The organism is Streptomyces hyderabadensis, from assembly GCF_020404845.1.
Lineage (GTDB): Bacteria > Actinomycetota > Actinomycetes > Streptomycetales > Streptomycetaceae > Streptomyces > Streptomyces hyderabadensis.
The window spans coordinates 112,267-168,761 of sequence record NZ_JAIOJZ010000008.1 but is presented as its reverse complement, the minus strand read 5'-3'; the positions used below and the strand labels follow the sequence as shown (position 1 = coordinate 168,761).

At 73.0% G+C, this 56,495-nt stretch carries 51 protein-coding genes (2 of these 51 only partly in view); 24 read left to right on the top strand and 27 right to left on the bottom strand.

What is annotated here, in order from left to right; translation table 11 throughout:
- Positions 1-334: the 3' end of an ATP-binding protein gene (locus tag K7854_RS09390; protein WP_226025927.1), read on the top strand. 2,345 nt of this gene lie to the left of the window's left edge; 334 of the gene's 2,679 nt are visible here — the last part of the coding sequence; its start codon lies beyond the left edge, outside the window; the stop codon is at positions 332-334.
- A 27-nt stretch (positions 335-361) separates the two neighbouring features.
- Here K7854_RS09390 and pcaDC read toward each other — a convergent pair whose 3' ends face one another.
- Genes pcaDC through K7854_RS09355 form a run of 7 tightly spaced genes read right to left on the bottom strand, consistent with a single transcriptional unit; the run spans position 362 to position 6,844 of the window.
- Positions 362-1,489 carry a bifunctional 3-oxoadipate enol-lactonase/4-carboxymuconolactone decarboxylase PcaDC gene (pcaDC, locus tag K7854_RS09385; protein ID WP_226025926.1) on the bottom strand — a complete coding sequence of 376 codons (1,128 nt, stop codon included), beginning with the start codon at positions 1,487-1,489 and terminating at the stop codon, positions 362-364.
- The gene (gene pcaB, locus K7854_RS09380) at positions 1,486-2,844 is read right to left on the bottom strand and encodes a 3-carboxy-cis,cis-muconate cycloisomerase (RefSeq protein ID WP_226025925.1); all 1,359 of its coding nucleotides are present in this window, start codon (positions 2,842-2,844) and stop codon (positions 1,486-1,488) included. The genes pcaDC and pcaB overlap by 4 nt, the downstream gene beginning before the upstream one ends.
- Complete coding sequence (gene pcaG, locus K7854_RS09375; protein ID WP_226025924.1) at positions 2,841-3,446, bottom strand: protocatechuate 3,4-dioxygenase subunit alpha; 606 nt, start codon at positions 3,444-3,446, stop codon at positions 2,841-2,843. The genes pcaB and pcaG overlap by 4 nt, the downstream gene beginning before the upstream one ends.
- Positions 3,447-3,452: 6 nt before the next feature.
- The gene (gene pcaH / locus K7854_RS09370) at positions 3,453-4,226 is read right to left on the bottom strand and encodes a protocatechuate 3,4-dioxygenase subunit beta (protein WP_226025923.1); all 774 of its coding nucleotides are present in this window, start codon (positions 4,224-4,226) and stop codon (positions 3,453-3,455) included.
- A 19-nt stretch (positions 4,227-4,245) separates the two neighbouring features.
- Positions 4,246-5,448: a thiolase family protein gene (locus K7854_RS09365; protein WP_226025922.1), complete on the bottom strand. Its 1,203-nt coding sequence runs from the start codon at positions 5,446-5,448 to the stop codon at positions 4,246-4,248.
- Complete coding sequence (locus tag K7854_RS09360) at positions 5,445-6,089, bottom strand: CoA transferase subunit B (RefSeq protein WP_226025921.1); 645 nt, start codon at positions 6,087-6,089, stop codon at positions 5,445-5,447. Before K7854_RS09360 ends, K7854_RS09365 begins: the two co-directional genes overlap by 4 nt.
- A complete protein-coding gene (locus K7854_RS09355) occupies positions 6,089-6,844 on the bottom strand; it encodes a CoA transferase subunit A (protein WP_226025920.1) in 756 nt (251 codons plus the stop codon). The genes K7854_RS09360 and K7854_RS09355 overlap by 1 nt, the downstream gene beginning before the upstream one ends.
- A gap of 211 nt (positions 6,845-7,055) precedes the next feature.
- On the opposite strand from K7854_RS09355, the gene K7854_RS09350 reads away from it, so the two are divergent.
- The gene (locus K7854_RS09350; RefSeq protein WP_226025919.1) at positions 7,056-7,520 is read left to right on the top strand and encodes a MarR family winged helix-turn-helix transcriptional regulator; all 465 of its coding nucleotides are present in this window, start codon (positions 7,056-7,058) and stop codon (positions 7,518-7,520) included.
- Between the two features lie 15 nt (positions 7,521-7,535).
- On the opposite strand, the gene K7854_RS09345 is transcribed toward K7854_RS09350, so the two are convergent.
- Positions 7,536-8,504, bottom strand: coding sequence for a DUF3048 domain-containing protein (locus tag K7854_RS09345; protein WP_226025918.1), 969 nt, complete (start codon positions 8,502-8,504; stop codon positions 7,536-7,538).
- A 211-nt stretch (positions 8,505-8,715) separates the two neighbouring features.
- Between K7854_RS09345 and K7854_RS09340 the strand changes: the two genes are divergently transcribed.
- Positions 8,716-9,906: a zinc-dependent alcohol dehydrogenase gene (locus K7854_RS09340; RefSeq protein ID WP_226025917.1), complete on the top strand. Its 1,191-nt coding sequence runs from the start codon at positions 8,716-8,718 to the stop codon at positions 9,904-9,906.
- A 19-nt stretch (positions 9,907-9,925) separates the two neighbouring features.
- Here the strand turns inward: K7854_RS09340 and K7854_RS09335 are convergent, their stop codons facing one another.
- Positions 9,926-10,993, bottom strand: a complete 1,068-nt coding sequence (locus tag K7854_RS09335) for an ATP-dependent DNA ligase (protein WP_226025916.1) — start codon at positions 10,991-10,993, stop codon at positions 9,926-9,928.
- A gap of 74 nt (positions 10,994-11,067) precedes the next feature.
- Here K7854_RS09335 and ligD point away from each other — a divergent pair, with 74 nt between their 5' ends.
- Positions 11,068-12,093, top strand: a complete 1,026-nt coding sequence (gene ligD / locus K7854_RS09330) for a non-homologous end-joining DNA ligase (RefSeq protein ID WP_226025915.1) — start codon at positions 11,068-11,070, stop codon at positions 12,091-12,093.
- Positions 12,094-12,111: 18 nt separating this feature from the next.
- On the opposite strand, the gene K7854_RS09325 is transcribed toward ligD, so the two are convergent.
- Both K7854_RS09325 and K7854_RS09320 read right to left on the bottom strand, forming a co-directional pair.
- Positions 12,112-14,301, bottom strand: a complete 2,190-nt coding sequence (locus K7854_RS09325; protein WP_226025914.1) for an OmpL47-type beta-barrel domain-containing protein — start codon at positions 14,299-14,301, stop codon at positions 12,112-12,114.
- A gap of 14 nt (positions 14,302-14,315) precedes the next feature.
- Positions 14,316-16,793: a ThuA domain-containing protein gene (locus K7854_RS09320; protein ID WP_372481018.1), complete on the bottom strand. Its 2,478-nt coding sequence runs from the start codon at positions 16,791-16,793 to the stop codon at positions 14,316-14,318.
- A 200-nt stretch (positions 16,794-16,993) separates the two neighbouring features.
- On the opposite strand from K7854_RS09320, the gene K7854_RS09315 reads away from it, so the two are divergent.
- Together K7854_RS09315 and K7854_RS09310 are read left to right on the top strand one after the other, a co-directional pair.
- The gene (locus tag K7854_RS09315) at positions 16,994-18,052 is read left to right on the top strand and encodes a multicopper oxidase domain-containing protein (RefSeq protein WP_226025912.1); all 1,059 of its coding nucleotides are present in this window, start codon (positions 16,994-16,996) and stop codon (positions 18,050-18,052) included.
- Between the two features lie 148 nt (positions 18,053-18,200).
- Positions 18,201-19,232, top strand: coding sequence for a LacI family DNA-binding transcriptional regulator (locus K7854_RS09310; protein ID WP_226025911.1), 1,032 nt, complete (start codon positions 18,201-18,203; stop codon positions 19,230-19,232).
- Between the two features lie 331 nt (positions 19,233-19,563).
- Here the strand turns inward: K7854_RS09310 and K7854_RS09305 are convergent, their stop codons facing one another.
- On the bottom strand, positions 19,564-20,349 hold the full coding sequence (locus K7854_RS09305) for a VOC family protein (protein WP_226025910.1): 786 nt from the start codon (positions 20,347-20,349) through the stop codon (positions 19,564-19,566).
- Between the two features lie 191 nt (positions 20,350-20,540).
- On the opposite strand from K7854_RS09305, the gene K7854_RS09300 reads away from it, so the two are divergent.
- Positions 20,541-20,786 carry a WhiB family transcriptional regulator gene (locus tag K7854_RS09300; protein WP_226025909.1) on the top strand — a complete coding sequence of 82 codons (246 nt, stop codon included), beginning with the start codon at positions 20,541-20,543 and terminating at the stop codon, positions 20,784-20,786.
- Between the two features lie 73 nt (positions 20,787-20,859).
- Here the strand turns inward: K7854_RS09300 and K7854_RS09295 are convergent, their stop codons facing one another.
- The 4 genes from K7854_RS09295 to K7854_RS09280 form a co-directional block, all read right to left on the bottom strand.
- On the bottom strand, positions 20,860-21,834 hold the full coding sequence (locus K7854_RS09295; RefSeq protein ID WP_226025908.1) for an acyl-ACP desaturase: 975 nt from the start codon (positions 21,832-21,834) through the stop codon (positions 20,860-20,862).
- A gap of 206 nt (positions 21,835-22,040) precedes the next feature.
- A complete protein-coding gene (ddaH, locus tag K7854_RS09290; RefSeq protein ID WP_226025907.1) occupies positions 22,041-22,817 on the bottom strand; it encodes a dimethylargininase in 777 nt (258 codons plus the stop codon).
- A gap of 118 nt (positions 22,818-22,935) precedes the next feature.
- Positions 22,936-25,194, bottom strand: coding sequence for an ATP-binding cassette domain-containing protein (locus tag K7854_RS09285; RefSeq protein WP_226025906.1), 2,259 nt, complete (start codon positions 25,192-25,194; stop codon positions 22,936-22,938).
- 16 nt (positions 25,195-25,210) lie between these two features.
- Positions 25,211-26,839 carry an ABC-F family ATP-binding cassette domain-containing protein gene (locus K7854_RS09280; RefSeq protein WP_226025905.1) on the bottom strand — a complete coding sequence of 543 codons (1,629 nt, stop codon included), beginning with the start codon at positions 26,837-26,839 and terminating at the stop codon, positions 25,211-25,213.
- Positions 26,840-27,139: 300 nt separating this feature from the next.
- On the opposite strand from K7854_RS09280, the gene K7854_RS09275 reads away from it, so the two are divergent.
- The gene (locus K7854_RS09275) at positions 27,140-27,811 is read left to right on the top strand and encodes a GOLPH3/VPS74 family protein (protein ID WP_226025904.1); all 672 of its coding nucleotides are present in this window, start codon (positions 27,140-27,142) and stop codon (positions 27,809-27,811) included.
- Positions 27,812-27,838: 27 nt separating this feature from the next.
- Here K7854_RS09275 and ssgD read toward each other — a convergent pair whose 3' ends face one another.
- Entirely contained in the window at positions 27,839-28,255 is a 417-nt protein-coding gene (gene ssgD / locus K7854_RS09270) for a spore wall synthesis regulator SsgD (RefSeq protein ID WP_226025945.1), read from the bottom strand.
- 327 nt (positions 28,256-28,582) lie between these two features.
- Between ssgD and K7854_RS09265 the strand changes: the two genes are divergently transcribed.
- Positions 28,583-29,629 carry a WD40/YVTN/BNR-like repeat-containing protein gene (locus K7854_RS09265; protein ID WP_226025903.1) on the top strand — a complete coding sequence of 349 codons (1,047 nt, stop codon included), beginning with the start codon at positions 28,583-28,585 and terminating at the stop codon, positions 29,627-29,629.
- Positions 29,630-29,712: 83 nt separating this feature from the next.
- Positions 29,713-30,042: a plasmid stabilization protein gene (locus K7854_RS09260; RefSeq protein WP_226025902.1), complete on the top strand. Its 330-nt coding sequence runs from the start codon at positions 29,713-29,715 to the stop codon at positions 30,040-30,042.
- Positions 30,043-30,049: 7 nt separating this feature from the next.
- On the opposite strand, the gene K7854_RS09255 is transcribed toward K7854_RS09260, so the two are convergent.
- A complete protein-coding gene (locus K7854_RS09255) occupies positions 30,050-30,349 on the bottom strand; it encodes a YciI family protein (RefSeq protein ID WP_226025901.1) in 300 nt (99 codons plus the stop codon).
- A gap of 58 nt (positions 30,350-30,407) precedes the next feature.
- On the opposite strand from K7854_RS09255, the gene K7854_RS09250 reads away from it, so the two are divergent.
- Positions 30,408-31,100, top strand: coding sequence for an endonuclease V (locus tag K7854_RS09250; RefSeq protein ID WP_226025900.1), 693 nt, complete (start codon positions 30,408-30,410; stop codon positions 31,098-31,100).
- Here the strand turns inward: K7854_RS09250 and K7854_RS09245 are convergent.
- Entirely contained in the window at positions 31,097-31,291 is a 195-nt protein-coding gene (locus K7854_RS09245; protein WP_226025899.1) for a hypothetical protein, read from the bottom strand. The two genes, K7854_RS09250 and K7854_RS09245, sit on opposite strands and share 4 nt — an antisense overlap.
- A 106-nt stretch (positions 31,292-31,397) precedes the next feature.
- On the opposite strand from K7854_RS09245, the gene mmpA reads away from it, so the two are divergent.
- A complete protein-coding gene (mmpA, locus tag K7854_RS09240; RefSeq protein ID WP_127896768.1) occupies positions 31,398-31,544 on the top strand; it encodes a morphogenic membrane protein MmpA in 147 nt (48 codons plus the stop codon).
- Between the two features lie 201 nt (positions 31,545-31,745).
- On the opposite strand, the gene K7854_RS09235 is transcribed toward mmpA, so the two are convergent.
- A complete protein-coding gene (locus K7854_RS09235) occupies positions 31,746-32,936 on the bottom strand; it encodes a saccharopine dehydrogenase family protein (RefSeq protein ID WP_226025898.1) in 1,191 nt (396 codons plus the stop codon).
- A gap of 207 nt (positions 32,937-33,143) precedes the next feature.
- Between K7854_RS09235 and K7854_RS09230 the strand changes: the two genes are divergently transcribed.
- The 3 genes from K7854_RS09230 (at position 33,144) to K7854_RS09220 (ending at position 37,815) form a co-directional block, all read left to right on the top strand.
- Positions 33,144-34,325 (top strand): CaiB/BaiF CoA transferase family protein, encoded by a 1,182-nt coding sequence (locus tag K7854_RS09230; protein WP_226025897.1) that lies wholly within the window; start codon positions 33,144-33,146, stop codon positions 34,323-34,325.
- A gap of 11 nt (positions 34,326-34,336) precedes the next feature.
- On the top strand, positions 34,337-35,551 hold the full coding sequence (locus K7854_RS09225; RefSeq protein ID WP_226025896.1) for an acetyl-CoA C-acetyltransferase: 1,215 nt from the start codon (positions 34,337-34,339) through the stop codon (positions 35,549-35,551).
- An 83-nt stretch (positions 35,552-35,634) separates the two neighbouring features.
- Positions 35,635-37,815: a 3-hydroxyacyl-CoA dehydrogenase NAD-binding domain-containing protein gene (locus K7854_RS09220; RefSeq protein WP_226025895.1), complete on the top strand. Its 2,181-nt coding sequence runs from the start codon at positions 35,635-35,637 to the stop codon at positions 37,813-37,815.
- A 9-nt stretch (positions 37,816-37,824) separates the two neighbouring features.
- Here the strand turns inward: K7854_RS09220 and K7854_RS09215 are convergent, their stop codons facing one another.
- Positions 37,825-38,577, bottom strand: a complete 753-nt coding sequence (locus K7854_RS09215) for a MerR family transcriptional regulator (RefSeq protein ID WP_226025894.1) — start codon at positions 38,575-38,577, stop codon at positions 37,825-37,827.
- Between the two features lie 231 nt (positions 38,578-38,808).
- On the opposite strand from K7854_RS09215, the gene K7854_RS09210 reads away from it, so the two are divergent.
- Together K7854_RS09210 and K7854_RS09205 are read left to right on the top strand one after the other, a co-directional pair.
- On the top strand, positions 38,809-40,275 hold the full coding sequence (locus tag K7854_RS09210; RefSeq protein ID WP_226025893.1) for an amino acid permease: 1,467 nt from the start codon (positions 38,809-38,811) through the stop codon (positions 40,273-40,275).
- A gap of 42 nt (positions 40,276-40,317) precedes the next feature.
- Positions 40,318-40,803: a macro domain-containing protein gene (locus K7854_RS09205; protein WP_226025892.1), complete on the top strand. Its 486-nt coding sequence runs from the start codon at positions 40,318-40,320 to the stop codon at positions 40,801-40,803.
- Positions 40,804-40,816: 13 nt separating this feature from the next.
- Here K7854_RS09205 and K7854_RS09200 read toward each other — a convergent pair whose 3' ends face one another.
- Entirely contained in the window at positions 40,817-42,334 is a 1,518-nt protein-coding gene (locus K7854_RS09200; protein WP_226025891.1) for a M1 family metallopeptidase, read from the bottom strand.
- A 401-nt stretch (positions 42,335-42,735) separates the two neighbouring features.
- On the opposite strand from K7854_RS09200, the gene K7854_RS09195 reads away from it, so the two are divergent.
- Complete coding sequence (locus tag K7854_RS09195) at positions 42,736-44,034, top strand: M14 family zinc carboxypeptidase (protein WP_226025890.1); 1,299 nt, start codon at positions 42,736-42,738, stop codon at positions 44,032-44,034.
- Between the two features lie 80 nt (positions 44,035-44,114).
- Positions 44,115-45,854 (top strand): BCCT family transporter, encoded by a 1,740-nt coding sequence (locus K7854_RS09190; protein ID WP_226025889.1) that lies wholly within the window; start codon positions 44,115-44,117, stop codon positions 45,852-45,854.
- Between the two features lie 33 nt (positions 45,855-45,887).
- On the opposite strand, the gene K7854_RS09185 is transcribed toward K7854_RS09190, so the two are convergent.
- Positions 45,888-46,850, bottom strand: coding sequence for an FAD-dependent oxidoreductase (locus K7854_RS09185; RefSeq protein ID WP_226025888.1), 963 nt, complete (start codon positions 46,848-46,850; stop codon positions 45,888-45,890).
- A 66-nt stretch (positions 46,851-46,916) separates the two neighbouring features.
- On the opposite strand from K7854_RS09185, the gene K7854_RS09180 reads away from it, so the two are divergent.
- Both K7854_RS09180 and K7854_RS09175 read left to right on the top strand, forming a co-directional pair.
- Positions 46,917-47,990, top strand: a complete 1,074-nt coding sequence (locus K7854_RS09180; protein ID WP_226025887.1) for an oxidoreductase — start codon at positions 46,917-46,919, stop codon at positions 47,988-47,990.
- 13 nt (positions 47,991-48,003) lie between these two features.
- Complete coding sequence (locus K7854_RS09175; RefSeq protein WP_226025886.1) at positions 48,004-49,647, top strand: ABC-F family ATP-binding cassette domain-containing protein; 1,644 nt, start codon at positions 48,004-48,006, stop codon at positions 49,645-49,647.
- A 155-nt stretch (positions 49,648-49,802) separates the two neighbouring features.
- On the opposite strand, the gene K7854_RS09170 is transcribed toward K7854_RS09175, so the two are convergent.
- The 3 genes from K7854_RS09170 to K7854_RS09165 all read right to left on the bottom strand — a co-directional run bounded on the left by K7854_RS09170 (position 49,803) and on the right by K7854_RS09165 (position 53,397).
- On the bottom strand, positions 49,803-52,166 hold the full coding sequence (locus K7854_RS09170; protein WP_226025885.1) for a Tex family protein: 2,364 nt from the start codon (positions 52,164-52,166) through the stop codon (positions 49,803-49,805).
- Between the two features lie 115 nt (positions 52,167-52,281).
- Positions 52,282-52,413, bottom strand: coding sequence for an LPFR motif small protein (locus K7854_RS37460; protein WP_007389050.1), 132 nt, complete (start codon positions 52,411-52,413; stop codon positions 52,282-52,284).
- A gap of 114 nt (positions 52,414-52,527) precedes the next feature.
- On the bottom strand, positions 52,528-53,397 hold the full coding sequence (locus K7854_RS09165; protein WP_226025884.1) for an SCO6745 family protein: 870 nt from the start codon (positions 53,395-53,397) through the stop codon (positions 52,528-52,530).
- Positions 53,398-53,511: 114 nt separating this feature from the next.
- Here K7854_RS09165 and K7854_RS09160 point away from each other — a divergent pair, with 114 nt between their 5' ends.
- Both K7854_RS09160 and K7854_RS09155 read left to right on the top strand, forming a co-directional pair.
- Positions 53,512-54,492: a GlxA family transcriptional regulator gene (locus tag K7854_RS09160; protein ID WP_226025883.1), complete on the top strand. Its 981-nt coding sequence runs from the start codon at positions 53,512-53,514 to the stop codon at positions 54,490-54,492.
- Between the two features lie 47 nt (positions 54,493-54,539).
- Complete coding sequence (locus K7854_RS09155) at positions 54,540-55,175, top strand: DJ-1/PfpI family protein (RefSeq protein ID WP_226025882.1); 636 nt, start codon at positions 54,540-54,542, stop codon at positions 55,173-55,175.
- Here K7854_RS09155 and K7854_RS09150 read toward each other — a convergent pair.
- Positions 55,162-55,917 (bottom strand): enoyl-CoA hydratase/isomerase family protein, encoded by a 756-nt coding sequence (locus K7854_RS09150; RefSeq protein ID WP_226025881.1) that lies wholly within the window; start codon positions 55,915-55,917, stop codon positions 55,162-55,164. The two genes, K7854_RS09155 and K7854_RS09150, sit on opposite strands and share 14 nt — an antisense overlap.
- A gap of 194 nt (positions 55,918-56,111) precedes the next feature.
- Here K7854_RS09150 and K7854_RS09145 point away from each other — a divergent pair, with 194 nt between their 5' ends.
- A protein-coding gene (locus tag K7854_RS09145) for an ATP-binding protein (RefSeq protein WP_226025944.1) crosses the window boundary here: on the top strand, positions 56,112-56,495 show its 5' portion. 69 nt of this gene lie beyond the right edge of the window; only the first 384 of its 453 coding nucleotides appear in the window; it begins with the start codon at positions 56,112-56,114; its stop codon lies beyond the right edge, outside the window.

Sequence of the window (56,495 nt, the reverse complement as noted above, 5' to 3'; positions counted from 1 at the left end):
GGCCGGCGAGGATCCCGGCCGCGCCGCCCAACTGGCCACCGACGCCCGCCGCCAGGCCGAGCGCTTCGGCACCGACACGGCGATAGGGGAGGCCCTGCGCTGCGCCGCCGCGCTGGAGACCGGCCAGCGCGCGGTCCGGCTCGCCGCCCAGGCCGTCACCTACCTGGAGGCCTCGCCCTGCCAGTACGAGCACGCCGCGGCCCGCGTGGAGTACGGCATCGCGGCCCGCTCGGCGGCCGAGCTGGACCGGGGCCTGGCGCTGGCCGAGTCCTGCGGCGCCGACGGCCTCGCGGCCCGCGCCCGCGAGGCCCTGGCGGCGGGGCACGCGGGCTGAGGCCCCGTCAGGAGCCGCCGCGGGGTGTCACTCCGCGGCGCCGTCCGCCTCCTCGGCCAGCACCCGCTGGGCCGTCGCGAACGCCGAGTTCGCCGCCGGCACCCCGCAGTACACCGCCGTCTGGAGCAGCACCGCGCCGATCTCGTCCGCGCTCAGCCCGTTGCGCCGCGCCGCCCGCACATGCATGGCCAGCTCCTCGTAGTGGCCGTGTGCGACCAGGGCCGTCAGCGTGATCATGCTGCGCTCCCGGCGCGAGAGCGTCTCGTCGGTCCAGATCTCGCCCCACGCGTAGCGCGAGATGAAGTCCTGGAAGCGGGCGGTGAACGGCGTCTGCCGCCCCTGCGCCCGGTCCACGTGCGCGTCGCCCAGCACCTCGCGCCGCACCGCCATGCCCCGCCGGGCCCCGCCGTCGAGGTGCGCCCGCAGCGCGGTCAGCACCGCCTCGGGGCGTTCGGCCGGCGCCAGGTGCGAGGCGCCCGGGAGTTCGGTCAGCGTCGCTCCCGGCACCGCGTCGGCGATCTCCCGCAGGTGCGCGGGCGGCGTGGCCGGGTCCTCGCGCCCCGCGATCAGCAGCGTCGGCGCGGAGATCTCCCCGAGCCGGTCCCGCAGGTCGAAGGCGGCCAGCGCGTCGCAGCAGGCCGCGTACGCGCCAGGGTCGGCCTCTCGGTGGTCCCGGACCAGCCGCGGCACGGTGAACCCCGGGGTGAACCACCGCGCGTCCGCGCTCTGCGCCAGCCGGTCCAGGCCCTCCTCGCGCACCTGCGCGGCCCGTTCCCGCCATGCCTTGGCGCCGTTGAAGTGCGCCGACGAGCAGACCACCGCCAGCGACGACACCCGCTCCGGGTGGTGCACGGCCAGATGCAGGCCCACCGCGCCGCCCAGGGACACCCCGGCGTGGGCGAACCGCTCCACCCCGAGCGAGTCGGCGAGCGCGAGCACCAGATCGGCCAGGTCCCCGACGGTGGCGCCGGGCCCGATCAGGCCGGCCGGCGAGCCCCCGTGCCCCGGCAGGTCCCAGCGGATCACCCGGTGCCCGATGGACAGCTCGGGCGCCACCGCGTCCCACAGCGCGTACGAGGTGCCCAGCGAGGGGCCGAGCAGCAGCGGGGGAGCGGACTCGGGGCCTTCGGACAGGTGGTTGAGCAGGGTCGTCAACGTCGCTCCAGAGCACGGTCGGTGAGGGCGGCAGCGGCGCCCGGATAGCGGGCGGGGTCGGTGAGGCCGGCCAGGTCGAGGTCCCGCAACTCCGGTACCCCGGCGAGCAGTTCGCCCAGGCTCCGGTCCTCGGCGTAGGCGCGCGCCGCCAGTTCGGTGAGCAGTTCCTTGGCGCGGGCCCGCCCGAGCACCGGCGCCAGTTCGGCCGAGAGCCGCTCCGAGACGATCAGCCCGTGGGTGAGCCCGAGGTGCGCCCGCATCACGTCCGGGCGCACCCGCAGCCCCTCGGCCAGCTCCGCGGCGTCCCGGGCGGCACCGCCGGTCAGCCGCAGCAGGTCCCGCAGCGGCTCCCACTCGGCGTGCCAGGCACCGGCGGGACGCTCGTCCTCGGCGGCCAGCGAGCCGTACAGCGTGGCGGCGAGCTGCGGGGCGCGCCGGGCGGCCGCCGCGATCAGCGTGGACCGCACCGGGTTGGCCTTGTGCGGCATCGCCGACGAGCCGCCCCCGCTGCCCTCGGCGACCTCGCCGATCTCGGTGCGGGCCAGCGTCAGCACGTCCACGGCGATCTTCCCGAGCGCCCCGGCGGCGAAGGCCAGGGCGCCGGCCAGGTCCGCGACCGGAGTGCGCAGCGCGTGCCAGGGCAACAGCGGGGCGCGCAGGCCCAGTTCACGCGCGTACTCCGCCACGAGCCCGACCGGGTCCGTCGCGCCGTACGCCTCGAAGGCGGCCAGGGTGCCCGCCGCGCCGCCGAGCTGGACGGGCAGCGCGTCCCGCACCGCCGTGATCCTGTCCCGTGCGTCCAGCACCAGCGAGCGCCATCCGGCCGCCTTGAGCCCGAAGGCCGTCGGCACGGCGTGCTGGGTGAGGGTCCGGCCCGGCATCGGTGTGTCCCGGTGCTCGGCGGCCAGTCCGGCCAGCGCCCGCTCGGTGCGGGCCAGATCCGGCAGCAGCAGGTCGAGGGTCCGGGCGGCGACCAGCATCGCCGCCGTGTCCAGGATGTCCTGGCTGGTCGCGCCCCGGTGCACATAGGGGGCGTACGGCTCGCCCACCGCCCGTGTCAGGTCGGCCACCAGGGGGATGACCGGGTTCCCGCCGCCCCGGGCGCGCTCGGCCACCGACCGCGCGTCGAAGGCATCGGGGTCCGCCGCGGCCGCGCCGACCGCGTCCGCCGCCTCGGCCGGGGCGAGCCCCAGCGCGGCCTGGGCCCGCGTCAGTGCCGCCTCCGCGTCGAGCAGCGCCCGCAGATAGGCGCGGTCGCCGGTCGCGGCGGCGGCGGGCGAGCCCGCCCACCCGGGGGCGAGCAGGCTCGTGTCGGCGCAGGTGCCGGTGTCGGCGGGATCGGCAGGTGATGTCACTGGAACTCCAGGAAGACCGTCTCGCCCTCGCCCTGAAGGCGGATGTCGAAACGGTACGTCCCGTGGCCCTCGTCCGCCGCGATCAGCGTGTCGCGGCGCCCGGCCGGCACCCGGGCCAGCAGCGGGTCGGCGGCGAGCGCCGTCTCGTCGCCCGGCAGGTAGATCCGGGTGAACAGGTGCACGAGCAGCCCGCGCGCGAACACGCACACGCTCAGGTACGGCGCGCTCCGCCCGCGTGCCCCCGGCCGCAGCGTCCGGGCGTACCAGTGGCCGTTCGCGTCGGTCTGGATGCGACCGAAGCCGGTGAACTCCACGCCGTTGCGGCCGAGGAAACCGCCGGAGGCCGGATCGCGCCGCATCGAGCCGTCGGCGGTCGGCACGTTGCCCTCGGGGTCGGGCCCCCACACCTCCACCAGGGCGTCCGGCAGCGGGTTGCCCTCGCCGTCGTACACGTACCCGTGCACGGTGAGTGTGTCGGGATGCCCGGCGGGCGCGATGTCCTCGCCGCCGCGGAAGGGCAGCGCGTACCCGTAGAAGGGGCCGACCGTGTGCGACGGCGTGGGCAGCACCTGCTCCGGGCTGCTGGTGTCGATCTTCGTCATGGCGGGTCAGCGTCCTTCTTCGATCCAGGTGGCGTTCGGGCCGTCGAGCACGATGTCCCAGTGGTAGCCGAGGGAGAACTCCGGTACGGACAGGCTGTGGTCGTAGGTCGCGATCAGCCGCTGACGGGCGGCGTCGTCCGTCACCGACTGCAGGATCGGGTCGTACGGGAACAGCGGGTCGTTCGGGAAGTACATCTGCGTGACCAGGCGCTGGGTGAAGGCCGAGCCGAACACGGAGAAGTGGATGTGCGCCGGACGCCAGGCGTTGACGTGGTTGCGCCACGGGTAGGGGCCGGGCTGCACGGTCGTGAAGCGGTAGAAGCCGTCGTCGTCGGAAAGGGTGCGGCCCACCCCGGTGAAGTTCGGGTCCAGCGGCGCGTCGTGCTGCTCGCGCTGGTGCGCGTACCGCCCGGCCGAGTTGGCCTGCCAGATCTCCACGAGCTGCCCGCGCACCGGCCTGCCGTTCCGGTCGAGGAGGCGGCCGGAGACGGTGATGCGCTCGCCGACCGGCTCCCCGGTGTGCTGCCGGGTCAGGTCGTTGTCGATCTCGGTGATGTCCCGTTCCCCGAAGGCGGGCGAGGACAGCTCCACCAGCTCCGGGTCCTTGGTGACGTCGATGGCGATCGGCGGCTGCTTCGGGTGGCGCAGCACCGAGGAGCGGTACGGGGCGTAGTCGCGGCGCGGGTGGTGTTCGACGGGCGCGCCGTCGGCGACCCGCTTCTCGTAGGCGGCGTGCTCGGCCGCGATCTCCGCGTCGATGTCGTGCTGGGTGAGAGTCATGGGTGAGTCCCTGGGGTGACTAGCGGTCGAGGACCAGCGCGAGGCCCTGGCCGACGCCGATGCAGAGGGTGGCGATGCCGGTGCCGCTCCCCTTGCGGGCGAGCTGGTGGGCGACGGTGCCGGCGAGGCGGGCGCCGGAGGCGCCGAGCGGGTGGCCGAGGGCGATGGCGCCGCCCTGCGGGTTGAGCACCGCGGGGTCGAACTCGGGCCACTCGGCGACGCAGCCCAGCACCTGGGCGGCGAAGGCCTCGTTGAGTTCGAGCACGTCGAGGTCGGCGAAGGTCCGTCCGGCCCGGGCGAGTGCGCGGTTCACCGCCTGGACGGGGGCGAGGCCGAAGTACTGCGGGTCGGTGGCCGAGATCCCGGTGGCCGAGACCCGGGCGAGCGGCTCGCGCCCGGTGGCCTTGAGACCCTCCTCGTCGACCAGGAGCAGCGCGGCGGCACCGTCGTTGAGCGGGGAGGCGTTCCCGGCGGTCACCGTCCCGTCGGTCTTCCGGAACGACGGCCTGAGCTTCGCCATCGCCTCCAGGGAGGCGTCCGCGCGTACGCACTCGTCGGCGGCGAAGTCCACCGGGTCGCCCTTGCGGCGCGGCACGGGGACGGGGGCCAGCTCGGTCTCGAAGAGGCCGTCGGCCTGGGCGCGGGCCGCCTTCCGGTGCGAGCCGAGGGCGTACTCGTCCTGCTGCTCGCGGGTGATCTTGTGCTTGTCGGCGATCAGCTCCGCCGACTCGCCGAGCGGGATGGTCCACTGCGGGTCCATCGCCGGGTTGACCATGCGCCAGCCCAGGGTGGTCGAGTACATCTCGGTGTGTCCGGCCGGGAAGGGCCGGTCCGGCTTGGGCAGCACGTACGGCGCCCGGGTCATCGACTCCACGCCGCCCGCGAGCGCGACCGAGGCGTCGCCGACCGCGATGGCGCGCGCGGCCTGGATCACCGCTTCGAGGCCGGAGGCGCACAGCCGGTTCACCGTGACGCCGGGGACGGTGGTGGGCAGGCCGGCCAGGAGGGCGGCCATGCGGGCGACGTTGCGGTTCTCCTCGCCGGCGCCGTTGGCGTTCCCGAAGTACACGTCGTCGATCCGGGACGGGTCCAGGTCAGGGGTGCGGCCGAGGAGTTCCCGGATCGCGTGCGCGGCGAGGTCGTCCGGGCGCACGCCCGCCAGACCTCCGTTGTACCTGCCGAACGGGGTGCGCACCGCGTCGACGATGTAGACGTCCCTCACTTCAGTCCCTCCGCGACGGCGAGCTTGGCATCGGTCTTGGCGACGACCTCGTCGACGTCGACGCCGGGGGCGGTCTCCACCAGGACCAGGCCGTCGGCGGTGACGTCGAGGACGCCCAGGTCGGTGATGACGCGGTTGACGCAGGCCTTGCCGGTGAGCGGCAGGGCGCACTCCTGAAGGATCTTGGGGGAGCCGTCCTTGGCGGTGTGGGTCATCACCACGATGACCGTGCGGGCCCCGTGCACCAGGTCCATCGCGCCGCCGATCCCGGTGATCATCTTCCCGGGGATGGCCCAGTTGGCCAGGTCACCGGCGGCGGAGACCTGCATCGCGCCGAGCACCGCCACGTCGATGTGCCCGCCCCGGATCATGCCGAAGGACAGGGCCGAGTCGAAGAAGGCGGCACCGGGGCGGACGGTGACCGTCTCCTTGCCCGCGTTGATCAGGTCGGGGTCCACCTCGGCCTCGGTGGGGTACCGGCCGGTGCCCAAGATGCCGTTCTCCGACTCCAGGGTGACCTCGACGCCCTCGGGGAGGTAGTTCGGGATCAGGGTGGGCAGGCCGATGCCGAGGTTGACGTACTGGCCGTCCGTCAGCTCCAGCGCGGCCCGGGCGGCCATCTCTTCACGCGTCCAGGCCATCAGGAAGTCACCGTCCGCTTCTCGATCTTCTTGTCGGCGGCCTGCTCGGGGGTGAGCGCCACCACCCGCTGGACGAAGATCCCCGGCAGGTGCACCGCGTCCGGGTCGATGCCGCCCGGCTCGACCAGCTCCTCCACCTCGGCGATCGTCACCCGGCCGGCCATCGCGGCCAGCGGGTTGAAGTTGCGGGAGGACTTCGCGAAGACCAGGTTGCCGTGCCGGTCGCCCTTGGCCGCGCGGACCAGCGCGAAGTCCGTGCGGATGCCGCGCTCCAGGACGTACTGGGTCCCGTCGAACTCGCGGACCTCCTTCGGCGGCGAGGCCAGCGCGACGCCGCCGGACCCGTCGTACCGCCACGGCAGCCCGCCGTCGGCGACCTGGGTGCCGACCCCGGCCGGGGTGTAGAAGGCGGGGATGCCCGCGCCGCCGGCCCGCAGCCGCTCGGCCAGGGTGCCCTGGGGGATCATCTCCACCTCCAGCTCCCCGCCGAGGTACTGGCGGGCGAACTCCTTGTTCGCGCCGATGTAGGACCCGGTCACCCGGGCGATGCGCCCGGCGGCCAGCAGGACGGCCAGCCCGGAGTCCATCGCCCCGCAGTTGTTGGAGACCACCGACAGCCCGCCGGTCCCGCGCTCGTACAGCGCCTGGATCAGCACGTTCGGCACACCGCTCAGCCCGAAACCGCCCACCGCGAGCGACGCGCCGTCGGGCACGTCGGCCACCGCCGCACCGGCCGTGGCCACCACCTTGTCCATCCGAGAAGCCCCATCTCTTCCGCGCGCCCCGGGGACCAGATAGTCAGGGCACTGAGTATTCAAGCGAGGTTTCCCACACGCTGCCACCGGACGGCCGGGGCGTCAAGACCTACAAAATGCGAGGTAGGCCCTATGCGGCGTTCTGGAGCGTCCGCACTCGGTGCCGTGTATCGTCAGTGCACCGATGAAAGTCACCCAGGGGAGTGCGCGCATGGCAGCGGTCGATCTGGCCACCCACCCCGGCCACCTGGCCCGGCGGCTGCAGCAGGCGCACTACCTGCTGTGGAACACGATGGTCTCGGAGGAGACCACCTCGCCGCAGTACGCCGTCCTCAACGCCCTGGTCGCCGAGCCGGGCCTGGACCAGCGGACCGTGGGGGAGAGGGTGGGCCTGGACCGGTCCACCATCGCGGAGGTGGTCAGCCGGCTCGGCCGCCGCGGGCTGCTCGACAAGGTCCGGGACCCGCAGGACGGCCGCCGGTCCCTGCTCCGGCTCACCGACGAGGGGCTGCGCGTCCACCGCAGGCTGGGCGTGCGCATCGCCCGGATGAACCAGGTGTTCCTGGCCCCGCTCGCCGCCGACGAGCAGGCGGTCTTCATCGACCTGATCCGCCGGGTCGCGGACGCCGCGGAAGGGCTCCGCAACCCGGCCGAGCCGACGGCGGCGGCGGGCTGACCGGGGACCTCCCGGTCAGGAGCGCCCGGCGAAGACCACCCACACCTGGCCCTCGGCGAAGTTCAGCGGCTTTCCGTCCCCGGTGGTGAAGGTGGTGCCGTCCGCGGCCGCCCCCCGTTTCCAGGTGGCCTCGTAGGCGCGCCCGTCGCGCAGCACCTCGGCCCGCCCGGAGCCCACCGACTCGACGTACGGCGAATTGCTGCCCCGGAAGTCGCGGAAGTCGGACTCCCGCACCTTCACGTGCTGCACGACGACCGTGGCCGGGGCCAGCCGCCCGCCGTCCGCCGTGCGGGCCGGGGAGCCGTCCAGGGAGACCAGCCACGCCTCCCGGCTCCCGGACCAGGTGAAGGTGAAGCTCGCCGCGGGGTAGCGCACCGTGTGCGAGGACTGGGCCCGGCCGCCCGCCGGGGCCTTGCCGTAGGTGAAGCCGGTGGTGAGGGCGGCGGCTCCCGAGGGCTTGTCCAGCAGCTCGCCCGGGTGCAGGTAGAGGTTGTGCGGGGCCTGCCGGTCCGCGGCGCGGACATAGGCGTCGGAGTCCTCGCCCGGCGGCTCCGCGCGCAGCGGCGCCTCGTCGATGAGCGGCAGCAGCTTGGACTGCGCGCCGGAGAACGCCAGCACCGGCCGGTCGAACTGGCCGAGCAGCTCCAGGTCGGACTCGCGGGCGCTGCGCACCGGCCCCACCGACGCGGGCAGCTCGGTGGCGTAGATCGCCATCAGCCGGCTCAGTCCGGCCTCCACCGGCTCGGCGTAGACGACGTCCGCGGCCTCCAGGCCGGTCTGCGGGCGGGCCGCGCGCACGTTGTCGACCTTGACGGCGAGCACCGGGCCGGAGGCGGGGGCCGCGCTGTGCGAGCGCGCCGGTTCCGGCGCCCGGGCGTCCTCCTTCGCGCCGGGCCCCGTCGTGCAGCCCGCCGCGGCCAGCGAGACCGCCACCGCCGCCGTCAGCAGGGCGGCGTACCGGCTCCTGCGCGTCCCTCGTCGCATCCCGACCATCCGTCCACCCATCCCGTGTCATTGATTGTGCGCTTCTTGAAGCATTTAGTGCCATACCTGACTGAATCCGATACGGCACACGGAACGAGGCAGATAATCCGCTGTTCGGCCGAAAAGGCCGCCGGGTTCGGCGACGGGAGCCCCGGGGTACCCGGCCGCCACGCAGAACCGACGCGCACGGCGACGGAGGGAGCGCGGGGCGATGAAGGCAGTGACATGGCAGGGCAAGCGGGACGTCCGGGTGGAGGAGGTGCCCGACCCGAGGATCCAGGAGCCGACGGACGCCGTCATCCGCGTCACGTCCTCCGGGCTGTGCGGCTCCGACCTGCACCTCTACGAAGTGCTCACGCCGTTCATGACGCCGGGCGACATCCTCGGCCACGAGCCCATGGGCATCGTGGAGGAGGTCGGTTCCGAGGTGACGAACCTGAAGCCGGGCGATCGGGTCGTGGTGCCGTTCCAGATCGCGTGCGGGCACTGCTACATGTGCGACACCGGGTTGCCGACCCAGTGCGAGACCACCCAGGTCACCGGTGAGGGCATGGGCGCCCCGCTGTTCGGCTACACCCGGCTGTACGGCGCGGTGCCCGGCGGCCAGGCCGAGTACCTGCGCGTGCCGCAGGCCCAGTACGGCCCGATCAAGGTGCCCGAGGGCCCGGCCGACGACCGCTTCGTCTACCTCTCCGACGTCCTGCCCACCGCCTGGCAGGCGGTGGAGTACGCGTCCGTCCCGCAGGGCGGCAGCGTCGCCGTGCTCGGCCTCGGTCCGATCGGCGACATGGCCTGCCGGATCGCCCGGCTCAAGGGAGTCGAGCAGGTCTTCGGCGTGGACCTGGTGCCCGAGCGGCTGGAGCGGGCCCGCGCACGCGGCGTGGAGACCTACGACCTGCGGTCCTTCGACAACGAGAAGGAACTCGTCGCCGCGATCCAGGACCGGACGGACGGCCGCGGTCCCGACGCGGTGATCGACGCGGTCGGCACCGAGGCGCACGGCGGCGCCGTGGCGAAGCTGGTGCAGCAGACCGCCGCGGTGATGCCGCGGGCCATCGGCAGCCCCCTGGCGGAGCGGTTCAGCGTCGACCGGATGGCCGCGCTCTACACCGCGATCGACCTGGTGCGCCGCGGCGGCACCATCTCGCTGTCCGGCGTGTACGGCGGCATGGCCGACCCGATGCCGATGCTCACCCTGTTCGACAAGCAGGTGCAGCTGCGGATGGGCCAGGCCAACGTGCGCCGCTGGAGCGACGAGATCGTCCCGTACCTGACCGACCAGGACCCGCTCGGCGTCGACGGCTTCGCCACCCACCGGGTGCCGCTGGCGGACGCGCCGCACGCCTACGAGATGTTCCAGAAGAAGCAGGACGGCGCGGTCAAGGTGCTGATGAAGCCGTAGGCGCCCGGGCGGCGGCGGGTCAGGGCCCGCCGAGGATCTCCGCCAGGTCGTAGCGGACCGGCTCCTCCAGCTGCGCGTACGTGCAGCTCTCCGGGGTCCGGTCCGGGCGCCAGCGACGGAAGCGGGCCGTGTGCCGGAAGCGCGCCCCGTTCTCCATGTGGTCGTACGCCACCTCGACCACCCGCTCGGGGCGCAGCGGCACCCAGGACAGGTCCTTCTTGCCCGACCAGCGGCTGGGAGCGCCCGGCAGCCGCGCCGACTCGTGCGCGGCTTCCTCCGCCCACGCGGCCCACGGATGCCCGGCGGAGTCGTCCATGCGCAGCGGCTCCAGCTCGTCCACCAGCTCCGCCCGGCGCTTCATGGTGAAGGCGGCCGACACCCCCACGTGCTGGAGCACCCCCCGGTCGTCGTACAGCCCGAGCAGCAGTGAGCCGACCACCGGGCCGGTCTTGTGGAAGCGGTACCCGGCGACGACCACGTCGGCCGTCCGCTCGTGCTTGATCTTGAACATGGCCCGCTCGTCCTGCCGGTACCGAAGGTCGAGCGGCTTGGCGACGACACCGTCGAGCCCCGCCCCCTCGTACTGCTCGAACCACCGCCGGGCCACCTCGATGTCGTCCGTCGCCGGCGCCACGTGCACCGGCGGCGTCACCCCCGACAGCGCCCGCACCAGCAGCGCCCGCCGGTCGGCCAGCCCCACGTCGAGCAGCGACTCGTCGTCCAGGGCCAGCAGGTCGAAGGCGACCAGCGAGGCCGGGGTGCGCTCCGCCAGCGTCCGCACCCGGGAGTCGGCCGGATGGATCCGCTCGGTCAGTGCGTCGAAGTCGAGATGCCCGTCCCGAGCGATCACGATCTCCCCGTCCACCACGCACCGCTCGGGCAACCGCTCCCGCACCGCCGTCACCAGCTCCGGGAAGTACCTGGTCAACGGCTTGCCGGTGCGGCTGCCCAGCTCCACCTCATCGCCGTCGCGGAACACGATCGCGCGAAAGCCGTCCCACTTCGCCTCGTAGTGCATCCCCGGCGGGATCTTCGCCACGGACTTGGCGAGCATCGGCTTCACGGGCGGCATGACGGGGAGGTCCATGGTCCGATTCTGTACGCCCGCGCCCCCGGACGCCTGATATGCGAAGCTCCCGTGCTGCGCCTACCGTGGCTCGCATGGCGGAAGCGGTGGAACTGGAGGCGGGCGGCCGGACCGTGCGGCTGTCCAGCCCGGGGAAGGTCTTCTTCCCGGAGGACGGCTACACCAAGCTCGACGTGGCCCGGTACTACCAGGCCGTCGCCCCCGGCATCCTGCGCGCCCTGCGCGAGCGGCCCACCACCCTGCAGCGCTACCCCGACGGCATCACCGGCGAGTGGTTCTACCAGAAGCGCGCGCCCAAGGGCATGCCCGACTGGATCCCGACCGCGCACATCACCTTCCCCAGCGGACGCAGCGCCGACGAGATGTGCCCCACCGAGGAGGCGGCCGTCCTGTGGGCCGCCCAGTACGGCACCCTCACCTTCCACCCCTGGCCGGTGCGCCGCGACGACGTGGACCACCCCGACGAACTGCGCATCGACCTCGATCCGCAGCCCGGCACCGACTACGACGACGCCGCCCGCGCCGCCCACGAACTGCGCGCCGTGCTGGAGGAGTTCGGCGGGCTGCGCGGCTGGCCCAAGACCTCCGGCGGACGCGGCATCCACGTCTTCGTGCCGATCGAACCGCGCTGGACCTTCACCCAGGTGCGGCGCGCCGCGATCGCCGTCGGCCGCGAGATGGAACGGCGGATGCCCGAGCGGGTCACCATCAAGTGGTGGAAGGAGGAGCGCGGCGAGCGCATCTTCATCGACTACAACCAGACCGCCCGCGACCGCACCATCGCCTCCGCCTACTCCGTGCGGCCCCGTCCGGGTGCCCCGGTCTCCGCGCCGCTGACCTGGGACGAGGTGGGCGTCGCGCACCCGCGGGACTTCGACATCACGACCATGCCCGCGCGCTTCGCCGAACTCGGCGACGTGCACGCGGGCATGGACGACACGAGGTACGCCCTCGACGCGCTGCTGGAGCTGGCGACGAAGGACGAGCACGACCACGGGCTCGGTGATCTGCCGTACCCGCCCGAGTATCCGAAGATGCCGGGCGAGCCGAGCCGGGTCCAGCCCAGCCGGGCCAGGAAGAAGGCTCCCGGCCCGGACTGAGCCCCGATCACCGGGTTCCTACAGGTCCTTGATCCGGACGTCGCGGTAGGAGACCACGTCCGAGGTGCTGTGCACCTGCAGTCCGATGTAGCCGGAGGCGAACCGCCGCCCGTCGGTGCCCGGGTCGTCCGAGCGCTCGGGGTAGAAGGTCTGGCCGCCGAAATTGTCGAACTCGTTGATCAGCACGCCGTTGCGGTAGACCGAGTAGTGCTGGTCCACCACCCGGATCTCGTAGTCGTTCCAGGTGCCCTTCTCCGTCACGCCCGCGCCGGCCAGGCCGACCCGGTCGAATCCGTAGACCGAGCCCGTCTTGTACATGTCGCCGGTCGGGCTGTCGAACACCTGCACCTCGTGCCCGTACTTGATGGCGACCCACTCCGGCCGGGACTCCTCCGGGTGGTCGTGCACCTGCGGGAAGCGCACGAAGACGCCGCCGTTGGTGTTCGCCGTGCCCGGCGCGTCGTCCCGCCACTGGAGCTTCAGCGAGAAGTCGCCGTACTTGCGCTCGGGGAACCACAGCATGCCCATGCCGGGCGTGCTGGTGCTGGAGGTGATCGAGCCGTCCGCGTTCAGCCCGAACGAACCGCCGCCCACCTGCTCCCACTTGGCGAAGGACTCCTGGCTGCCGTCGAGGATCGCGCGGTAGCCCTCGGTCTGGCCGGGCAGCCCGATCTTCGACTGCTTGGCCGCCTTGTTGATCGCCCGGTACTCCCGCTTGTCGACGACGCCCTCGTCCAGGAGGCCGTCCATGACCTCACGGACGTGCTTGAGGAACAGCGCCTGGGACGTCCACTCCTTCTCGTCCTCGATCATCTCGTTGATCCGGCACCGGTTGTTGGTGACCCGGTTCGGCACCCCGGAGTCCACCGTGCCGACGATCACCGTGAGGCGCTCGTCGTACTCCGGGCAGGGCGGCGCCGGCACTCCGCCGGCCACCACCGAGAAGCTCACGGTCAGCGGCTCGGAGGTGTTGCCGGCCTTGTCGCTCGCCCGGTACGCCACGGTGTGCCGGCCCACCCGGTCCACCACCACCGGGTCGGTGTACGCCAGGTAGGGCCCGGCGTCCAGCGAGTACTCCACCCCGGCGACCCCGGAACCGCCCTCGTCCGTGGCGTTCACGGTCACCTTCGCGCTGCCGACGTAGGCGCCGTCGGAGTTCTTGGTGCCGTCCACGGTCGCGCCGGTCACCGGCGGGGTGGTGTCCTGCGGGGGAGCGGCGGCCACGGTGAAGGCGACGCTCTTCTCCGCGGCGACGTTGCCCGCCTTGTCGGTGGCCCGGTAGCGCACGGTGTGCTCGCCGACCTCGTGCACCATGACCGGCGCCGTGTACGCCGTCCAGGCGCCGTCGCCGACCGCGTACTCGATGGTGTTGACGCCGGAACCGGTGTCGGAGGCGGTGACGGTCACCGTCGCCATGTCGATGTAGGCACCGTCCGCGTTCTTCTCACCGCTGACCGTCGCCGAGGTCTCCGGCGCGGTCGTGTCGTCGGTGTCCGGCGCGGCCACGGCGAACGTGACGCTCTTCTCCTCGGCCGCGTTGCCCGCCTTGTCGAAGGCCCGGTAGCGCACCGTGTGCTCGCCGACCTGGTCGACGACGACCGGCGTGGTGTACGGCTGCCAGGCACCGTCGGCACCGAGGGCGTACTCGATCCGCTCGACGCCGGAGCCGCCCTCGTCGGTGGCGGCGAGCGTCACGGTCGCGGAGCCGACGTAGGCGCCGTCCGCGTTCTGCGTGCCGCCCACCTCCGCCGACGTCGCGGGAGCCGTGGTGTCCTCGCCACCGCCGCCCTCGGTCACCACGAGCACGCCCTTCATCTCCCCGTGGCCGGGGATCGTGCAGTGGTAGAGGTACTTGCCGGGGGTGAGGGTGACCTCGGCGGTGTGCTTGCCGCCCTGGTCGTCGAAGGGGTTGGCCAGGATGTTGAGCTGCACGTCCTGGTTGTACTCGGGGTCGCTGGTCACGAACGTCAGCGTGTGCGGCATGCCGGTGGTGTTGCCGGTCGCCTCACTGTTCTCGAAGACGATCGTGGCCGGTCCGGCCACCGCCGTCTCGGGCGCCGACGTGTACTTGGTGATGTCGTCGCCCGCGGTCCAGGTCAGCACCTGGTCGGCGGCGGCCGCGGCGGGCGCCGCCGCGGGCTGCCCGGAGGCGGACGTCGCCTGCAGCCCGAGCACCATCAGCAGGCCGGCCAGCAGCGCGGCCCACATTCTTCGTTGGCGTATCACTCGGTCCCCCTCGCCAGCTGGTCGGCGGCCGGCGTCGGGCCGCCGCCCTCGTAGGTGACCCGCCACAGGGCCGACTTGGAGTCCGAGGTGAAGAAGCCGCGCCCGTAGTCGAGGACGTACAGCGCGCCGTCCGGGCCGAACTTCCAGCCCATCAGGTTCTTGATGCCGTCGTTGCCGACCGGCACGATCTTCTTCAGGGACTCCGAGTGCACCGGCAGACCGCCGTCGCCCTGCGTCTTCGGGTCCATCAGCACCGCGTTGCGCGGCTGGTCGGCGTCGTAGAAGTCACCGACGAACCACTTGCCGTCCCAGTACGCGGGCCACTTGGTGTCACTGGTGCTGTCCGCGTCGTAGCGGTAGACCGGGCCGTTCATCGCGGCCTGGCCGCCGCCCTTGAGCCAGGGCAGCCGGTAGACGGCCTCGTCCTGCTCGTACGACGGGACCCCGTTCTCGTCGCGCGGGAAGTCGGGGCCGCCGCCCTGGGGCGAGTACCAGATGTTGTTGCCGGTCACCGGCGGCAGGTTGACCAGGCCGTCGTTGTTCGGCGACTCGTTCTTCGGGTGGTCGCAGTCGTACCAGCCCAGCGGCTTGGACGGGTCCGGCAGGTTCCGGTCCCGGTACGGCTGCTTGTTGCCCATGCAGTACGGCCAGCCCCGGTTGCTCGCCTTGGTGATGGTGGCGAACGTGTCGTACTTGGCAGGACCCCACGTCGGCGACGGAGCACCGGCGTCCGGGCCGACCCAGCCGGCGTACAGGGTGTCGGTCTTCTTGTCGACGGAGATGCGCGCCGGGTTGCGCACCCCCATCACGTAGATCTCCCCGCGCGTCTTGCCGCCGCCCTCGGCGGTCTCCTTGCCGGTGAAGAGATTGCCCTCGGGGAGCGTGTACGTCCCGTCCGGCTCCGGGTGGATGCGCAGGATCTTGCCGTTGAGGTTGTTGGTGTTGCCGGCGGTGCGGCGCGCGTCGGCGAAGGACACGCCCTTGAAGTTGGGCTCCGGGTTGTTGCCGGAGTAACCGTCGCTGAAGCCACTGGAGTTGTTGTCACCGGTGGCGATGTACAGGTTCCCCTTGGAGTCCCAGGCCATCCCGCCGCCCGCGTGGCAGCAGCTGTGGATCTGCACCGGCCACTTGAGCAGCACCTTCTCGCTGCCCATGTCCAGCTTGTCGGTCGCCCGGTCGAGGGTGAAGCGGGAGACCCGGCGCTCGGCCATGTGGGTGTCCCGGTTGATCTGGGAGTGCGGGGTGTAGTGCAGGTACACCCACCCGTTCTCCTCGAACTTCGGGTCCAGCTCGATGCCGAGCAGGCCCTCCTCGACCTTGGTCAGCTCATCGCCGCCGCCCTTGTTGCCGAAGACGGTGAGCGCGCCCGCGAGGGTGACCTTGTCGGTCTTCGGGTCCCAGACGTGGATCTCGCCCGTGCCCTTGCCGACGTCCGGGTCGTTCCAGTCGGTCACCACGGGGTGGGAGGAGTCCGTGCCGCCGCGGCCGATGTAGAAGACGCGGCCGTCGGGGGCGGTGACCAGGCCGTGCGGCTCGCCGATCTGGTCGTTCTGGCCTGGCTGGTTGGGGTCGGTGAGCCGCTCGGCCTTGTAGTTGGCGTTGATGGTCGCCTTGCAGTCGGCCTGGGAGAGCCGGGTCGTCCACAGCAGGGCGCCGCGCAGATGGGTGCGGAAGTCGGTCTCGTCGTACGACGACACCGTGCCGCCCATGCCGGTGTAGAACGACCGGCCGCCGTCGTAGTCCCGGCACCAGCTGACCGGGTGGTCGGCCCCGTTGGCGCTCGTCCCTGGCGCGTAGGTCGACTCGCGCACCCGGGCCACGGTGTGGACCTCGCCGGACGGGTTCTTCTGCCAGTTCAGCCACTCGTCGGGGCGCTTCCACTCCAGCGGCAGGTCCTTGGTGGCCGGATGCCGCCGGTCACCGACCTCCACCGTGGCCCGCTGGACCTTGGTGGGACTGCCCGCGGCAGGCCGGGCGCCGACCAGACCGGTGAACCAGTCCGAGTACGGCTCCGCACGGGCCGCGTCGTGGATGCCGACGAACCCGCCGCCGGCCTCCATGTACGCCTCCAGGCCCGCCTCCTGGGCGGGCGTCAGGACGTCGCCGCCGCCGGTCAGGAACACGACCGCGTTGAAGCGGCCGAGCTTCTTCTCGTTGGTGAAGACGTTGGCGTTGTCCGTGGCCTCGACCGTGAACTGCTCCTTGGCAGGTCCGGAGAGGCCGATCCGCTCGATGGCCGCGATGCCGGCGTTCACCACCGGGGACTCGTCCCCGGCCGCGGCGGAACCGTAGAAGATCAGCACCCGTACATTGGCGCCGCCGGGCGGCGACTTGATCGACATCGTTGTCAGGGATGGGTCCGGAGCCGGACGTGCGCTGGCGGCAGGGCCGGCCAGCAGTCCCGCGGCGACGAAAGCGGCGGTGGCGCACGCCGCCCAGCCTCTTCTTCTCGCGCTCAACCCTCTTAAGGGCATGGGCACCTCCTCGGTCACGGCAGCAGCGCCAAGGAAGCTAGACCTCTTTGCGCGGTACGCCAATAGGTATGACCGCAATCGAACGAACTTTGTCCTGAGTGTGGATAAACGCGGCGGCAACCGGTACGGTCCCACAGGCTCATCACAGCCAATCAGGTCCTGGGTCTGCGCACATTCCGTATCGGCGTGGGGAGTTCGGCATGGACAGGCGAGGCTTCAACCGACGGGTACTGCTGGGCGGCGCGGTCGCCGCGACATCGTTGTCCATCGCTCCGGAGGTCGCGGGCGCCGCCCCGGCGGCCAAGGAGGTCACCGCGCCGACGGCACCGGCCGGGGGCGAGGTGAGACACCTCAAGATGTACGCCGAGAAGCTGGCGGACGGCCAGATGGGCTACGGCTTCGAGAAGGGCAAGGCGACCGTGCCGGGCCCGCTGATCGAGCTGAACGAGGGCGACACGGTGCACATCGAGTTCACCAACACCATGGACGTGCGGGCCAGTCTGCACGTCCACGGCCTGGACTACGAGATCTCCAGCGACGGCACCGCGATGAACAAGAGCGACGTGGAGCCCGGCGGCACCCGCACCTACACCTGGCGCACCCACAAACCGGGACGCCGCGAGGACGGCACCTGGCGGCCGGGCAGTGCGGGCTACTGGCACTACCACGACCACGTCGTCGGCACCGAGCACGGCACCGGGGGCATCCGCAACGGCCTGTACGGCCCCGTGATCGTGCGCCGCAAGGGCGACCTGCTGCCGGACGCCACGCACACCATCGTCTTCAACGACATGACCATCAACAACCGCAAGCCGCACACCGGTCCCGACTTCGAGGCCACCGTGGGCGACCGCGTCGAGATCGTCATGATCACGCACGGCGAGTACTACCACACCTTCCACATGCACGGTCACCGCTGGGCGGACAACCGCACCGGCATCCTCACCGGCCCCGATGACCCGAGCCGGGTCATCGACAACAAGATCACCGGCCCGGCGGACTCCTTCGGTTTCCAGATCATCGCGGGGGAGGGGGTGGGCGCGGGGGCGTGGATGTACCACTGCCACGTGCAGAGCCACTCCGACATGGGGATGGTGGGGATGTTCCTGGTGAAGAAGCCGGACGGCACGATCCCCGGGTACGAACCGCACGAGCACGGCGGGACGACCGCGCAGGGCGGGGCGACCGCGCGGAGCGATGAAGCCGGGGAGGGCGCGGAGCCGACCGGCGAGGCACCCGCCCACGAACACCACCACTGAGCCGACGACGGCACGACGGCCGGACGGCAGGACGGCCGGTGACCGCACCGGCCCCCTGCGCACACGGCGTTTCCGCTCCCCGGAGCGCACCCCCTCCCGCCCGCGGCCTGCCGCTATCCTGAGCCGCAGCCGCCGAGGGGAGTCGTCCGTGACCGAGACCGCGCCGCGCCCCACGCTGGAGGCCGTGGCCGAGCGCGCCGGGGTCTCGCGGGCCACCGTGTCCCGCGTGGTCAACGGCGCCCACGGGGTGCGGGAAGCGCTGGCCGAGCGGGTCCGGCGCGCGGTGGAGGAACTCGGATACGTGCCCAACCAGGCCGCCCGCTCCCTGGTGACCAGGCGGCACCAGGCCGTCGCCGTCGTCGCCGCGGAACCGGAGGCACGGGTGTTCGCCGACCCGTACTTCGCCCAGCAACTGCGCGGTATCAGCAAGGAACTGACGGCCCACGACAACCAGCTCGTGCTGCTGCTCACCGAGGGCCGCGAGGACCACGCCCGGGTCGGGCGCTACCTGGCCGGCGGACACGTCGACGGCGCCCTCGTCTTCTCCCTGCACCTGCACGACCCGCTGCCCGGTCTCGTGCGCAGCGCCGGCGTGCCGACCGTCTTCGGCGGGCGCCCCGACTGGGACGAGGGGCGGGACGACGTGGTCTACGTGGACAGCGACAACCGCGGCGGCGCCCGGTCGGCCGTCCAGCACCTGGCGGGGCTCGGCCGGACCCGCATCGCGCACATCACCGGCCCGCTCGACCAGACCTCGGCCGCCGACCGGCTCGCGGGCTTCCGCGACGTCCGGACCGGCGCCGATCCGGGCCTGGTCGCACGGGGTGACTTCACCGCGGGCGGCGGTGAGCGGGCGATGCGGGACCTGCTCGACCGGTGCCCCGACCTGGACGCGGTGTTCGCGGCCAACGACCTCACCGCGGCGGGCGCCCTGCGGGTACTGCGCGAGCGGGGGCGGCGGGTGCCGGACGACGTGGCCGTCGTGGGCTTCGACGACATGCTGCCCGTCGCCGAACAGACCGACCCGCCGCTGACCACCGTCCGCCAGGACATCGAGGGCATGGGCCGGCTGATGGCCCGCCTCCTGCTGCGCGGCCTGGACCACGAGACGCCCGACACCGCGGACGCCCCGCCGGGCGTGATCCTGCCGACCACCCTGGTCCACCGAGCCACGGCCTGAACGGCCCGCGCACCGCGCGAGCCCGGTCGGCGCACGGAGGCGGCCACGCCCGGGCCGCCGGAGGGCCGCCTTTCGCGAGCGCGGAGGACCGGGGCCTGCGAGGTCGTCCGCGAGGGGCGGGGGCCGTCCGTGTCGCCACGGCCGGCGCGGTGCGGCGTGAGTCCGGGCGGCGCGGTCTGCTCGGACGCGGGGGCGTGCCCCTGTGCCCCGGGCCGGGCCAGTCTCGGCGACCGGGTGGCAGCCGGAGAGGAGCCCCGGTGTCGGGTGTGTTCGCCGGTCCGGTGGGCTGGGCCCCGACGTGCGTGCGGGGCGTCGGAGCAGCCCTCTTGCGCTAGCCCTGGCGCGGTGCCGGCCTGAGGATCGCGAAGGGGGCGCCGTACGGGTCGGCGAGGCGGGCGACGCGGCCGACGCCCCCGATGTCGGTCGCGGGCATCCGCACCGTGCCGCCCAGCTCCGTGGTCCGGGCGACCGCGGTGTCCGCGTCGTCGACCGCGAAGTACGGCAGCCACCCGGCATCCGTGTCCGCCGGGTCCTCGGCGAGCGGGACGACGCCGCCGAACATGGCGTCCTCGCCCTCTCCGGCCGGATTGACGCAGGTGTAGGAGCCGCCGGGGAAGGACACCGCGGAGGTCTCCAGGCCGAGCACCGCGCGGTAGTACGCGGCGGCGGCCGCGATGTCCGCCGTGTGCAGCTCGACCCAGCACAGCGCGCCCGTCTCGCCGGTCACGTCCAGACCGTTGCGCCGTCCCGGCTGCCAGATGCCGAACGGCAGCCCGGCCCGGTCGGCGAGGATCGCCATCGTGCCCTGGTCCATCACGTCCATCGGCCGCACGAGGACGCCGCCGTGCGCCTGCTCGGACGCCTCGGCCGCGGCGTGGGCGTCCGGGGCCTGGAAGTACACGGTCCAGGACGGCGGGCCCTGCTCCTCGGTCGTCCCCATGCCGCCGGCCACGATCCGGCCGTCGAGCTCGAAGAAGCCGTAGCCCCCGGCCTCCGGCCCCGCCGACCGGAACCGCCAGCCGAAGAGGCCCCCGTAGAAGGACGTGGCGCCGTCGAGGTCCGGGGTGCCGACGTCGAGCCAGTTCGGGGCGCCGGTGACGAAACGGGTGGTGAGCATGATCGCCCTCCTCGGAAGGGTCCCGTTGCCTGCTCTCCCGAGTCTTCCACCGACCACCGGCAACCGCTTCCGCGCGCCGCCGTGCGCCGCCGTGCGCGGCGGAGGACCATCTGATCGGCCGGGGGTGGTGGGCGCGGAGCGTTGATGCCGCGTTGATCGAACGTTTTTCGCCCCCCGGCACGCTGCTGCGCATGCACATCGAGACGACCGCGCCGCCCGACCTCAGCTGGCAGGAGGAAGCGTTGTGCGCGCAGACCGGGGGAGACTTCTTCTTCCCCGAGCCCGGCAGCTCCGTACGGGACGCGAAGCGGATCTGCGCCCTGTGCCCGATCCGCTCGACCTGCCTGGAGTTCGCGCTGAGCAACGACGAGCGGTTCGGCGTCTGGGGCGGCCTGTCGGAGAAGGAGCGGCTGGCCCTGCGGCGCGCCACACCCTGAACGGCACCCGCAGCGCGTGGCCGGGTGCCATGCGGCGGTTCGCCCCGCGCCGGCCGCGCGGGGCGGCCGGGGATCAGCCCGCCGCGCGGGCCGCCATCCGGGCCTTGCGGGCCGCCAGCTTCTCGTCGAACTTGGCGGCCTCGGCGTCCAGCCCGCCCATGTAGAGGCCGAGTTCCTCCTGGGCCCGCTGCCCCTCGGGGCCGAGGCCGTCGATCTCCATGATCTTGAGGAAGCGCAGCACCGGCTGGATCACGTCGTCGTGGTGGATGCGCAGGTTGTAGACCTCGCCGATCGCCATCTGCGCGGCGGCCCGCTCGAAGCCCGGCATGCCGTGACCCGGCATCCGGAAGTTGACGACCACGTCCCGGACCGCCTGCATCGTCAGGTCGGGCGCCAGCTCGAAGGCCGCCTTGAGCAGGTTCCGGTAGAAGACCATGTGCAGGTTCTCGTCGGTCGCGATGCGGGCCAGCATGCGGTCGCAGACCGGATCGCCGGACTGGTGGCCCGTGTTGCGGTGCGAGATGCGGGTGGCCAGCTCCTGGAAGGCCACGTACGCCACCGAGTGCAGCATCGAGTGCCGGTTGTCCGACTCGAAGCCCTCGCTCATGTGGGCCATGCGGAACTGCTCCAGCTGGTCCGGGTCGACCGCGCGCGAGGCGAGCAGGTAGTCGCGCATCACGATGCCGTGCCGGCCCTCCTCGGCGGTCCACCGGTGCACCCAGGTGCCCCAGGCGCCGTCCCGGCCGAAGAGGCTGGCGATCTCGTGGTGGTAGCTGGGCAGGTTGTCCTCCGTCAGCAGGTTCACCACGAGGGCGATCCGGCCGATCTCGGTGACCTTGGACTGCCCCTTCTCCCAGGCCTCGCCGTCCTCGAACAGGCCCGGGAAGTTCCGTCCGTCGCTCCACGGCACGTACTCGTGCGGCATCCAGTCCTTGGCGACCTTCAGATGCCGGTTGAGTTCCTTCTCGACCACTTCCTCCAGCGCGTACAGCAGCCGGGCGTCGGTCCAGTCGGCGGAAGTGCCGAGGTGCGGGGAGACGATCGTCACGGAGAACTCCAGGGGACGTGCGACAGAGCGGAGCAGCCCGGCGAGCGGTGCCGGGAACCTACGGGATCGTAGGCTACGAAACCGTAGGTTACGAGAGCGTAGGTTAAACGCCCTGTAAAGGCCGCTGATCAGCCACTGTCCGGGCGCACCCGACAAGGCCCGAGACCCGCAGGTCCGGGGCCGTAAGGACGCCGTGTGCGGCCCGCTCAGGCGTACAGCTCCCGCAGCCGGACCGAGAGGCAGGTCACACAGCCCTCCAGCTTCTCGAACTCCCCGATGTCGACGAGCACCGGCTCGTGACCGAGGTCGGCGAGCAGCTCCGCCGTCTTCGGCGCGCTCGCGGCCATCAGCAGCTTGCTCCCGCCGAGCAGCACCACGTGCGCCCCCGACTCCTCGGGCACCGGCAGGAAACGCGGGAACAGTGAAGGTACGTCCGTCATCGGGATGTGCCCGATCACCGTCCCGTCCGGCAGCGCGGTGACCGCCGACTTCAGGTGCAGCACCTTGCTCACCGGCACCGCGACCACCCGGGCGCCCAGCGGCTCGAACGCCGCCCGCAGCTGCTGGACGCCGGCCGCGTTGGTGCGCCCGCCGCGCCCCACGTAGATCGTGTCGCCGATCTTCAGGACGTCGCCGCCGTCCAGGGTGCCCGGCTCCCAGACCCAGTTGACCGAGCAGCCCAGCCGGGCCACGGCCTCCTCGACGCCGGCCGTCTCCGCCCGGCGGGACTCGGCGCCGGGCCGGGTGATCAGCGCGACGTTGCGGTACACGACGACCGCGTCCTCGACGAAGACGGCGTCCGGGCAGTCGTCCGCCGCCTCCACCTCCAGCGTCTCCCAGCCGTGCGCTCCGAGGGCCTCGACGTAGGCGTCCCACTGTTCGCGGGCCAGGCCGAGGTCGACCTCCGCCCGCTCGACGTGCGTCACCAGCCCCTCGGCGAGCCGGGGGCCGGGGCGGCGGACGAGGGCCTTCTTGCTGGGCACGCGGGACCTTTCGTGTCGGCGCGGACCGGCGCGTGTCGGGCACCGGAAGGGGGAGGCGCCCGTGACGTGGCGCCGGTTCGCCATCATGCAGCGGGGACCTGTGCCGACGGAACCCCCGTCAGCCCCCCGTAGCCCTCCTGAGATGCTCCGCGGTGCTGGAGCCGCGGGCCGCGAGCAGCTCGCGCGGGGTGCCCTCGAAGATCACCCGGCCGCCGTCCCGTCCCCCGTCCGGACCGAGGTCGATCACCCGGTCGGCGTGCGCCACCACGTCCAGGTTGTGCTCGACGACCACGACCGTGTTGCCGCTGTCCACCAGGCGGTCCAGCAGGGCGAGCAGCCCCTGGACGTCCGACATGTGCAGTCCGGTGGTCGGCTCGTCCAGGACGTAGACCGCGCCGGTGCGGTGCAGCCGGGTCGCCAGCTTGATGCGCTGCCGTTCCCCGCCGGAGAGCGTGGAGAGCGGCTGCCCGAGGGTGAGGTAGGTCAGGCCCACGTCGCGCAGGGCGCGCAGCCTGCGGCGTACGCCGGTGTCGGCGAAGAAGCCGAGGGCCTGGTCGGCGGTCATCGCGAGCACGTCGGCGACGGACCGGCCGTCGACCCTGAGCCGCAGCACCTCCTCCCGGAAGCGGCGCCCCTCGCAGTCGTGGCAGGTGGTCGTCACCGGGTCCATGAAGGCGAGGTCGGTGTGGATGATCCCGCGCCCCTCGCAGGTGCCGCACGCCCCCGCCGAGTTGAAGCTGAAGAACCCCGGCTCGGCACCGGTCTCCCGGGCGAAGACCTTCCGCACCGTGTCCATGATCCCCAGGTACGTCGCCGGGGTGGAGCGGGCCGAGATGCCGATGGCCGACTGGTCGACCACCACGGCGTCCGGGTGGGCGGCGGTCAGCTCCGCGACCAGCGTGCTCTTGCCCGACCCGGCGACCCCGGTGACCGCGGTGAGCACCCCGGTCGCGAACGCCACCGTCACCTCCCGCAGGTTGTGCCGGTCGGCGCCCTTGACCCACAGCTCGCCGGTGGGCGTCCGCACGGTCTCCTTCACCCGCGTACGCCGCCCCAGGCACCGCCCGGTGAGCGTGTCCGAGGCGGCCAGCCGGTCCGGCGTCCCCTCGAACACCACCCGGCCGCCGTCGGCCCCGGCCCCCGGACCCATGTCGACGACGTGGTCGGCCAGCGCGATGACGTCCGGGTCGTGCTCGACCACCAGCACGGTGTTGCCCTTGTCGCGCAGCCGCAGCAGCAGGTCGCCGAGGCGCCCGACGTCCCGCGGGTGCAGCCCGACGCTGGGCTCGTCGAAGATGTACGTCATCCCGGTCAGGCTGGACCCGAGGTGCCGCACGGTCTTCAGCCGCTGCCCCTCGCCGCCGGACAGCGTGGCGGTCTCCCGGTCCAGGCTGAGATAGCCGAGGCCGATCGCCTCCACCCGCTCCAGCGCGGCCACCGCGGCGGCGGCGACGGGCAGGGCCACCGGGTCGTCGATCTCCCGCAGGACGGCGATCAGGTCGGTGATCTGCATCCGCGAGCAGTCGGCGATGGAGCGCCCGCCGATCCGGGTCGCCAGCGCGGCCGCGTTCAGCCGGGCGCCGCCGCAGTCGGGGCAGCGAGCCTCGACCAGGAAGCCGCGCACGACGTCCCGGGTCTTCTCGCTCATGCCGGACAGATCCCGCTTGAGGTACAGCCGTTCGAACCGGTCGGCGAGCCCCTCGTAGTCGGTGCTCCACGTGCCGCCCGAGCCGCTGACGGTGACCTTGCTGCCGGGCCGCCCGCGCATCAGGAAGGCGCGCTCGGCGTCGGTGAAGTCGCCGACCGGCTTGCCGGTGTCCAGCTCCTCCGTGTTGGTGTACGTCTTCCCCTGCCAGGTCCCGGCCGCGAACGGCGGGAAGCGCACCGCCCCGCCCGCCAGCGACCTGGCCGGGTCGAGGATCCGGTCCCAGTCGGGCTGCACCCTGCGGCCCAGGCCGTCGCAGCCGGGGCACATGCCCGACGGGTCGTTGAAGGAGTACGCCGTCGCCCCTCCCGCGCTGGGCGTGCCGTGCCGGGAGAACAGCACCCGCAGCACGGAGTGGATGTCGGTCATCGTGCCGACCGTGGAGCGGGAGTGGCCGCCGACCGGCCGCTGGTCGACGACGATGGCGGGGGTCAGGTCCTCCAGGGCGTCCGCGTGCGGCCGCTCGTACTTGGGCAGCCGGTTGCGCACGAACCAGGTGAACGTCTCGTTCAGCTGGCGCCGCGACTCCACCGCGATCGTGTCGAACACGACCGACGACTTCCCCGACCCCGAAACGCCGGTGAACACGGTCAGCCGGCCCTTCGGGATGCGGAGCGTGACGTCCTGGAGGTTGTTCTCCCTGGCCCCGGTGATGCTGATGAACTCGCTCATCCAGCGGACGCTAGGCTCAATACCCGACAGCTTCCGGCGTGATTTCCTTCAGCTCTCCCTCCTCCAGCAGCAGCCAGCGCGTGATGCCCAGCGACTGGAGGAACGGCAGGTCGTGGCTGGCCACGATCAGCGCCCCCTCGTACGCCTCCAGCGCGCCGGTGAGCTGCCGCACGCTCGCCATGTCCAGGTTGTTGGTCGGCTCGTCCAGCATCAGCAGCTGCGGCGCGGGCTCGGCCAGCATCAGCGCCGCCAGCGCCGCCCGGAAGCGTTCGCCGCCGGACAGCGTGGCGGCCTGCTGGTCGGCGCGGGCACCCCGGAACAGGAAGCGGGCCAGCTGCGCCCTGATCCGGTTGTTGGTGGCACCCGGCGCGAACCGCGCCACGTTCTCCGCCACGCTCAGCCCGTCGTCCAGCACGTCCAGGCGTTGCGGCAGGAACCGCAGCGGCACGTGCGCCGTCGCCTCGCCCGCCACCGGCGCCAGCTCCCCGGCGACGGTGCGCAGCAGCGTGGTCTTGCCCGCGCCGTTGCGCCCGAGGAGCGCGACCCGTTCGGGACCGTGCAGATCGAGACCGCCCGCCATCCGGGCGCCGTACGCCGGCGCCAGCTCGCGCAGGGTCAGCACCGTCCGGCCCGGCGGCACGGCCGTATGCGGCAGGTCGACGCGGATCTCGTCGTCGTCCCGCACGGCCTCCACCGCGTCGTCGAGCCGCTCCCTGGCCTCGGCCAGCTTCTCCTCGTGCATGATGCGGTACTTGCCGGCGGACTGCTGGGCGGTGCGGGCGCGCAGCTTCATCACCGCCCGGGGCTCGCGCTTGGTGTCGTACATCTTCTGTCCGTAGCGCCTGCGCCGGGCCAGGACGACCTGGGCGTCGGCCAGTTCGCGCTGCTGCCGGCGCAGGTCCGACTCGGCCACCCGGACCATGCGCTCGGCCGCCTCCTGCTCCACGGCCAGCGCCTCCTCGTAGGCGGTCAGGTTCCCGCCGTACCAGGCCAGGGAGCCGGAGCGCAGGTCGGCGATCTGGTCGACGCGTTCCAGCAGCTCGCGGTCGTGGCTGACCACGACCATCACCCCCGGCCAGGACTCGACGGCCGCGTACAGCCGCTTGCGGGCGTACACGTCGAGGTTGTTGGTGGGCTCGTCCAGGAGCAGGACGTCGGGACGGCGCAGCAGGAGCGCGGCCAGCCGCAGCAGCACCGACTCGCCGCCCGAGACCTCGCCGACGGTACGGTCGAGGCCGACGTGGCCCAGCCCGAGTCCGCCGAGCGTGGCCAGGGCGCGTTCCTCCACGTCCCAGTCGTCGCCGACGGCCTCGAAGTGCTCCTCGCTCACGTCACCCGCCTCGATGGCGTGCAGCGCGGCCCGCCGGCCGTCGATGCCGAGCGCCTCGTCGACCCGCAGCGCGGTGTCGAGCGTGACGTTCTGCGGCAGGTAACCCACCTCGCCGGCCACCCGGACGGTGCCGTCCGCGGGGGTGAGCCGTCCGGCGATCAGTTTCAACAGGGTGGACTTGCCCGCGCCGTTGACACCGACGAGTCCGGTCCTGCCGGGACCGAAGGCGGCGTCGAGCCCGTCGAAGACGGCGGTGCCGTCGGGCCAGGCGAAGGACAGGGACGTACAGGTGAGCGAAGTGGGGGAAGTGGACATACGGGTCTCCGCGGTTGCTCGAAGCGGTCAGGGGCAAACGCGTATCGAGACACCGGAAGCGGGCGGCCGCCGTCGGACGAGGGGAGGGCACGGAAGAAGCCCTGCTCCGTCAGGAGGCTCGGACGGCTCGAACGCCGAGGTCGCACGCGGCGCCCACACGTGAGATACGTGTGACGCGGTGTCTCAGGACCTCAGACGAGCAACGTCCTACTCCAATCGGCGGCAACAGAAGCGGTACAGAACCTAGACAGAGACCGGTTGGCCCGTCAACGCATTTACGCGGAACCCGAGGAGGCCCCCGTGCCCGACGGCTCGCTCTCCCTGCCGGCCCGGCTCTGCCTGCTGGCCTGGGACCCCGCGGGGTCCACCGCCGCCGACACCGCCCGGATCCACCACCTGGTGCGCGCCGGGGCGCTCACCGAACTGGCCCGGCGCGGACTGCTCACCGACGACGAGGGCATCGCCACCCCCGCCGACCTGGACTCCCGCACCGGGGACGCCGTCCTCGACGGGCTGCTGGAACTGGTCCGCGAGTCGCTGCCGCACCGGTGGCGCACCTGGGTGCGGCTGCACGCCCGGGTCACCTTCGACGCCGTACGGGAGCAGCTGGTCGCCGACGGGTACCTGCGGGCGGAGAAGAAGCGCGTGCTCGGCGTGTTCCCGTCCGTGGAGTACGTGCTCGCGAAGGCAGCGGCGGCCCGGGCGCTGCGCGAGGAGGCGCACCACGTCCTCCGGGGCGCGCTGCCGGCCGGCCAGGTCTCCGAGCGGGACGCGGCGCTGGCCGCGCTGGCGGCCGCCGCCGGACTGGGCGTCCCCGGGGACGCGGCGGGCGGGCCACCCGGACCCGACCGGATCGCGGAGCTGACCCGGCGGAGCGCCGGCGGGTCGCCCGGCATGCGGCGGATCGTGGACGAGGTGCGGGACGCGCTGAGCGACGACGGCGCCGGGGCACCGGTGTCCGCGCGCGGCTGAGGGGGAGGGGGCAGCGGCTCCCGCGCCTCAGCAGCTCCCGCGCATCAGCTCCGCCAGGTCGTGGTCCAGGTCCAGCTGGAGGTGCTCCAGGCCCACCGGGACCAGCTCTGCGGCCGCGTGCAGGAACCGGCGCAGCTCGCCCGAGCGGACGTGGACCACGGCGGTGCCCTCGGGCGCGTGGAACTCCAGCACGGTGCGGTCGTACCCGTACGGGCGCACCCGGACGTCGCCGTGGCCGTTCGGCTCCTGCATCCCGGCGATCAGCAGCTCGCGGGAGAAGGTCCAGCAGACCTCCACGCCCTCCAAGGTGGCCGGGGCCGGGAAGGTCATGCGGACGGCGAACGGGTCGGCGCGGTCGTAGTGCAGGGTGGCGGGAATGCTCGGCATACGCGGCGCGGCGGCGACCAGTCGCGCCTCGACGGGCTGCTCGATGACGGTGGACAACGCCTTGCTCCCTCGTGACGGCTGGACGGGCATGCGCGGGTGGTGCGGGCCGGGCACTGGAAGAGACGTCGGAATCAGCGCATCCGTGCACACGACGAGCGAGTGACCTCTGTCACCGCGTTCATGCCCACAGGCGCCCGGGAGTGACACGCCTCTCCTTCCGTGCCCCGCGGGGCACTTGCGGCACGCCCGCACCGCACGCGCGTGCCGTCGCGGCCCTCTGGACGGCGCGCGGGCCGTGGGCTAGCTTCGCCCGCCATGAGGCGCTTGGGAAGCACGCGACGCACGGTACGGTCCGTTCGAGCCGGTGGCAGGCGTACGGGGCGGGTGGCGCTCGCGGGGGCGGTCTGCGCGGCGGCGCTGGCCGCGCTGACCGCCGTGCCCGCCCAGGCGCACCAGCGGCCGCACTGGGACGTGAAGGACACCGGGGCCCACGACGTCCGGTTCCGGGGGCTCGCCGCCGTCAGCCGGCACACCGCCTGGGTGGCCGGCACCGGGGGCACGGTCCTGCGCACCACCGACGGCGGCGGCACCTGGCGCGACGTCTCCCCGACCGGAGCCGGCGGACTGGAGTTCCGGGACATCGAGGCCTTCGACGCCCGCCGGGCCGTGGCGCTGTCCATCGGCGAGGGCGAGGCGTCCCGGGTCTACCGCACCGACGACGGCGGGGCGACCTGGACCGAGTCCTTCCGCAACACCGACACCCGGGCCTTCTACGACTGCCTCACCTTCTTCGACCGCCGACACGGCCTCGCCATGAGCGACCCGGTGGACGGGAGGTTCCGCATCCTGTCGACCAGTGACGGCGGCCGCTCCTGGACGGTGCTGCCCGACGCCGGGATGCCGGCCGCGCAGGACGGGGAGGCCGGATTCGCGGCCAGCGGCCAGTGCCTGGTCTCCGCCGGGCCGCGGGACGTCTGGCTGGCCACCGGCGGGGCCGCACGCGCGCGCGTGCTGCACTCCGCCGACCGCGGGCGCACCTGGACGGCCACCGACGCGCCGGTCCCGGCCGGCGACCCGGCCCGCGGCGTCTTCGCCCTCGCCTTCCGCGACCGCGCCCACGGCCTCGCCGTCGGCGGCGACTACCGTCCCGGGCAGGCCTCCCCGCGGGCCGCCGCCCGGACCGCCGACGCCGGCCGCACCTGGCGCCCCGCCGACCGGCCGCCGCCCGCCTACCGCTCCGGCGTCGCCTGGCTCCCGCACAGCCGCATGGCAGCCCTCGCCGTCGGCCCCACCGGCACCGACCTCACCACGGACGGCGGCCGCACCTGGCGCACCGTCGACACCGGGTCCTTCGACACCGTGGACTGCACCCCGGACCTGGGCTGTTGGGCCGCGGGCGAGCAGGGCCGGGTCGCCCGGCTGGAGCGCTGACGCCGGGCGGAGCGGGGTGTTTGTCCGTAACGTGGGTAACCGTTCGCTGTACGTGAGCTGGACGCGAGAGGAAGTGAGCGGACATGCCGAGCGGTTCGAACTCCAAACGGGAACGGCAGTACGAGCACATCAAGAAGAGCGCGAAGGACCGCGGCGAGAGCACCGGCCGCGCCAAGGAGATCGCGGCGCGGACGGTGAACAAGGAGCGCGCGCAGTCCGGCGAGTCGAAGACCGCCAGCCGCACCTCGACGCAGGACAAGTCGGCGAGCAAGCGCGGCGGCCAGCGGTCCGGGAACCGGCAGGGACCCCAGGGACCCACCTACGACCAGCTGTACCAGGAGGCCAAGCGCCGTGACGTGCACGGCCGTTCGAGCATGAACAAGGGCGAGCTGCGCCAGGCGCTGGGCAAGTGAGCCGCGGCTACCCGCCGAGCGTCTCCCGGTAGCGCTCCAGCGCGGGCGCCGTCTTCGTGGCGACGAACTCGGTGATCCGGTAGGTGCACACACCCGCCCTGACGAACGGGTCGCCCGCGGTGATCTCCTCGATCCGCGCACGGTCCGCCGCGACGGCGATGATCACCCCGCCGTCGCGGGGCTCCTTGCGCCCGGACGCCAGGAAGACGCCCTGGGCGTAGAGCCCGTCGAGCCAGACCACGTGGTCCGCGAGGACGGCGTCCACGGCGTCGAGCGGGGCGGTGTAGGACAGCTCCAGTACGAACATGATCGCGAGCCTACCCCTGGCTCCGGCCGGGCCCGCTCCCGTTAGGCTGACGGCCACCATGACGACCGTGACCGCCGAGATCCCCGCCGACTGGCCCACGACCGAGGGGCGGGCCCGCGCCGTCCAAGACGAGCTGCGCGCCCGCGTGGTGCTCGACGAGCCCGGACCCCCGCCCGGCACCGGCCGGGTGACCGGGGTGGACGTCGCCTACGACGACGAGCGGGACGTCGTCGCGGCGGCGGCCGTCGTACTGGACGCCCGGACCCTCGCCGTCGTCGCCGAGGCCACCGCCGTCGGGCGCATCTCCTTCCCCTACGTGCCCGGCCTGCTCGCCTTCCGGGAGATCCCGACCGTGCTGGCCGCCCTGGAGGCGCTGCCCTGCCCGCCGGGCCTGGTCGTGTGCGACGGCTACGGCCTGGCCCACCCGCGCCGCTTCGGCCTCGCCAGCCACCTGGGCGTCCTCACCGGCCTGCCCACGATCGGCGTGGCCAAGAACCCCTTCACCTTCACGTACGACGCCCCGGACACCCCGCGCGGCAGTACGTCGCCGCTGCTCGCGGGCGCCGAGGAGGTCGGGCGTGCGGTGCGCACCCGCGATGCCGTCAAACCGGTCTTCGTCTCCGTCGGGCACCGGGTGGGACTCGGCAACGCCTGCGCCCACGCCCTGGCCCTGACGCCCGCCCACCGGCTGCCGGAGACCACCCGCAGGGCCGACGCGCTGTGCCGCGCGGCCCTGCGGGACGCCGCCTAGTCGGCCTGCTCGGTGATGCTCCAGCGGCCCACCTCCTGGTACGCCGAGTCGTAGATCGCCGAGCCGTCGCCGGGCCGCAGCTCGTAGTGCTTCAGGTTGCCGCCCCAGTACCGCAGGATCCGCTGCAACTCGCCCGCGGGGTCCTCGGCGAGCGCGCCTTCGTCCATGGTGACTTCGAAAACGAACTTCATGCCGTCAAGGCTTTCACGGCGGAATGGGCCGGCGCGATCGTCCCCCAGGCCGATCTGAGTACCCGTACGGATGTGCCGCCGCCGGTGGTCCCGGCAGGGTGGACGCATGACGACACACCGCGCACCCAAGTACTCGGCCCAGCCCGGCCGGCCCGTCGAGCGTGCCGTGGTCGCCGGGTTGGTGCTGGCGGTGGGCGCGGGGCTGGCCTGGATCGGCGGGATGATCTACACGATCGCCGGATGGTCCGGGTAGCCCCGGCCCCGGGACCGCCGGACCGCCCGTACGTCGCAGGACTGCCCCTACTCCGGTCGGACCGCCGGTACTTCGCCGGACGGCCCGTACTCCGGCAGGCCGCCCGTACTTCGCCGGACGGCCCGTACTCAGGCGGACGGCCTGTACTTCGCCGGACGGCTGTTCTTCGCCGGGCCGCCCGTACCCTCCCGGGCCGGCCGTTCAGCGGGTCGCGGCCACCCGGAAGCCGATGCCCGCCGCCCGCAGCCGCTCGGTCAGCGCGTCGCCCATCGCCACGGCCGTCGTGACCTGCCCGGCCGTCGGCGGCAGGGCGTCGAGGGCGAGGCACAGCGCCGCCTCGGCGAACATCTTGGCCGTCTCGTCGTACCCGGGGTCGCCGCCCGCGACCTCGGTGAACACCGTCCGGCCGCCGCCCTCGCCGACGAAGCGGACCGAGAACCAGCTCTTCGCCCGCCGTTCGGCGCTCGGGCCCTGGCCCGGCGCGAGCCGTCCGGACAGCCAGCGCCGCGCGGGCGGCACCTGGGCCGCCGCCACCAGCGCGCCCACGGCCGCCGTCCCGCCCACCGCGACCGGCAGCCGCCGCACGGCCGCGTAGTGGCGGTAGCGGAAGTCCGGGCCGTAGCGGTCCAGGGCCTTCGCGGACCTGCGCACGATCTGCGCGTCCACGGTCGGCAGCGGCAGCGCCCACGCCCCCACCTCCCCGGCGAACCGCGGCGCCCCCGTCGGTGTCACCACACGGCGGCCGACCAGCCGGGGCTCGTGCCGCCGGCGTTCCAGCGCGGCGGCCCGCAGCTGCCGCCCCCGCGCGAACTGGCCCAGGGCGGAGGCGAAGGTACCGCCCGAGAACGCGGCGCCGACCCGCACGAAGCCGTCCACCCTCAGCGGCACGCCCTCCGGCAGCTGCCGCACGGTGAAGTACACGCCGAGGTCGTGCGGGACGGAGTCGAAGCCGCAGGCGTGCACCAGGCGGGCGCCGGTCTCCCGGGCGCGGGCGTCGTGGCGGACGTACGCCAGGTCCACGAACTCGGGCTCCCCGGTGAGGTCGAGATAGTCCGTGCCGGCGTCGGCGCAGGCGGCGACCAGCGCGTCGCCGTGCCGGACGTAGGGGCCGACGGTCGTGGCCAGCACGCGCGCCTGTTCGGCGAGCGCGCGCAGCGAGGCCGGATCGGACACGTCCGCGTGCAGCACGCCGAGGTCCGCCGAGCTGTCGGCGGTGCCGGTCAGCCGGTCACGCAGGCGGCCCAGCTTCTCCGCGTCGCGGCCGGCGATCGCCCAGCGCAGGCCGTCCGGGGCGTGTGCGGCGAGGTACTCCGCCGTCAGTTCGCCGACGAACCCCGTCGCCCCGAACAGCACGATGTCGTACGGCCGGTCGGCCGCTTTCAGCCTGCTCATGACATCCCTTCGTCACCCGTCGGCAACCCCTGGGTCCGCAGCACGCGCCGTTGCCGGTGGCTGAGGCTAGCGTGAGGAGCGCGCGGCCCGGAGAGGAGCCTGCACCATAATTGGCTAAGCGCTTGCTCGCCCGGGTCTTGTGCCCAGTGGAACACGTTCTTAGCATCGCTGGTGTTACATCGGTTGTGTCACAGAGCTGGGGGCTGGATGTCGGAAGCGAAGACGCCGACGCGGACGCCGGGCACCGACGGCCCGCTCACCGGGGTGCGCGTGGTCGAGCTGGCCGGTATCGGCCCCGGCCCCTTCGCCGCCATGCTCCTGGCCGACCTGGGCGCCGACGTCGTGCGCGTCGACCGTCCCGGCGGGCCCGGCCTCGGCATCGACCCCGCCCACGACGTCACCAACCGCAACAAGCGCTCCGTGGTCGTCGACCTCAAGGCACCGGACGGCCCGGCCCGCGTCCTCGGCCTGGCCGCCCGCGCCGACGTCCTGATCGAGGGCTACCGCCCCGGCGTCGCCGAACGGCTCGGCGTCGGCCCCGGGGACTGCCACGCCCGCAACCCGCGCCTCGTCTACGGCCGGATGACCGGCTGGGGCCAGGACGGTCCGCTCGCGCAGCGCGCCGGGCACGACATCGGGTACATCGCGCTCACCGGCGCCCTCGGCATGATCGGCGCCCCCGACGAGCCCCCGGCCGTCCCCGCCAACCTCCTCGGCGACTACGCGGGCGGCTCCCTCTACCTGGTCGTCGGGATCCTCGCCGCCCTGCACCACGCGCGCGAGAGCGGCACCGGGCAGGTCGTGGACGCCGCCATCGTCGACGGCACCGCCCACCTCTCCGCGATGATCCACGGCATGCTCTCCGCCGGCGGCTGGCAGGACCGGCGCGGCGCCAACCTCCTCGACGGCGGCTGCCCCTTCTACGGCACCTACGAGACCGCCGACGGCCGGTACATGGCGGTCGGCGCCCTGGAGCCGCAGTTCTACGCCGAGTTCATGCGGCTGCTCGGCATCCCGGAGCCGGCACCGGCCCGTGACGACATGTCCCGCTGGCCGGAGCTGCGCGCGGCCGTCGCCGCCCGGTTCAAGTCCCGTACCCGCGACGAGTGGACGGCCGTCTTCGCCGACTCCGACGCCTGCACGGCCCCCGTCCTGACGCTGCGCGAGGCCCCGCACCACCCGCACCTGGCCGCCCGCTCCACCTTCACCGACCACGACGGCATCACCCAGCCCGCCCCCGCACCCCGCTTCTCCGCGACCCCCACCGCCGTCCGCACCGGGCCCGCCCGGCCCGGCGCCGACACCGAGGCCGTGGTCCGCGACTGGGGGCTGGCCCCCGGCTGGGCCCCCGCGTCCCTTCCGAACCCCGCAGTGCACAACCCTCAGTGAAAGGCCTGCCAGTGAGCACCGAAGCGTACGTGTACGACGCGATCCGCACCCCGCGCGGACGCGGCAAGGCGAACGGCGCCCTGCACGGCACGAAGCCCGTCGACCTGGTCGTCGGCCTCATCCACGAGATCCGCGCCCGCTTCCCCGGCCTGGACCCGGCCGCCGTCGACGACATCGTGCTCGGCGTGGTCGGCCCGGTCGGCGACCAGGGCTCCGACATCGCCCGCATCGCGGCGATCGCCGCCGGACTGCCGGACACCGTGGCCGGCGTCCAGGAGAACCGCTTCTGCGCCTCGGGCCTGGAAGCCGTCAACCTGGCCGCCGCCAAGGTGCGCTCCGGCTGGGAGGACCTGGTCCTCGCGGGCGGCGTCGAGTCCATGTCCCGCGTCCCGATGGCCTCGGACGGCGGCGCCTGGTTCAACGACCCGATGACCAACCTCGCCACCAACTTCGTCCCCCAGGGCATCGGCGCCGACCTGATCGCGACCATCGAGGGCTTCTCCCGCCGCGACGTCGACGAGTACGCGGCCCTGTCCCAGGAGCGCGCGGCCACCGCCTGGAAGGAGGGCCGCTTCGAGCGCTCCGTCGTGCCGGTCAAGGACCGCGCCGGTCTCACCGTCCTCGACCACGACGAGCACCCGCGGCCCGGCACCACCGCCGACTCCCTGGCCAAGCTCAAGCCCTCCTTCGCGGACATCGGCGAGCTGGGCGGCTTCGACGCCGTGGCGCTGCAGAAGTACCACTGGGTGGAGAAGATCGACCACGTCCACCACGCGGGCAACTCCTCCGGCATCGTCGACGGCGCCTCCCTGGTCGCCATCGGTTCGCGGGAGGTCGGTGACCGCTACGGTCTGCGGCCGCGCGCCCGGATCGTCTCCGCCGCCGTCTCCGGCTCCGAGCCCACCATCATGCTCACCGGCCCCGCCCCGGCCACCCGCAAGGCGCTCGCCAAGGCCGGGCTGACCATCGACGACATCGACCTCGTGGAGATTAACGAGGCCTTCGCGGCGGTCGTCCTGCGCTTCGTCAAGGACATGGGCCTGTCGCTGGACAAGGTCAACGTCAACGGCGGCGCCATCGCGCTCGGCCACCCGCTCGGCGCCACCGGCGCGATGATCCTCGGCACCCTCGTCGACGAGCTGGAGCGCCAGGACAAGCGCTACGGCCTCGCCACCCTGTGCGTGGGCGGCGGCATGGGCATCGCCACCGTCGTCGAGCGCATCTGACCCCCCTCCCGACGGATACGACCGGCCACGACGGCCCACGACGGCCCACGACGGCCACGACGGATCACCTGGAGCACATCCTCATGAGCACCGAGCCCACCACCATCCGCTGGGAGCAGGACGACACCGGTGTCGTCACCCTCGTCCTCGACGACCCCGACCAGTCCGCGAACACCATGAACCAGGCGTTCCGCGACTCCCTGGCGGCCGTCACCGACCGCCTGGAGGCCGAGAAGGACGGCATCCGGGGCGTCATCGTCACCTCCGCGAAGAAGACCTTCTTCGCCGGCGGCGACCTGCGCGACCTCATCCGCGTCACCCCCGAGACCGCCCAGGACCTCTTCGACGGCGGCATGGCCATCAAGCGGAACCTGCGCCGCATCGAGACCCTCGGCAAGCCCGTCGTCGCCGCCCTGAACGGCGCGGCCCTCGGCGGCGGTTACGAGATCGCGCTCGCCTGCCACCACCGCGTCGCCCTCGACGCACCCGGCTCCAAGATCGGCTGCCCCGAGGTCACCCTCGGCCTGCTGCCCGGGGGCGGCGGCGTGGTCCGCACCGTCCGGATGCTCGGCATCACCGACGCGCTCCTCAAGGTGCTCCTCCAGGGCACCCAGTACAACCCCCGCCGCGCCCAGGAGAACGGCCTGGTCGACGAGGTCGCCGACAGCCGCGAGGACATGCTCGCCAAGGCCCGCGCCTTCATCGACGCCCATCCGGAGTCGGCCCAGCCCTGGGACAAGCCCGGCTACCGCATCCCCGGCGGCACCCCGTCCCACCCGAAGTTCGCGGCCAACCTGCCCGCCTTCCCGGCCAACCTGCGCAAGCAGACGAACGGCGCCCCCTACCCGGCGCCGCGCAACATCATGGCCGCCGCCGTCGAGGGCTCCCAGGTCGACTTCGAGACCGCCCAGGTCATCGAGGCCCGCTACTTCGTCGAACTGGCCGCCGGGCAGACCTCGAAGAACATGATCCAGGCGTTCTTCTTCGACCTCCAGGCGGTGAACTCGGGCGCGAACCGCCCGAAGGGCGTCGAGCCCCGGAAGGTCACCAACGTCGCCGTCCTGGGCGCCGGGATGATGGGCGCGGGCATCGCCTACTCGTGCGCCCGCGCGGGCATCGAAGTGGTGCTCAAGGACGTCTCCCTGGAATCGGCGGTCAAGGGCAAGGGCTACTCGGAGAAGCTGTGCGCCAAGGCCGTCGCCAAGGGCCGTACCAGCCAGGAGAAGGCGGACGCGCTCCTCGCCCGGATCACGCCGACCGCCGAGGTGGCCGATCTGGCGGGCTGCGACGCGGTGATCGAGGCGGTCTTCGAGGACACCTCGCTCAAGCACAAGGTGTTCCAGGAGATCGAGCACGTCGTCGCCCCCGACGCCCTGCTGTGCTCCAACACCTCGACGCTGCCGATCACGGCGCTGGCCGAGGGCGTCGAGCGGCAGACCGACTTCATCGGGCTGCACTTCTTCTCGCCGGTGGACAAGATGCCGCTGGTGGAGATCATCAAGGGGGAGCGGACCGGCGACGAGGCGCTGGCCCGCGCCTTCGACCTGGTCCGGCAGATCAGCAAGACGCCGATCGTGGTCAACGACTCGCGGGGCTTCTTCACCTCCCGGGTCATCGGCCACTTCATCAACGAGGGCGTCGCCATGGTCGGTGAGGGCATCGAGCCCGCCTCCGTGGAGCAGGCGGCGGCCCAGGCCGGCTACCCGGCCAAGGTGCTGTCCCTGATGGACGAGCTGACCCTGACCCTCCCGCGGAAGATCCGCGCGGAGACGAAGCGGGCCGTGGAGGAGGCGGGCGGCACCTGGACCGCGCATCCCGCCGAGGCGGTCGTCGACCGCATGGTCGACGAGTTCGGCCGCCCGGGACGCAGTGGCGGCGCCGGGTTCTACGAATACGGCGAGGACGGCAAGCGGGCCGGTCTCTGGCCGGGCCTGCGCGAGCACTTCACCAAGCCGGGGTACGAGATCCCGTTCGCCGACATGCAGGAGCGGATGCTCTTCTCGGAGGCGCTGGACACCGTCAAGCTCCTGGAGGAGGGCGTGCTGACCTCCGTCGCCGACGCCAACATCGGCTCGATCTTCGGCATCGGCTTCCCGGGCTGGACCGGCGGCGTCCTGCAGTACATCAACGGCTACGAGGGCGGCCTGCCGGGCTTCGTCGCCCGCGCCCGCGAGCTGGCCGACCGCTACGGCGAGCGCTTCACCCCGCCCGCCCTGCTGGTGGCGAAGGCCGAGAAGGGCGAGGTCTTCACGGACGGCCGCTGAGCCGCCGGATCATTCACCGGCCTCCTTGTCGAGCCACTCCCGCAGCTCCTCGCGCAGCGACCGCTGGAAGGTGGTGAGCAGCGCCTGCACCACCAGCGGGTGCATGTGGGCGGACAACGACCTCACTTCCGGCGCCTCCCGTTCGGCGACGGCGTCGCGCAGCAGCCGCGACAGGTCGCGCGCGGCGGCGCGGGAGTGCTCCAGGAGGGCGGTGCGGGCGGCGAGGACCGTCTCGGGGGAGAAGGGCACGTCGAGCAGTTCGACGCCGAGCCGGAGCAGCCCGACGTCCACCCGGTAGGCGTCGCCGTCGGGCACCACGACGTCCATTGCCGCGAGCCGGTCCACCTCCTCGTCGGTGAGCGGCCGCCCCGCCCGCCGGCCCAGCTCCTCGCGGGTGACCCGCTCCACCGTTTCCGGCGCCCAGGAGGCCACCACCGCGCGGTGCAGCGCCAGGTCGTGGGGGCTCAGATCGTCCGGCAGCCGCTTCAGATACCGCTCGATCGCGGCCAACGTCATGCCCTGGTGCTGCAGCTCCTCGATCAGCGCCAGCCGGGCCAGGTGCTCCCCGTCGTAGCGGCCGACCCGGCGCGGGCCGATCACGGGCGGGGGCAGCAGCCCCTTGGTGCCGTAGAAGCGGACCGTGCGCACCGTGACGCCGGCCCGCGCGGCCAGCTCGTCGATCGTGAGGGTGTGTCGCCCGGCGTCGGCTGCCCCGGTGTCGGCTGCCTCGGTGTCGGCTGCCCCGGTGTCGCTCGTCGTCATGTGCAGCAGTATCGCTGTTCCACCAATGCTGTGACACCTCTTGTGCACCGGGTGGAGACCGGCGGCGGATCATGTGAGAAGTCACGCTGTGTGACACGGGACACCGCATGCCTACGCAGTGTCGTGGGAAGGTGCTGCCTTGGTCTGTGCCGCGAGGGTGGTGCGGGCCTTGTCACTGTACGGACGACCCGGGCACATCCCGCCCGGGCGCACCAGAGAGTGGAACCACCCGTGAGCAAGGACGCCGTCGCCACGGCACAGGCCGCCGCCCACCCACAGGCGGCCGAACGACCCGCGGACGCGGGCGACGCCGGCTACAGCAAGGACCTCAAGGCCCGCCACGTCAACATGATCGCCATCGGCGGCGCGATCGGCACCGGCCTCTTCCTCGGCGCCGGCGGGCGCCTGCGCGACGCCGGACCGGCGCTCGCGATCGCCTACCTCGTCGCCGGCGTCTTCGCCTTCTTCGTCGTCAAGGCCCTCGGTGAGCTGGTGCTCTACCGGCCCTCCTCCGGATCCTTCGTGTCGTACGCGCGGGAGTTCCTCGGCGAGAAGGGCGCCTACGTCGCCGGCTGGATGTACTTCCTGAACTGGTCGACGACCGGTATCGCCGACATCACCGCGATCGCGCTGTACACGCACTACTGGAGCATGTTCACGAGCATCCCCCAATGGGTGCTCGCCCTGGTCGCCCTCGCGGTGGTGCTGGCCGTGAACCTCATCTCGGTGAAGATCTTCGGCGAGATGGAGTTCTGGTTCGCGATCGTCAAGGTCGCCACCCTCGTCGGCTTCATGCTGATCGGCATCTTCCTGCTCGCCACCCAGCACGAGGTGAGCGGCCAGACCCCGGGCGTGGGCATGATCACCGACCACGGCGGCGTCCTCCCGCACGGTGTGATGCCCGTGGTCCTCGTCATGCAGGGCGTGATCTTCTCGTACGCGGCCCTGGAACTGGTCGGCGTCGCCGCCGGCGAGACCGCCGAGCCGCACAAGATCGTTCCCCGCGCGGTCAACTCGATCATGTGGCGGGTGGCCCTGTTCTACGTCGGCTCGGTGCTGCTCCTGGCCCTGCTGCTGCCCAGCTCGCTCTACTCGGGCGACGAGAGCCCCTTCGTCACGGTGCTGTCGGGCATCGGCGTGCCGGCCGCCGGCGACGTGATGAACCTCGTCGTCCTCACCGCCGCGATGTCCTCGCTGAACTCCGGCCTGTACTCCACCGGCCGCATCCTGCGCTCCATGGCGATGGCCGGCTCCGCGCCCAAGTTCACCGGTGTGATGAGCCGCAGCCAGGTTCCCTACGGCGGCATCCTGCTGACCTGCGCGATCTGCGTGCTGGGCGTCGGGCTCAACTACCTGGTGCCGGACAAGGCCTTCGAGATCGTGCTGAACGTCGCCTCCCTGGGCATCATCAGCACGTGGGTGATCATCATGATCTGCCACCTGGTGTTCGTCCGCCGGGCCCGTGCGGGCCTGGTCGAACGGCCGCGCTTCCGGCTCCCCGGCAGCCCCGTCACGGAGATCGTCACGATCGCCTTCCTGCTGGCCGTGATCGGCCTGATGTGGAACGACGAGGAGGTCGGCCGCAAGACCGTGCTGCTGGTGCCGGTGATCGCCGCCCTGCTGGTGGCGGGCTGGTTCGGCGTCCGCCGCCGGGTGGCGCACCAGGCCGGGCAGGAGCCGCCGACGCCGAAGCGGTAGCGGCCCGGGGCCACTGTCAGTGGCGGCCCGTACGGTGGCGTCATGTCGGAGATCAGGTATGTCCGGGGTGACGCCACCGCGCCGTCGGTCAGGGGCGTCAAGGTGATCGCCCACGTGTGCAACGACCTCGGCGGCTGGGGCAAGGGATTCGTCCTGGCCGTCTCCCGCCGCTGGCCGCAGCCGGAAGCGGCGTACCGAGCCTGGCATCGCGACCGCGCGTCCAACGACTTCGGCCTCGGCGCGGTCCAGTTCGTCCAGGTCGAGCCGTACGTGTGGGTGGCCAACATGATCGGTCAGCGCGGGATGCGGACGGGCAGCAAGGGCGTCCCCGTGCGCTACGAGGCGATCGGCGCCGCTCTCGGCCGCCTCGCCGACAAGGCGGCCGAGCTGGACGCGTCCGTGCACATGCCCCGCATAGGCTGCGGCCTGGCCGGCGGCAAGTGGTCCCGGGTGGAGCCGCTCATATCCGACCGGCTCGTCCGGCGCGGCGTCCCCGTGACCGTCTACGACCACGGGGACACCGACTAGGCCGGGGCGCGGATCAGTGCTCGTGGACGTCGTTCGTCGCGGCGATCTTCCGCCACGAGCGGGGCTGTGCGGGCGTCTCGGACGTCTTCGCGAGCGACTGGGCGCGCGCCGCCGGGGCGTCCGGCTTCGTCGGCTGGAACAGCCAGGTGTCGAAGAGCGCGGCCAGCGGCTTGCCCGAGACTTCCTCCGCGTACCGCTGGAAGTCGGCGACGGACGCGTTGCCGTGGGCGTACTTCGCGGGCCACCCCTTCAGGACGGTGAAGAAGGCGTCGTCGCCGATCTCGTTGCGCAGCACCTGCACGGCCAGCGCGCCGCGGTCGTAGACGGCGCCGTCGAACTGGTTCTCCGGACCCGGGTCGCCGGGCCGCACGGTCCAGAACGGGTCGTCGGCCGGGTGCGAGGCGTAGGTGTAGTCGGCCAGCTCCTGCGCCGTGCCCTCGCCCTCGTGCTCGGACCACAGCCACTGGGCGTAGCGCGCGAAGCCCTCGTTGATCCAGATGTCCTTCCAGCCGCGCACCGAGACCAGGTCGCCGTACCACTGGTGGGCCAGCTCGTGCACGACGACGGACACGTTCGACCCGTTGGCGAACTGCCGCGGGCTGTAGAACGGCCGGGTCTGCGTCTCCAGCGCGTACCCGGTGGTGGTGTTCGGCACGTAGCCGCCGAGCGCGTGGAACGGATACGGCCCGAAGTAGCCGCTCAGCCAGTCCGCGACCTCCCCGGTCCGCTCCACGCTGGCCCGCGCCGCGCCGTCGTTCGCGCCCAGGTCCTTGCTGTAGGCGTTGACGACCGGGATGCCGCCCTCGGTGGTGCCGGTGGTCAGGTCGAACTTCCCCACCGCCAGCGTGGCCAGGTACGTGGCCTGCGGCTGGTCCGAGCGCCAGTTCCAGCGGGTCCAGCCGAGCCGCGAACTGGTCGACTGGAGCGTGCCGTTGGAGATCGCCTGGGTGCCGTCCGGCACCTGCACCGACACGTCGTAGGTGGCCTTGTCCAGCGGGTGGTCGTTGCTGGGGAACCACCACGCCGCGGCCTCGGGCTCGTTCGCGGCGACCCCGCCGTCCGGGGTGCGGTGCCAGCTGGTGAAGCCGTACGCCTGCTTCGACGACGGCACACCGCTGTAGCGGACGACCACGGTGACGGGGGTCCCCTTGTCGAGCGGACGCTTCGGCGTGATCTCCAGCTCGTGCTCGCCCGAGGTCGTGAACGACGCCTTCGCGCCGTTCACCCGCACCTCGCCGACGTCCAGCAGGAAGTCCAGGTTGAACCGCGACAGGTCCGCGGTGGTGCGGGCCAGGATCGTCGCCGTCCCCTCCAGGCGGTCCGTGGCCGGCTGGTACTTCAGGCGCAGGTCGTAGTGGGAGACGTCGTAGCCGCCGTTGCCGTAGGCCGGGTAGTAGGGGTCGCCGATGCCCGGAGCGCCGGGGGAGTGGGGCGCCGCCGACGCCGGGATCGCCAGCATGAGGGAGGCGGCGCCCAGCGCGCCCGGCACGATGATTCTGCGGTGCACGAAAGCTCCAAGTCGTAGGGACATGAGCCCTGTTCGGACTCTGTTCGGAGCCTATTCAGCCCCTGTGCGCACCGTCATGTCCACGGCCACCCCCGTCACACGATCGCCATCCGGCCGTCATGAGCCGCCTCAGGCCCTCTTATGCACGGGAGTCGGCGGATGTACCGTCCGCGCATGCCGAAACGCATGCGCCTCACCCCTCGGAGACCGCTCGCGACGGCGGCCCGGGCCCGGCTCACCACCGGACGCGCCGACCGGGGTCCCGCAGGCCCCGGCCCCGGCGCCGACACGCCGACACCCGCCTTGGACCGCTCCCGCACGTCGGCCCGCGTACCGTTCGTCGGCGGCACCGCCGCGTCCACCAGGGTCACCGCCGCTCCGGCACCCGCGCCGCACCCCACGCACCGTGTCCCGAAGGGAGGCCGATGAACCGCCTGCGCACCCGCACCGCGACCACCGCGGCACTCGCCGCGTCCCTCCTGGTCCCCTCCCTGCTCACCGCACCCGCCCACGCCGACGGCGCCGCGCACCACCCGCCCCGCACCGGCTTCGAGCGCACCCACGGCGCCCGCTGGACCACCCAGTCCGAGGAACGGGCCCTCCTGGCCGCCGCCGACCTGGCCAGCAGCCGGGTCACCGTCGACCGCATCGGCACCACCGAGCAGAACCGTCCGCTCCAGCTCGTGACCGTCGGCCGGCCCACCGCCCCGGACAAGGTGCTCCTGGTGTGCAGCCAGCACGGCGACGAACCCGCCGGCCGCGAGGCCTGCCTGACCACCGTGCGGGACCTCGCCTACGCCACCGACCGGGCGACCCGGCGCTTCCTGGACCGCACCGCCGTGCTGGTCGTGCCCACCGCCAACCCCGACGGCCGGGCCGCCGACACCCGCGGCAACGGCGACGGCGTCGACGTCAACCGCGACCACCTGGCCCTGGCGACGGCCGAGGCCCGCGCCCTGGCCGCCGTCCTCCGCGACGAGCGCCCCGACGTCGTCTACGACCTGCACGAGTACGGCGCCACGCCCCCGTACTACGACAAGGACCTCTTCGACCTCTGGCCCCGCAACCTCAACACCGCCGCGCCCGTCCACGACGAGGCCCGCACCCTGTCCGGCGCCTACGTCCGCCCCGCCGCCGAGCGCGCCGGGTACTCGACCGGCACGTACGGCATCTGGACCGACCCCGAAACCGGTGACCCCGTCGAACAGACCGCCGGCGACGGCCAGGAACGCATCCTGCGCAACATGTCCGGCGTCAAACACGCGGTCGGCCTGCTCATCGAGAGCCGCGTCGACGCCCTCACGGACGCCGAGCGCGAGGACCCCGCCCTCAACCACCGGCGCCGGGTGGACTCCCAGCTCGCCGCCCTGGACGGCCTGTTCCGCTTCGCGGACCGGCGCCGCGCACGCGTCGAGGCGGCCACGGACGCCGCCCGCCGGGCCGGACTGGCCGATTCCGGACCCGTGTACCTGGGCGGCGCGGACAACGACCCGGCCGAGGACTCCGAGGTGATCCAGGACCCGCCCTGCGGCTACCGGCTGACCCCCGCCCAGTACCGGGACGTGGCGGACGAACTCGCCCTGCACGGTGTACGGGTGCACCCGGCCGGGGAGAAGGGCGCCTACGTACCGCTGCGCCAGTCACAGCGTGCCCTGGTGCCGCTGCTCCTGGACGAACGCGCCGCGTACCACCTGACGGCGGGCGAACCGGTCACCCGCTGCTGAGGAGGTGAGTTCCGCGTCTTACGTGGTAAGGGCGTAGCGGAGGAGTATTTTCGGCCTGATCGACTTGAAAGGTGCCGCCTGTGACGCAGGACCGACCAAGCGACAAGGAAGAACACGAGAGAGGCACGCTCCCGGGTTCGGAAGCGGGCCTGCCGGGGCAGGAGCACCGACCCCGGACCGACCGCGTCGTCTTCGGCGTCACGGCCGTCCTGACCCTGGCGTTCGTCGTCTGGGGCGCCGCCGCCACCGACTCGCTGGAGGACGTCTCCAGCAGCATGCTCAGCGGCCTGCTGCACAACGGCGGCTGGGCGTTCACCCTGGCCGCGTCCGGCTTCGTGGTCTTCGCCCTCTGGCTGGCGGCCAGCCGCTACGGCCGCATCCACCTGGGGGCCGAGGGCGAGGAACCCGAGTTCCGGACCGTGTCCTGGGTCGCCATGATGTTCAGCGCGGGCATGGGCATCGGTCTGATGTTCTACGGCGTGAGCGAGCCGCTCGCGCACTACACCACGCCCCCGCCCGGCACCAGCCCGGCCGACTCCGGCGACCGCATGGCCACGGCCATGGCCACCACCCTGTTCCACTGGACGCTCCACCCGTGGGCGATCTACGCGGTGGTCGGTCTCGGCATCGCCTACAGCACCTTCCGCAGGCGCCGCAGGCAGACCATAAGCGCGGTGTTCACCCCGCTCATCGGCGAGAAGCACGCCAACGGCGCCGGCGGCCGGGTCATCGACATCCTGGCCATCATCGCGACGATCTTCGGCTCGGCGGCCTCGCTCGGCCTCGGCGCGCTGCAGATCGGCTCCGGCATGGAGAAGCTCGACTGGATGGACAAGGTCAGCACCGGACTGCTCGTCGGCATCATCGCGGTGCTGACGGTGGCGTTCGTGGCCTCCGCGATCTCCGGCGTCGAGAAGGGCATCCAGTGGCTGTCCAACACCAACATGGTGCTGGCCCTGCTGCTCGCCGTCTTCGTGTTCGTCGCGGGCCCGACCATCCTCATCCTCGACCTGCTGCCGACCTCGGTCTTCTCCTACCTCGGCGAGCTGCCCCAGATGGCCGGCCGCACCGAGATCAGCGGCGGCAAGGACGTCGCGGACTGGCTGGGCACCTGGACCGTCTTCTACTGGGCGTGGTGGATCTCCTGGACGCCCTTCGTCGGCATGTTCATCGCCCGGATCAGCCGGGGCCGGACGATCCGTCAGTTCATCGGCGGCGTCATCCTGGTGCCCAGCACGGTCAGCCTGATCTGGTTCGCCATCTTCGGCGGCTCGGCGATGCGGCTGCAGGAGCAGAACCGGCTGGGCGACGACTCGACCCCGGAGGGGCAGCTCTTCGGCGTGCTCCAGGAGTACCCCATCGCCACCGCGACCAGCCTGCTGGTGATGATCCTGGTCGGCATCTTCTTCGTCTCGGGCGCCGACGCGGCCTCCATCGTGATGGGCACGCTCTCGCAGAAGGGCGCGCTCGAACCCAGTCGCTGGGTGGTGGTCGTCTGGGGCGTGGTGACCGGCGCGGTCGCGGCCATCATGCTGCTGATCGGCAGCGGGGAGGCGGACGCGCTGACCGGTCTGCAGAACCTCACGATCCTCGCCGCGGCACCCTTCGTCATCGTGATGATCTTCATGTGCGTCGCCCTCATGCGCGACCTGCGCCGCGACCCGCTCATGGTGCGCGGCGAGATGGCCAACGAAGCCGTCGAACTGGCCGTCATCGAGGGCCACAAGCAGTACGAGGGCGACTTCGAGATCCGGATCGGCCCCGGCCCCGGCACCGACGTGGAGGGCGATCCGATCGGCAGGCACCACCACGAGGTCTGACCCCGCGCGGCCCGGCCGACCGGAACACCCGCGTCAGGAGGCGAGCCGGGCCGCCTCCTGCGCGCACCCCCAGGCCACGGTGACGCCCGCGCCGCCGTGACCGTAGTTGTGCACCAGCCGCCGCCCGTCCGGCAGCGCCCCGCGCTCCAGCCGGACCGCGTCCCGGGCCGGGCGCAGCCCCACCAGGTGCGTGAGCACCCGTGCCCCGGCGATCTCGGGGCGCAGGGCCGCGCACCGCCGCACGATGGCCTCCGCGACCGCCGGGTCCGGCTCGGTCGACCAGGCGTCCTCCTCGGCCGTCCCGCCCAGCAGGAGCCGCCCCGGCTGCGGAAGGAAGTACGTCGTCTCCCCGGAGTCCGCGTCGGCCGAGACCAGCCAGTTGTGGATCCCCGGGTTCTCCACCACGACCAGCTGCCCGCGCACCGGCCGCACCGCCGGGTCCGGCACCAGGTCCCGGGCGCCCAGGCCGGTGCAGTTGACCACGACCGGCGCGTCCGCCTCGGCCAGGTCGGCCACCGCCCGGTCCTCCACCGTGCCGCCCGCGGCCACCAGCCGGTCCCGCAGCCACGGCAGATGAGTCGACATGTCGATGACCGGCAGCCGCGCCCACAGCCCCGTCCCGGCGTACTCGGCGGCGCTCGCCGCACGCAGGCCCGGCAGCCGCGTCGCGGCCCACCCGTCCACCTCGTCCAGTCCGGTCTCGCCGAGCACCCCTTCGACCATGCGTACGCCGGTCTGCTCGGGCCGGGCCGCCAACTCCTCGTACACGTCGAGGGACTCCAGTGCCCAGGCCTGCGCCAGCGCGACCGGCTCGATCCGGTAGGGCCACCACAGCCCGCCCGCGACCACCGAGGTGGTCCGCTCCGCGGGCTCCCGGGTCCACAGCCGTACCCGTCTGCCCCGCTCGGCCAGCACGACCGCCGTGGTCAGTCCGATCACCCCGCCGCCGACCACGACGACTTCGCCATCCCGCTCGTCACCCAGTTCGGTTTCCACACCAGGACGTTAACCGAACGCCCCGCGCCGCGCTCCAAGCGCCTCCGCCGCGGGAATACTCACGGCATGGCAGCCGAGTACGCGACCTTCGGTCTGGCCCCGGCGACGCGCGCCGGCCAAGTCCACACCGACGGCGACTTCCAGGTCCACCGCGACTTCATGGACTTCGTCGTCGACGGACGTCCCCTGCTGTACCGCCTGTGCGACCTGGACGCGGTCTCCCCGCTCGCCTCCGACGTGCCGCCCGCCATCCTCACCGCGCAGGTCCGCGGCCTGCTCCTGGAGACCGAGGCGCCGCTGCCCGGCGGGCGGTACGTCATCTACGGCTGCCCCGAGTGCGCGGACCTGGCCTGCGGCGCGGTGACCGCCGTGATCCTGCGGGACGGCGACGACTTCGTCTGGCGGGACTTCGCCTGGCAGACCGGTGAACACGCCGACCTGGAGCTGAACGGCTACCACGGCATCGGCCCCTACCGCTTCCCCGGCGCCGACTACCGCGCCACCCTCGCCACCCTGCTCGACGGCGCTCCGCGGCCCCGCCGCCGGGTGCTGCTCATCGGCGCCCGAGTCGCCCTGCTCGCCCGGTCGGCCGCCGCGCTGCGCACCATCGGCGTCGGCGCCGACATCACCCAGGACGCCCGCGACGTGCCGGCCGACGAACTGCGGACCTACGGCGCCGTCGCCTTCGGCCGCTCGGTCCCCGAGGAACGGCGCAGGTCCGTACGCCGTGCCTTCGCGGACGCCGGCGTGGACGTGGCCCACGTCGACGGCCCGGCCCCGATCGTCCCGGTGCTCGTCGCCCAGATCGAGCAAGCCCTGGACCGCGGCCCGGCCGGACGCCGCCTGACCGGCCTGACGGCGAGCGCCGCCGCGGCGGACGTCGAGGTCACCTCGCCCTGCCGGGTACGCCTCACCGCGTACCGCCTCGACCGCCTGCGCCGCACCCACGTCCACGAGGTCTTCGACGGCGTGCTCGAACCGGGCGGCCACCGCGTCGCCCTGGACCCGGGCGCGGTGAAGGGGGAGGCGTACCTGGTGGCGCGGACGCCGGGAAACGTGCTGGTGACGGCCGTGAACCGGGACGACCCGGGCGGACCGCCACCGGGGAACCGGGCTGAGCGGGCACCCGGCCGCGACTAGGATCGACGGTCTGATGACTGCCACCCTCGTCGCCAAGAACCTCGCCGCCGGCCACGGCGACCGCTCCCTGTTCACCGGGCTCGACCTCGTCGTCGCACCCGGCGACGTCATCGGCCTCGTCGGGGCCAACGGCGCGGGCAAGTCCACCCTCCTGCGGATGCTCGCCGGGCTGGCCGCGCCGGAGGAGGGGGAGCTGCGCCTGTCCCCGCCCACCGCCACCGTCGGCCACCTCCCGCAGGAGCCGGAGCGCCGCCCCGGCGAGAGCGTGCGGGAGTTCCTGGCCCGCCGCACCGGCGTCACCAAGGCCCAGCGCGCCATGGACGAGGCCACCCAGGGCCTGGTCGACGGCGCCCCCGGCGCCGACGACGCGTACGCGAGCGCCCTGGAGCGCTGGCTGGCCCTGGGCGGCGCCGATCTCGACGACCGTGCGGACGAGACCGCGGACACCCTGGGCCTGACGGTCGACCTGGACCAGCCGATGACCTCCCTGTCCGGCGGCCAGGCGGCCCGCGCCGGTCTGGCCTCCCTCCTCCTCTCCCGCTACGACGTGTTCCTGCTCGACGAGCCGACCAACGACCTCGACCTGGACGGCCTGGAGCGCCTCGAACGCTTCGTGACCGGCCTGCGCGCCGGCACCGTCGTCGTCAGCCACGACCGCGAGTTCCTCACCCGCACGGTCACCAGGGTCCTCGAACTCGACCTCGCCCAGCGGCAGATCAACCTCTACGGCGGCGGCTACGAGGCCTACCTGGAGGAACGCGCGGTCGCCCGCCGGCACGCCCGCGACGAGTACGAGGAGTACGCCGACAAGCGCGCCTTGCTCCAGGAGCGGGCGCAGACGCAGCGCGCCTGGATGGACAAGGGCGTCAAGAACGCCCGGCGCAAGGCGGGCAACGACAACGACAAGATCGGCCGCAAGTTCCGCAGCGAGGCCAGCGAGAAGCAGGCCGCCAAGGCCCGCCAGACCCAGCGCATGATCGAACGCCTGGAGGTCGTCGAGGAGCCGCGCAAGGAGTGGGACCTGCGCATGGAGATCGCCTCGGCGCCCCGCTCGGGCGCCGTCGTGGCCACCCTGCGCGACGCCGAGGTCCGGCGCGGCGACTTCGTGCTCGGCCCGGTCTCCCTCCAGATCGACTGGGCGGACCGGGTGGCGGTGACGGGAGCCAACGGCGCGGGCAAGTCCACGCTCCTCGGCGCCCTGCTGGGCCGCGTCCCCCTCGACGCCGGGCACGCCGCGCTCGGCTCGGGCGTCCTGCTGGGCGAGGTCGACCAGGCCCGCGAGCCGTTCCACGGCCCCGAGATCCTGCTAGACGCGTTCCGCGCGGCCGTCCCCGGCCTGGAACCGGCGGACATCCGCACCCTGCTGGCCAAGTTCGCCCTCAAGGCCGACCACGTCGTCCGCCCGGCGTCGACCCTCTCACCCGGCGAACGCACCAGGGCCGCCCTCGCCCTCCTCCAGGGCCGGGGCGTCAACCTCCTGGTCCTGGACGAGCCGACCAACCACCTCGACCTCCCGGCCATCGAACAGCTCGAATCGGCCCTGGACGCCTACGAGGGCACCCTCCTCCTGATCACCCACGACCGCCGCATGCTGAACGCGGTAAGGACGACCCGCCGCTTGGAGGTAACAAACGGCAAGGTGGTGGAACGCACGTAGCCGCGGGCAGCCATGCGACGCCCCCCCCAGCTGCGGGCAGTCGTGCGCGCCCCCCCAGCTGCGGGCAGTCGTGCCGCTGGGGCGGCACGGGTGGGCGCAGCGGCACCCGGCAAGCGCCGGTGAGTGGACCCACCCCCCGCCCCAGCGCCGGAGGCTTACGCCAGCCCGGCCCGCCGCAACGCGTCGGCCATCGCCCCGTTGGCCGCAGCAGGCGCTGACGACGGACGCCCCTTACCGCCGGCGGCCTTCCGCTGCCGAGGCGGCTTCCCGCCCCGCTCCCTCTTCGACTCCCCCTGCGGAGCCGCCTCGTCGTCCAACCGCAGCGTCAACGAAATCCGCTTCCGCGGAATGTCGACGTCCATCACCTTCACCTTCACGATGTCCCCGGGCTTCACCACGTCCCGCGGATCCTTCACGAACGTCCTCGACATGGCCGACACGTGCACGAGCCCGTCCTGGTGCACACCGACGTCCACGAACGCCCCGAACGCGGCGACGTTCGTGACGACGCCCTCCAGCACCATCCCGGACGCCAGGTCGGAGATCTTCTCCACGCCCTCCTTGAAGGTGGCCGTCTTGAAGGCGGGCCGCGGGTCGCGCCCCGGCTTCTCCAGCTCGCGCAGGATGTCCGTGACCGTGGGCAGACCGAACGTCTCGTCCACGAACTGGTCCGGCCGCAGCGACCGCAGCACCGACGTGTTGCCGATCAGCCCGGTCACCTCCTGCCCGGCGGTCTGCACCATCCGCCGCACCACGGGGTACGCCTCGGGGTGCACGCTGGACGCGTCCAGCGGGTCGTCGCCGCCCCGGATCCGCAGGAAGCCCGCGCACTGCTCGTACGCCTTGGGGCCCAGCCGCGACACCTTCTTCAGCGCGGTCCGCGACCTGAACGGCCCGTTCGCGTCGCGGTGCGCCACGATGTTCTCGGCGAGCCCGGACGTGATGCCGGACACCCGGGCGAGCAGCGGCGCGGAGGCCGTGTTGACGTCCACCCCGACGCCGTTCACACAGTCCTCGACCACCGCGTCCAGCGAGCGGGACAGCTTCACCTCGGAGAGGTCGTGCTGGTACTGGCCGACGCCGATCGACTTCGGGTCGATCTTCACCAGCTCGGCCAGCGGGTCCTGCAGCCGCCGGGCGATGGACACCGCGCCGCGCAGCGAGACGTCCATGTCCGGCAGCTCCTGGGAGGCGAAGGCGGAGGCCGAGTACACGGAGGCGCCCGCCTCGGACACCATCACCTTGGTGAGCTTCAACTCCGGGTGCTTGGAGATGAGTTCCCCGGCGAGCTTGTCGGTCTCGCGGGAGGCCGTGCCGTTGCCGATGGCGATCAGGTCGACCGAGTGCTCCTTGGCCAGCCGGGCCAGCTTGGCGATGGCCTCGTCCCAGCGGTTGGCGGGGACGTGCGGGTGGATCACGTCGGTGGCCACGACCTTGCCGGTGGCGTCGACCACGGCGACCTTCACGCCGGTGCGGAAGCCCGGGTCCAGGCCGAGCGTCGCCCGGGTGCCCGCCGGGGCGGCCAGCAGCAGGTCGCGGAGGTTCGCGGCGAAGACGTTCACCGCCTCGTCCTCGGCGGCCGTGCGCAGCCGCAGCCTGAGGTCGATGCCGAGGTGCACCAGGATGCGGGTGCGCCAGGCCCAGCGGACGGTGTCGCCCAGCCACTTGTCGGCCGGCCGGCCGCGGTCGGCGATCCCGAACCGGCTCGCGACGATCGCCTCGTACGACGACGGGCCCTCGGTGGGCTCCTCGGGCTCCAGGACGAGGTCGAGCACGTCCTCCTTCTCGCCGCGCAGCATCGCGAGGACACGGTGCGAGGGCAGCTCGGTGAACGGCTCGGCGAAGTCGAAGTAGTCGGCGAACTTGGCACCGGCCTCCTCCTTGCCCTCCTTCACCTTGGCGGCGAGCCGCCCGCGCCCCCACATCCGCTCCCGCAGCTCGCCGATCAGGTCGGCGTCCTCCGAGAACTTCTCGGTGAGGATCGAGCGCGCCCCGTCCAGGGCGGCCTGCGCGTCGGCCACGCCCTTGGCGGCGTCGACGAACGCGGCCGCCGCGGCCTGCGGGTCCACCGACGGGTCGGCGAGCAGGCCCTCGGCCAGCGGCTCCAGGCCCGCCTCGCGCGCGATCTGCGCCTTCGTCCGCCGCTTCGGCTTGAACGGCAGGTAGATGTCCTCCAGGCGCGCCTTGGTCTCCGCCCCGCGGATGCGCGCCTCCAGCTCCTCGGTGAGCTTGCCCTGCTCGCGCACCGAGTCGATGATCGCCGTGCGCCGTTCCTCCAGCTCCCGCAGATAGCGCAGCCGCTCCTCGAGCGTGCGCAGTTGCGCGTCGTCGAGCATCTCGGTCGCTTCCTTGCGGTAGCGGGCGATGAAGGGCACCGTCGAACCGCCGTCGAGCAGCTCGACCGCGGCCTTCACCTGCCGCTCCCGCACGCCGAGCTCGTCGGCGATCCTGCTTTCGATGGACCTTGCGTCGCTGGTCGCGCTGGATGTGCCGGACGCGTTGGACCCGGGTGTCGTCACGATCCCGTACCGCCTTCTCACTGAGGTTGCGCGGCAATTGTGGCAGGCGGGACCGACAATCGGGGATCAGGGCACCGTCCCGGCCGGTCGGAACCGGCGGGGGAGGGGGCCGGGATCAGACCCGGCGGCCGCGGGTGGCGGACGAGGCCCCGCCGAAGAGCCGGGCCAGGGCCCGGAACGGAAGCGTCACCACGGTGGCGACTGCGCCACCGATCTGGCGCAGTACGTCTGCGATGGCACGGAACACGAGTTACCCCTTTCGTCTCCCGACCGCCTCGGCCGGGAAACGTACGGGTACCTCGCCGGCGGCCTCGCATGCCCGTTCGTACGCCGCGTGCGGCCCGGGCGTGTCGGCGGCGGATCAGCGCCCGGCGAGCAGGTCCGCCGGGAAGGCACCCGCCCCGAGCGCCGTACGCGCGAAGCCCCCCGCGAGTTCCGTCAGGCGCGCCACGCCCTCCGCGCCCAGGCGGGCGTAGGGAGCAGCGTCCAGGCGGTCCGTCTCGCGTTCGATCCCCTCGCGCAGGGTGGTGCCCTCCTCGGTCAGGGCGCCGTCCGCGTCGATCAGCCCGCGCTCGCGCAGCCGGCCGACGGCCGCGTCCCACTCCTCGCGGGTCCAGCCCCGGGTGCTGAAGACCCACTTCGGAGCCAGCCCCTTGCCGGTCGCCGTGTGCGTGACCAGCGCCTCCAGGCCGTCCAGGTCCGCGGCCACGAGCACGGCGAGGTGGCCGTCGCCGCGGTGCTCGCGCAGCAGGGTCGCCGCGTGCCAGAACGCCAGGTGCGGGGCGTCGGGCACGGGCAGGTCCGCGTGCGCCGAGTAGAGCGGGCGGGCGCTGCGGGTGCAGCCCTCGGCGGCGCGCAGGGCCAGCTCGGCCGCCTCCGCCATCCCGGCCGAGGCCACGGCCTCCTCGCCCAGCAGCCGGCGCAGCGTGGCGTCGACGGCACGCAGGCGCGCCGCCAGTGCCTGCTCCGGAGTGACCGTCTGCCACACGGCGGGCACGTGCCGGGCGACGAGATCGTGCTTGTAGTTGTAGAACGCCGCCGTCACGGCACCGGCGCCGACCGGGCCCAGCGCGGCGGCGCGCGCCGCGAAGTTGACGGCCGGGGCGTCGGTGACCCCGAGGGCGCCCAGTTCCCGGCCCAGGTCGGGCGAGAAGTAGTGCGTGGAGTGCAGCGAGTTGAGCACGTTGTGGCAGCGGCGGCCCGCGCGTGCGTCGATGGCGGCAGTTGTCATGCCACGCACGTTACCAACCGCTCAGTACGTGCTCCGGGCCCGCGGTGCGCATGGCAGGAAAGGAGGGTTACTCGTCATTGCGGCCGTACGGCGGCGGGGCGAACAATCGACGGCATGGCGCAGCGCACCGGCCGCACCGGCCGCACCGTTCTGGTCCTCCTCTTCGACGACGTGCAGAGCCTCGACGTCACCGGCCCCGTGGAGGTCTTCGCGGGCGCCGAGAGGCACACGCCGGGCACGTACCGCATCCGCACGGCGTCGCTGGACGGGGCGCCCGTGCGCACGTCCAGCGGGCTGACGGTCGTACCGGACCAGGCACTCAGCGGCGACGTACCGCGGCCGGACACCCTGGTGGTCCCCGGCGGCCGCGGCACCCGGGATCCCGACCCGCGTCTGATCGACTGGCTGCGCGAGCACGGGCCCGGCGTCCGGCGCCTGGTCTCGGTCTGCACCGGGGCGATCCTGGCGGCCCGGGCGGGGCTGCTGGACGGCCGTCGCGTCACCACCCACTGGGCCTACAGCGACCGGCTGGCCGGGGACCACCCGGCCGTGGCCGTCGACCCCGACCCCATCTACATCCGGGACGGGAACGTGGCCACGTCCGCCGGCGTGACCTCCGGCATCGACCTCGCCCTCGCGCTGGTGGAGGAGGACCTGGGCCGGGACGCCGCCCTGACCGTCGCCCGGCACCTGGTGGTGTTCCTGCGCAGGCCCGGGAACCAGGCCCAGTTCAGCGCCCAGCTCGCCGCACAGACCGCGCGCCGGGAGCCGCTGCGCGAGCTCCAGCAGTGGGTCACCGAGCATCCCGGCGCCGATCTGAGCGTCGAGTCCCTCGCCGCCCGGGCCAGCCTCTCGCCGCGCCACTTCGCCCGCGCGTTCCGGGCCGAGACCGGCATGACGCCCGGCCGGTACGTGGACCGGGTGCGCCTGGAGCACGCCCGCCGGCTCCTGGAGGACACCGGCGACGGCGTCGAGGAGGTCTCCCGCGCCAGCGGATACGGCACCCCGGAGGCCATGCGCCGTGCCTTCGTCAAGGCCCTCGGCACCTCACCGGCGGAGTACCGCCGCCGGTTCAGGCCGGCCCCGGCGAGCTGAGGCCGGCCCGCACCGCCGCCCACCGCCCCGACCCCGGAAGGAAACCCGTGCAGATCGCCATCCTCCTGTTCGACCGCTTCACCGCCCTCGACGCCGTGGGCCCGTACGAGACCCTCGGCCGCCTGCCGGACGCTAAGACCGTCTTCGTCGCCGAGCGCACCGGACCCGTCCGCACCGACACCGGGAACCTCGCGATCACCGCGGACCGGACCCTGGCCGACACACCGAGCCCCGACATCGTGGTCGTCCCCGGTGGCCCCGGCCAGGATCCGCAGATGGAGAACGGCGCCCTGCTGGACTGGCTGCGCACCGCCGACGCCACCAGCACCTGGACCACGTCCGTGTGCACGGGCTCCCTGCTGCTCGCCGCCGCCGGGCTGCTGGAGGGGCGCCGGGCCACCTCGCACTGGCTGGCCCTGGACCACCTGAAGCGGTTCGGCGCCGAGCCGACCGTGGAACGCGTCGTCACCGACGGCAAGTACGTCACCGCGGCCGGTGTCTCCTCCGGCATCGACATGGGGCTGACCCTGCTCGGCCGGATCGCCGGCGACGAGCACGCTCAGGCGGTCCAGCTGCTGACCGAGTACGACCCGCAGCCGCCCTACGACGCCGGGTCGCCGGCCAAGGCGCCCGCGCACCTCGTCGAGGAGTTCCGCGGCCGCAGCCGGTTCACCCCGACGTAGGGCCGCTCCAGCCGAACCGCGGCTGCCTGCGCTCCAGGAAGGCGGCGACCCCCTCCGCGGTGTCGCCGCTGCGCCGCGCCTGCCCGGCCCAGAAGGCGTCCCGGTCCGTGCGGCCGTTCGCGAACTCCTTCGCCGCGGCCTGGGTCAGCAGCGAGCGGGAGGCCAGCACCCGGGTGAACTCGGCCACCCGCTTGTCCAGTTCGCCCACCGGCAGCACCTCGTCCACCAGACCGGTGCGCAGCGCCCGCGTGGCGTCGATCAACTCGCCGCTGAACAGCAGGTACTTCGCGGTGGCGGGCCCCGTCAGCGCCACCAGCCGCCGGGTGGCGGACGCCGGATACACGACCCCCAGCCTGGCCGGGGTCACCCCGAACAGCGCCGACTCCTCGGCGAACCGCAGGTCGCACGCCGCCGCCAGCTGCGCCCCGCCGCCCACGCAGTGCCCCCGGACCGCCGCGAGCGTCGGCTTGGGGAACGCGGCGAGGGCCTCCTCGGCCCGCACCGCCAACTGCTGCGCCTCCTCGGCCGACTCGCGCAGGGTCGAGATGTCGGCGCCGGCGCAGAAGGTGGCGCCCTCGCCGGTGAGCACCAGCGCCCGCACCCCCGGATCGGCGGCCAGGCCGTCGAGGAGGCGGGGCAGCGCCCGCCACATCGCGGTCGTCATGGCGTTGCGCTTGGCCGGGTGGTGCACGACGACGGTGGCGACCGAGTCGGCGACCCGGTGCAGCAACTGCGGCTCCATGGACCGGATGCTATCCACCGGCCCCGCACCGCGAGCCGCCGGGCAGGCAGAACAGGAACGGTCCGGTGTCATGCGTCAACGATCAGAAATCGCTCGATACCTGCCGACTTGTGTTCAGTCCTCCGGGGCCGCGCGACGCGTTACCAACACTCGGGGGTGTGGTGACAATCGAGCCCAGGGGTGGCGACCGGACGATGGACGAGACCGGGCCCGCCGGGCCGCTGCCGTACGAAGGTGTCTGGCGGTTCACCGCCCCCGCCGTGGACGCCTCGGTGCCGCAGGCCCGGCACGCCGTGCGCGACCTGCTGACACGCCAGGGCGTGCCGGTCTCCGACGACGTGACCGAGGCCCTGCTGCTGATCGTCTCGGAGCTGGTCACGAACGCGGTCCGGCACGCGGCGGTGCTCTCGCCGGTGCTCGCCGTGGAGGTCGCCGTCGGACCGGAGTGGGTGCGGGTGGCCGTGGAGGACGACCACCCCTACCGCCCGACCGCCCTGGAGGCCGATCACGGCCGCACCGGCGGACGCGGCCTGCTCCTGGTCCGGGAGGTCACCCGGGAGGCGGGCGGTGCCTGCGAC

Excerpts from the sequence above, each read along its gene's own strand:
- K7854_RS09340 (WP_226025917.1), top strand. The coding sequence starts at position 8,716 with ATGAAGGCAGTGACATGGCAGGGCAAGCGGGACGTCCGGGTGGAGGAG.
- pcaH (WP_226025923.1), bottom strand. The coding sequence starts at position 4,226 with ATGACTCTCACCCAGCACGACATCGACGCGGAGATCGCGGCCGAGCAC.
- K7854_RS09355 (WP_226025920.1), bottom strand. The coding sequence starts at position 6,844 with ATGGACAAGGTGGTGGCCACGGCCGGTGCGGCGGTGGCCGACGTGCCC.
- K7854_RS09220 (WP_226025895.1), top strand. The coding sequence starts at position 35,635 with ATGAGCACCGAGCCCACCACCATCCGCTGGGAGCAGGACGACACCGGT.
- K7854_RS09180 (WP_226025887.1), top strand. The coding sequence starts at position 46,917 with ATGGCAGCCGAGTACGCGACCTTCGGTCTGGCCCCGGCGACGCGCGCC.
- K7854_RS09195 (WP_226025890.1), top strand. The coding sequence starts at position 42,736 with ATGAACCGCCTGCGCACCCGCACCGCGACCACCGCGGCACTCGCCGCG.
- K7854_RS09230 (WP_226025897.1), top strand. The coding sequence starts at position 33,144 with ATGTCGGAAGCGAAGACGCCGACGCGGACGCCGGGCACCGACGGCCCG.
- K7854_RS09260 (WP_226025902.1), top strand. The coding sequence starts at position 29,713 with ATGCCGAGCGGTTCGAACTCCAAACGGGAACGGCAGTACGAGCACATC.
- K7854_RS09235 (WP_226025898.1), bottom strand. The coding sequence starts at position 32,936 with ATGAGCAGGCTGAAAGCGGCCGACCGGCCGTACGACATCGTGCTGTTC.
- K7854_RS09160 (WP_226025883.1), top strand. The coding sequence starts at position 53,512 with ATGGCGCAGCGCACCGGCCGCACCGGCCGCACCGTTCTGGTCCTCCTC.
- K7854_RS09245 (WP_226025899.1), bottom strand. The coding sequence starts at position 31,291 with ATGAAGTTCGTTTTCGAAGTCACCATGGACGAAGGCGCGCTCGCCGAG.
- K7854_RS09175 (WP_226025886.1), top strand. The coding sequence starts at position 48,004 with ATGACTGCCACCCTCGTCGCCAAGAACCTCGCCGCCGGCCACGGCGAC.
- K7854_RS09315 (WP_226025912.1), top strand. The coding sequence starts at position 16,994 with ATGGACAGGCGAGGCTTCAACCGACGGGTACTGCTGGGCGGCGCGGTC.
- K7854_RS09335 (WP_226025916.1), bottom strand. The coding sequence starts at position 10,993 with ATGGACCTCCCCGTCATGCCGCCCGTGAAGCCGATGCTCGCCAAGTCC.
- K7854_RS09325 (WP_226025914.1), bottom strand. The coding sequence starts at position 14,301 with ATGTGGGCCGCGCTGCTGGCCGGCCTGCTGATGGTGCTCGGGCTGCAG.
- K7854_RS09350 (WP_226025919.1), top strand. The coding sequence starts at position 7,056 with ATGGCAGCGGTCGATCTGGCCACCCACCCCGGCCACCTGGCCCGGCGG.
- K7854_RS09215 (WP_226025894.1), bottom strand. The coding sequence starts at position 38,577 with ATGACGACGAGCGACACCGGGGCAGCCGACACCGAGGCAGCCGACACC.
- K7854_RS09300 (WP_226025909.1), top strand. The coding sequence starts at position 20,541 with ATGCACATCGAGACGACCGCGCCGCCCGACCTCAGCTGGCAGGAGGAA.
- K7854_RS09305 (WP_226025910.1), bottom strand. The coding sequence starts at position 20,349 with ATGCTCACCACCCGTTTCGTCACCGGCGCCCCGAACTGGCTCGACGTC.
- K7854_RS09250 (WP_226025900.1), top strand. The coding sequence starts at position 30,408 with ATGACGACCGTGACCGCCGAGATCCCCGCCGACTGGCCCACGACCGAG.
- K7854_RS09360 (WP_226025921.1), bottom strand. The coding sequence starts at position 6,089 with ATGGCCTGGACGCGTGAAGAGATGGCCGCCCGGGCCGCGCTGGAGCTG.
- K7854_RS09255 (WP_226025901.1), bottom strand. The coding sequence starts at position 30,349 with ATGTTCGTACTGGAGCTGTCCTACACCGCCCCGCTCGACGCCGTGGAC.
- K7854_RS09280 (WP_226025905.1), bottom strand. The coding sequence starts at position 26,839 with ATGTCCACTTCCCCCACTTCGCTCACCTGTACGTCCCTGTCCTTCGCC.
- K7854_RS09165 (WP_226025884.1), bottom strand. The coding sequence starts at position 53,397 with ATGACAACTGCCGCCATCGACGCACGCGCGGGCCGCCGCTGCCACAAC.
- pcaG (WP_226025924.1), bottom strand. The coding sequence starts at position 3,446 with ATGACGAAGATCGACACCAGCAGCCCGGAGCAGGTGCTGCCCACGCCG.
- ligD (WP_226025915.1), top strand. The coding sequence starts at position 11,068 with ATGGCGGAAGCGGTGGAACTGGAGGCGGGCGGCCGGACCGTGCGGCTG.
- K7854_RS09285 (WP_226025906.1), bottom strand. The coding sequence starts at position 25,194 with ATGAGCGAGTTCATCAGCATCACCGGGGCCAGGGAGAACAACCTCCAG.
- K7854_RS09200 (WP_226025891.1), bottom strand. The coding sequence starts at position 42,334 with ATGTCCCTACGACTTGGAGCTTTCGTGCACCGCAGAATCATCGTGCCG.
- K7854_RS09150 (WP_226025881.1), bottom strand. The coding sequence starts at position 55,917 with ATGGAGCCGCAGTTGCTGCACCGGGTCGCCGACTCGGTCGCCACCGTC.
- K7854_RS09205 (WP_226025892.1), top strand. The coding sequence starts at position 40,318 with ATGTCGGAGATCAGGTATGTCCGGGGTGACGCCACCGCGCCGTCGGTC.
- mmpA (WP_127896768.1), top strand. The coding sequence starts at position 31,398 with ATGACGACACACCGCGCACCCAAGTACTCGGCCCAGCCCGGCCGGCCC.
- K7854_RS09320 (WP_372481018.1), bottom strand. The coding sequence starts at position 16,793 with ATGCCCTTAAGAGGGTTGAGCGCGAGAAGAAGAGGCTGGGCGGCGTGC.
- K7854_RS09345 (WP_226025918.1), bottom strand. The coding sequence starts at position 8,504 with ATGCGACGAGGGACGCGCAGGAGCCGGTACGCCGCCCTGCTGACGGCG.